Source organism: Salmonella sp. SAL00653 (genome assembly GCF_046552515.1).
GTDB classification, from domain to species: domain Bacteria; phylum Pseudomonadota; class Gammaproteobacteria; order Enterobacterales; family Enterobacteriaceae; genus Salmonella; species Salmonella enterica.
Genome location: NZ_JBGDTY010000014.1, coordinates 113,003 through 153,700 on the forward strand (window position 1 = coordinate 113,003; position 40,698 = coordinate 153,700).

At 53.2% G+C, this 40,698-nt stretch carries 39 protein-coding genes, 1 tRNA gene, 1 pseudogene and 1 riboswitch; of the genes and pseudogenes, 14 read left to right on the forward strand and 27 right to left on the reverse strand.

Annotated features, from left to right (window positions below; translation table 11 throughout):
* Positions 1-51 precede the first annotated feature (51 nt).
* The 12 genes from ACLJRU_RS16560 to ACLJRU_RS16615 all read right to left on the reverse strand — a co-directional run bounded on the left by ACLJRU_RS16560 (position 52) and on the right by ACLJRU_RS16615 (position 8,902).
* Positions 52-444 (reverse strand): DoxX family protein, encoded by a 393-nt coding sequence (locus ACLJRU_RS16560; RefSeq protein ID WP_001592732.1) that lies wholly within the window; start codon positions 442-444, stop codon positions 52-54.
* A gap of 237 nt (positions 445-681) precedes the next feature.
* Positions 682-981 (reverse strand): YqjK-like family protein, encoded by a 300-nt coding sequence (locus ACLJRU_RS16565; RefSeq protein ID WP_000095496.1) that lies wholly within the window; start codon positions 979-981, stop codon positions 682-684.
* Positions 978-1,376, reverse strand: a complete 399-nt coding sequence (locus tag ACLJRU_RS16570) for a phage holin family protein (RefSeq protein ID WP_000785626.1) — start codon at positions 1,374-1,376, stop codon at positions 978-980. Before ACLJRU_RS16570 ends, ACLJRU_RS16565 begins: the two co-directional genes overlap by 4 nt.
* Before the next feature lie 2 nt (positions 1,377-1,378).
* Positions 1,379-1,684 carry a YqjD family protein gene (locus tag ACLJRU_RS16575; RefSeq protein ID WP_000031219.1) on the reverse strand — a complete coding sequence of 102 codons (306 nt, stop codon included), beginning with the start codon at positions 1,682-1,684 and terminating at the stop codon, positions 1,379-1,381.
* 41 nt (positions 1,685-1,725) lie between these two features.
* On the reverse strand, positions 1,726-2,094 hold the full coding sequence (locus ACLJRU_RS16580) for a DUF1090 domain-containing protein (RefSeq protein ID WP_000877300.1): 369 nt from the start codon (positions 2,092-2,094) through the stop codon (positions 1,726-1,728).
* A 144-nt stretch (positions 2,095-2,238) separates the two neighbouring features.
* On the reverse strand, positions 2,239-2,622 hold the full coding sequence (gene mzrA, locus ACLJRU_RS16585; protein ID WP_000917516.1) for an EnvZ/OmpR regulon moderator MzrA: 384 nt from the start codon (positions 2,620-2,622) through the stop codon (positions 2,239-2,241).
* 3 nt (positions 2,623-2,625) lie between these two features.
* On the reverse strand, positions 2,626-3,288 hold the full coding sequence (yqjA, locus tag ACLJRU_RS16590; protein ID WP_023235306.1) for a DedA family general envelope maintenance protein YqjA: 663 nt from the start codon (positions 3,286-3,288) through the stop codon (positions 2,626-2,628).
* A 449-nt stretch (positions 3,289-3,737) separates the two neighbouring features.
* Positions 3,738-4,982, reverse strand: coding sequence for a serine/threonine transporter SstT (gene sstT, locus ACLJRU_RS16595; RefSeq protein WP_000235363.1), 1,245 nt, complete (start codon positions 4,980-4,982; stop codon positions 3,738-3,740).
* A 254-nt stretch (positions 4,983-5,236) separates the two neighbouring features.
* Positions 5,237-6,205, reverse strand: a complete 969-nt coding sequence (locus tag ACLJRU_RS16600) for a TerC family protein (RefSeq protein WP_001098833.1) — start codon at positions 6,203-6,205, stop codon at positions 5,237-5,239.
* A 268-nt stretch (positions 6,206-6,473) separates the two neighbouring features.
* A complete protein-coding gene (locus ACLJRU_RS16605) occupies positions 6,474-7,472 on the reverse strand; it encodes a Gfo/Idh/MocA family protein (RefSeq protein WP_001540943.1) in 999 nt (332 codons plus the stop codon).
* 88 nt (positions 7,473-7,560) lie between these two features.
* Complete coding sequence (locus ACLJRU_RS16610) at positions 7,561-8,253, reverse strand: vancomycin high temperature exclusion protein (protein ID WP_001540942.1); 693 nt, start codon at positions 8,251-8,253, stop codon at positions 7,561-7,563.
* 151 nt (positions 8,254-8,404) lie between these two features.
* Complete coding sequence (locus ACLJRU_RS16615; protein WP_001540941.1) at positions 8,405-8,902, reverse strand: M48 family metallopeptidase; 498 nt, start codon at positions 8,900-8,902, stop codon at positions 8,405-8,407.
* 85 nt (positions 8,903-8,987) lie between these two features.
* On the opposite strand from ACLJRU_RS16615, the gene rlmG reads away from it, so the two are divergent.
* Entirely contained in the window at positions 8,988-10,124 is a 1,137-nt protein-coding gene (gene rlmG, locus ACLJRU_RS16620; protein WP_000019985.1) for a 23S rRNA (guanine(1835)-N(2))-methyltransferase RlmG, read from the forward strand.
* 80 nt (positions 10,125-10,204) lie between these two features.
* Here rlmG and ACLJRU_RS16625 read toward each other — a convergent pair whose 3' ends face one another.
* Both ACLJRU_RS16625 and ygjG read right to left on the reverse strand, forming a co-directional pair.
* Positions 10,205-12,223 carry an NADPH-dependent 2,4-dienoyl-CoA reductase gene (locus ACLJRU_RS16625; RefSeq protein WP_001540940.1) on the reverse strand — a complete coding sequence of 673 codons (2,019 nt, stop codon included), beginning with the start codon at positions 12,221-12,223 and terminating at the stop codon, positions 10,205-10,207.
* Positions 12,224-12,393: 170 nt separating this feature from the next.
* The gene (gene ygjG, locus ACLJRU_RS16630) at positions 12,394-13,773 is read right to left on the reverse strand and encodes a putrescine aminotransferase (RefSeq protein ID WP_077916196.1); all 1,380 of its coding nucleotides are present in this window, start codon (positions 13,771-13,773) and stop codon (positions 12,394-12,396) included.
* Positions 13,774-14,195: 422 nt separating this feature from the next.
* On the opposite strand from ygjG, the gene ACLJRU_RS16635 reads away from it, so the two are divergent.
* Both ACLJRU_RS16635 and ACLJRU_RS16640 read left to right on the forward strand, forming a co-directional pair.
* Positions 14,196-15,716 (forward strand): PAS domain-containing methyl-accepting chemotaxis protein, encoded by a 1,521-nt coding sequence (locus tag ACLJRU_RS16635; RefSeq protein ID WP_000094649.1) that lies wholly within the window; start codon positions 14,196-14,198, stop codon positions 15,714-15,716.
* A 387-nt stretch (positions 15,717-16,103) separates the two neighbouring features.
* Positions 16,104-17,669: a methyl-accepting chemotaxis protein gene (locus ACLJRU_RS16640; protein ID WP_000478465.1), complete on the forward strand. Its 1,566-nt coding sequence runs from the start codon at positions 16,104-16,106 to the stop codon at positions 17,667-17,669.
* Here the strand turns inward: ACLJRU_RS16640 and ACLJRU_RS16645 are convergent.
* On the reverse strand, positions 17,666-18,313 hold the full coding sequence (locus tag ACLJRU_RS16645) for a PadR family transcriptional regulator (RefSeq protein WP_088758483.1): 648 nt from the start codon (positions 18,311-18,313) through the stop codon (positions 17,666-17,668). The genes ACLJRU_RS16640 and ACLJRU_RS16645 overlap by 4 nt on opposite strands.
* Positions 18,314-18,544: 231 nt before the next feature.
* On the opposite strand from ACLJRU_RS16645, the gene ACLJRU_RS16650 reads away from it, so the two are divergent.
* Positions 18,545-19,312, forward strand: a complete 768-nt coding sequence (locus ACLJRU_RS16650; RefSeq protein ID WP_000213757.1) for a siderophore-interacting protein — start codon at positions 18,545-18,547, stop codon at positions 19,310-19,312.
* Between the two features lie 79 nt (positions 19,313-19,391).
* Here the strand turns inward: ACLJRU_RS16650 and ACLJRU_RS16655 are convergent.
* Positions 19,392-19,467: transfer RNA gene (locus ACLJRU_RS16655), tRNA-Ile, on the reverse strand.
* Positions 19,468-19,592: 125 nt separating this feature from the next.
* Here ACLJRU_RS16655 and mug point away from each other — a divergent pair.
* Positions 19,593-20,099: a G/U mismatch-specific DNA glycosylase gene (gene mug / locus ACLJRU_RS16660; protein ID WP_001540938.1), complete on the forward strand. Its 507-nt coding sequence runs from the start codon at positions 19,593-19,595 to the stop codon at positions 20,097-20,099.
* Positions 20,100-20,221: 122 nt separating this feature from the next.
* Here mug and rpoD read toward each other — a convergent pair whose 3' ends face one another.
* The 3 genes from rpoD to rpsU form a co-directional block, all read right to left on the reverse strand.
* Positions 20,222-22,198: an RNA polymerase sigma factor RpoD gene (gene rpoD, locus ACLJRU_RS16665; RefSeq protein WP_001540936.1), complete on the reverse strand. Its 1,977-nt coding sequence runs from the start codon at positions 22,196-22,198 to the stop codon at positions 20,222-20,224.
* Between the two features lie 14 nt (positions 22,199-22,212).
* Positions 22,213-23,958: a DNA primase gene (gene dnaG / locus ACLJRU_RS16670; protein ID WP_001540935.1), complete on the reverse strand. Its 1,746-nt coding sequence runs from the start codon at positions 23,956-23,958 to the stop codon at positions 22,213-22,215.
* A gap of 235 nt (positions 23,959-24,193) precedes the next feature.
* Complete coding sequence (gene rpsU / locus ACLJRU_RS16675; protein ID WP_001144069.1) at positions 24,194-24,409, reverse strand: 30S ribosomal protein S21; 216 nt, start codon at positions 24,407-24,409, stop codon at positions 24,194-24,196.
* A 227-nt stretch (positions 24,410-24,636) separates the two neighbouring features.
* Between rpsU and tsaD the strand changes: the two genes are divergently transcribed.
* Entirely contained in the window at positions 24,637-25,650 is a 1,014-nt protein-coding gene (tsaD, locus tag ACLJRU_RS16680; RefSeq protein WP_001264389.1) for a tRNA (adenosine(37)-N6)-threonylcarbamoyltransferase complex transferase subunit TsaD, read from the forward strand.
* Between the two features lie 23 nt (positions 25,651-25,673).
* The gene (locus ACLJRU_RS16685; protein WP_261340202.1) at positions 25,674-25,817 is read left to right on the forward strand and encodes a hypothetical protein; all 144 of its coding nucleotides are present in this window, start codon (positions 25,674-25,676) and stop codon (positions 25,815-25,817) included.
* Here ACLJRU_RS16685 and ACLJRU_RS16690 read toward each other — a convergent pair.
* Together ACLJRU_RS16690 and plsY are read right to left on the reverse strand one after the other, a co-directional pair.
* Positions 25,773-25,916: pseudogene (locus ACLJRU_RS16690) on the reverse strand (fumarate hydratase); the annotation flags it as partial. The gene ACLJRU_RS16685 and the pseudogene ACLJRU_RS16690 sit on opposite strands and share 45 nt — an antisense overlap.
* Positions 25,900-26,511: a glycerol-3-phosphate 1-O-acyltransferase PlsY gene (gene plsY, locus ACLJRU_RS16695; protein WP_001272784.1), complete on the reverse strand. Its 612-nt coding sequence runs from the start codon at positions 26,509-26,511 to the stop codon at positions 25,900-25,902. The pseudogene ACLJRU_RS16690 and the gene plsY, both read right to left, overlap by 17 nt.
* A 106-nt stretch (positions 26,512-26,617) precedes the next feature.
* Between plsY and folB the strand changes: the two genes are divergently transcribed.
* Positions 26,618-26,977: a bifunctional dihydroneopterin aldolase/7,8-dihydroneopterin epimerase gene (gene folB, locus ACLJRU_RS16700; protein WP_000355776.1), complete on the forward strand. Its 360-nt coding sequence runs from the start codon at positions 26,618-26,620 to the stop codon at positions 26,975-26,977.
* A 97-nt stretch (positions 26,978-27,074) separates the two neighbouring features.
* Positions 27,075-27,896 (forward strand): undecaprenyl-diphosphate phosphatase, encoded by an 822-nt coding sequence (gene bacA / locus ACLJRU_RS16705; protein ID WP_001281926.1) that lies wholly within the window; start codon positions 27,075-27,077, stop codon positions 27,894-27,896.
* 104 nt (positions 27,897-28,000) lie between these two features.
* On the opposite strand, the gene ACLJRU_RS16710 is transcribed toward bacA, so the two are convergent.
* Both ACLJRU_RS16710 and ACLJRU_RS16715 read right to left on the reverse strand, forming a co-directional pair.
* Complete coding sequence (locus ACLJRU_RS16710; protein ID WP_023235300.1) at positions 28,001-29,242, reverse strand: multifunctional CCA addition/repair protein; 1,242 nt, start codon at positions 29,240-29,242, stop codon at positions 28,001-28,003.
* Between the two features lie 62 nt (positions 29,243-29,304).
* On the reverse strand, positions 29,305-29,919 hold the full coding sequence (locus ACLJRU_RS16715; RefSeq protein WP_187790661.1) for a TIGR04211 family SH3 domain-containing protein: 615 nt from the start codon (positions 29,917-29,919) through the stop codon (positions 29,305-29,307).
* Positions 29,920-30,160: 241 nt separating this feature from the next.
* Here ACLJRU_RS16715 and ACLJRU_RS16720 point away from each other — a divergent pair, with 241 nt between their 5' ends.
* The 3 genes from ACLJRU_RS16720 to hldE all read left to right on the forward strand — a co-directional run bounded on the left by ACLJRU_RS16720 (position 30,161) and on the right by hldE (position 35,904).
* A complete protein-coding gene (locus ACLJRU_RS16720; RefSeq protein WP_000046226.1) occupies positions 30,161-31,462 on the forward strand; it encodes an inorganic triphosphatase in 1,302 nt (433 codons plus the stop codon).
* Between the two features lie 117 nt (positions 31,463-31,579).
* The gene (glnE, locus tag ACLJRU_RS16725) at positions 31,580-34,423 is read left to right on the forward strand and encodes a bifunctional [glutamate--ammonia ligase]-adenylyl-L-tyrosine phosphorylase/[glutamate--ammonia-ligase] adenylyltransferase (RefSeq protein ID WP_000188306.1); all 2,844 of its coding nucleotides are present in this window, start codon (positions 31,580-31,582) and stop codon (positions 34,421-34,423) included.
* 47 nt (positions 34,424-34,470) lie between these two features.
* Entirely contained in the window at positions 34,471-35,904 is a 1,434-nt protein-coding gene (hldE, locus tag ACLJRU_RS16730; RefSeq protein WP_000867682.1) for a bifunctional D-glycero-beta-D-manno-heptose-7-phosphate kinase/D-glycero-beta-D-manno-heptose 1-phosphate adenylyltransferase HldE, read from the forward strand.
* 159 nt (positions 35,905-36,063) lie between these two features.
* On the opposite strand, the gene ACLJRU_RS16735 is transcribed toward hldE, so the two are convergent.
* The 3 genes from ACLJRU_RS16735 to ACLJRU_RS16745 form a co-directional block, all read right to left on the reverse strand.
* The gene (locus ACLJRU_RS16735; RefSeq protein WP_001804776.1) at positions 36,064-36,123 is read right to left on the reverse strand and encodes a type I toxin-antitoxin system Ibs family toxin; all 60 of its coding nucleotides are present in this window, start codon (positions 36,121-36,123) and stop codon (positions 36,064-36,066) included.
* A gap of 239 nt (positions 36,124-36,362) precedes the next feature.
* Positions 36,363-38,042, reverse strand: coding sequence for a flotillin family protein (locus ACLJRU_RS16740; RefSeq protein ID WP_023235299.1), 1,680 nt, complete (start codon positions 38,040-38,042; stop codon positions 36,363-36,365).
* Between the two features lie 18 nt (positions 38,043-38,060).
* Positions 38,061-38,681, reverse strand: a complete 621-nt coding sequence (locus ACLJRU_RS16745) for an OB-fold-containig protein (protein ID WP_000171739.1) — start codon at positions 38,679-38,681, stop codon at positions 38,061-38,063.
* A gap of 257 nt (positions 38,682-38,938) precedes the next feature.
* On the opposite strand from ACLJRU_RS16745, the gene glgS reads away from it, so the two are divergent.
* A complete protein-coding gene (glgS, locus tag ACLJRU_RS16750; protein WP_000928927.1) occupies positions 38,939-39,148 on the forward strand; it encodes a cell surface composition regulator GlgS in 210 nt (69 codons plus the stop codon).
* Positions 39,149-39,222: 74 nt separating this feature from the next.
* On the opposite strand, the gene ubiK is transcribed toward glgS, so the two are convergent.
* Positions 39,223-39,519 carry a ubiquinone biosynthesis accessory factor UbiK gene (gene ubiK / locus ACLJRU_RS16755; protein ID WP_000566824.1) on the reverse strand — a complete coding sequence of 99 codons (297 nt, stop codon included), beginning with the start codon at positions 39,517-39,519 and terminating at the stop codon, positions 39,223-39,225.
* 132 nt (positions 39,520-39,651) lie between these two features.
* Positions 39,652-39,850, forward strand: a riboswitch (FMN riboswitch).
* 105 nt (positions 39,851-39,955) lie between these two features.
* Here ubiK and ribB point away from each other — a divergent pair.
* Positions 39,956-40,609: a 3,4-dihydroxy-2-butanone-4-phosphate synthase gene (gene ribB, locus ACLJRU_RS16760; protein ID WP_001076978.1), complete on the forward strand. Its 654-nt coding sequence runs from the start codon at positions 39,956-39,958 to the stop codon at positions 40,607-40,609.
* Positions 40,610-40,698 lie beyond the last annotated feature (89 nt).

Below are 40,698 nucleotides of genomic sequence, written 5' to 3' on the forward strand. Positions count from 1 at the left end.
TGACAAAAGCGAGGCGCTATTCCCTCGCTTTTTTAATTGAGTATAGATTGCTTACCACTTTTTATTCAGCAGACGGTCAAGGCTGAACGCGCCAGGCCCGGTTAACGCCAGTAATAAGAATCCGCCGGCAATGGTCAGGTTTTTCATAAACATCAGCGAGTTTACACCTTCTGCAAAATTGCTATGGAAGATCAATGCCGTCAGCAACGTAAAACCAGCGGTGAAAAGCGCAGTGGTGCGGGTGAGGAACCCCAGCAGAATCGCCAGACCGCCGCCGAACTCAAGCAGTATGGTGAGCGGCAGCAGGAATCCTGGTACGCCCATCGCTTCCATATACTGCTGTGTGCCCGCATAGCCGCTAATTTTTCCCCATCCTGCGGTAATAAACAGAACTGGCATTAAAATACGCGCTATCAGTACACCAACATCTTCTAATTTTTTCATCTTATTCTCCAGGGGGCCGATTCGGCGGCTGCTGCTATTTTCATGAGCAATGACGCGGTTTGGCGCATCATTGTTATCGCTGGAGAGAATCATAAACGTGGCGTGCAGGAATTGTTAGCAAGGAAAATTGCCAAATTTTTTCAAAAAATTTGAGTGATTGCTAAAGAGACGATATGCATAAAAGTATCGCGCCACCAGGTGATAACCTGATGGCGCGATGCTATAAAAGAAAAGATATTAACCGCGGAGCTGTTGTTGACGGAGGGTAGTTTTTACCAGGCGCCAGGCGCTCCAGATACCCAGGCCGCGTTTCGCCCAGCGTACCAACATATTAGGATGACGGATGGTCCAGATGGCCATTACGCTGCTACCGACCAGCGCCCAGGAGCGCAGGCTTAACACCGTATTCCAGCCGCGATCGTACGCGCCGGTGGTCTCCAGCCAGTCGCGACGGCTGGCGGACAGATCCAGCCGTTGCTGCTGGATCTGACTGAGAAGCAGCGCTTTACGTTTTTCGCGTTCGCCTTTGCTGCTCACGACTGATCGTCCTCCAGAATTTGCCGATCGTTAGCCAGTTCGTGCCGCGTATGGCGCAATAGCGTGGACTGACGCGCTTTGCGCAAAGTCCAGATGCCGCCGATTAGCGCAAGCACTAACAGCACAACTGTGGTAGCGATCATCGCGTTCAAACGGTACTGAGGATCGATAGCCCAGATGACCAGAACCATCAGGCTCATTAAGCCAAACGCCGCGAAGAGCATGGTAAGACCTACCATCAGCAAAAGCTGAAAGAGGTTCGCTTTCTCTTCTTCCAGTTCTACTACCGCCAGTCGCAGCCGGGTTTCCACCATCTCAACGATAATGGTGACAATCCGCTGCCCGATACCCAGTACGCTTTTGCCTGGTCCTTGTGCCTGTCGAGAGTCCGCCATAATTAACGACGCGTCAGCAGTACGCCCAACACCAGACCGACAGCGGCGCCAATGCCTACGCCTGTCCAGGGATTTTCGCGCACATAATCATCGGCGCGGGCGGCGGCGACGCGAGTCTGTTTGGCAATCACATCACCCGTTTCGCCCAGGCGGTAACGGCTCTCTTTCAGCGCGCGCTCGGCTTTGCTACGAATCTTACTCAACTCTTCTTTCGACTTTTCGCCCGAAGAGCTCAGCACTTCTTCAAGCGTATCGGTCAGGGATTTCAACTCAGCGCGCAGATGTTCCGTAGTGTTATCTTTCGACATAGTTTTCTCCAGGTGAGTGAGTATTTACATTCGGCGTTAATTTAGTAGTCTCTGGCCTCAAGTTTTTTTAGCTCATCCTGAGCCTCGGCCAGCTTACGTTCACGTTTGTCTATTTTATCCGCATCGCCTTTTGCTTTTGCCTCGGCTAAATCACGTTGGCGTTCGGCTACCTCTTCTTTTTGCTCTGCGACCTTTTTCTGATGCTCGGCGCGCAGCTTGCTGTCAGTACAATTGGCGCGTACTTCGCTGAGCGCCTTGTTCAGACCCTCAATACGGCGCTGATTGTTGTGCTTTTCAGCGTAGCTAATTTCCTTTTGTATATCCTGCTCTTTTTCCTGACAAAGCGAATTAGCGTAGCTACCGGCGCTAAGTGTAAAAAGCGTGATAGCCAAAGCGATGCGGTATTTCATTCCTGAACTTTCCCTTATGTTCGGACCCGTTGTCCGGGGCGGTGATCCCGATAATAACGCGGTGGGTTAAACACCGCTTTATTAATCATAGTCATTAAACAATGAAATCACCAAAGTGAGTGATATGATTCGGATTCCTGGAGATTAGCCAAAGCGGTGTGAGCTTTCCCGTAAGCGGGACAGCCACTGTACCGTTTCGTTGTCATCGTCCTGCTGAGCGACGACATAACCGTGTGGTAACGTTTGATCCAGTACCGTTTTTGCTGCGGCGCTTTGCGCAGGGGAATCGAAGGTAATGAGCAACATGTCATTTTTAGGCGTAATGCTTTTAAAATGAATGCCGTTCGCATCCAGATGATGCAGAACTGAGAAGCCGTCTGGCATACTGGCACCCTGGTTAACCGCGCGAATGGCCAGCGTCGACTCTTGCTGACGCAGCGTTGACCACGTCATCATGAGTATGGTCAGCATCAGTAGAAAAGCGCTGATCCAAATGAGTTGTCGGGCAGTTATGCGTGGTTTAAGCATAAGTTATCCCCGGCTCCCATACTTCTTTTTCCACAGCATGACCAGTGAACCCGCCAGGCCAAAAAAGAGCAGCACCACGGGCAGCAGCATCAGGCATGACATTAACTGATCTTCATACTTCATAAAGACGGGCGTTTTGCCCAGCAGATAGCCCAGCGACGTCAGGATAAGCACCCACAACAAGCCGCTCATCCAGTTGAAGAACTGAAAGCGCGCGTTATTCAGACCGGATATGCCGGCAATGGTGGGCAGCAGCGTTCTGACAAACGCGATAAAACGGCCTATCAATAGTGCCGCCAGGCCGTGTTTATGGAAAAGGTGATGGGCGCGTTGATGATAATGTGCGGGGAGATGAGAGAGCCAGTTTTGCACGGTGCGGGTATTCCCCAGCCAGCGGCCCTGAATATAGCTGACCCAGCAACCCAGGCTGGCCGCGACGGTAAGCAGCAAAATGGTTTGTGGATAACCCATCGCGCCTTTGGCGATCAGCACGCCGACCAGGATCAACAGGCTGTCGCCAGGCAAAAAGGCGGCAGGGAGCAGCCCATTTTCCAGAAACAAAATCATAAATAACACAAAATATAACATGCCAATCATGGAAGGATTGGCCAGTGTTTCAAAGTCCTGAGCCCACAGGGCATTCAGCAATTGAGTCAGTAGTTCCATTCAGTATTCCTGGAGAATCGGTTAACGTCACGCCGGTGATCTGAGGTTTGCACTGCCGCAACAGAGTTGGAGTTTTTATCAGCGTTGCGGAAACGGCAAATTCGCGGCCTGAACTATTCCTTGTTAAGTTGTGAAGTAAGCAAGCACTAACACACAAAAATTCAAAATGCATCTAATTGTAACAAAGGTCAACGAAGTCCGTTATAGAAATTACGCGTCGTTGAGCTTTGATTTTGCTTATCGCAAGGGAGGGTGGCGAGAGGATTTACACAGGCTGACACTTTATACTGTACGCTGACCGAGCGCCGCGGCAGACGCCATCTACATATAACGTTACGCGAGGATGTTGCGTGTGGATATAAATTCGCTTTACGTCACAGCCTACGGATTGGGAGATTCAGATCTATCGTTACGCCGGATGGCATACGCCATCCGGCATCGATAATCACTTAGCTACGCAAGGCGTTATTCGCCAGACGTTCGTCCTCTGCCTGGCAGGCTGCCGCAGTGAACAGAACATCGGTAGATGAGTTCAGCGCCGTTTCACACGAATCCTGCAATACGCCGATAATAAAGCCGACCGCTACTACCTGCATCGCGATATCGTTCGGGATGCCAAACATGTTGCACGCCAGTGGGATCAGCAGCAATGAACCGCCTGCCACGCCGGAGGCGCCGCAAGCACACAGCGAGGCCACCACGCTCAGCAGCAGCGCTGTAGGCAGATCCACCGGGACGCCTAACGTATGGACTGCCGCCAACGTCAGAACCGTAATGGTAATTGCCGCGCCGGCCATATTGATAGTGGCGCCCAGCGGAATGGAAACGGAGTAAGTATCCCTGTCCAGATTCAGCTTTTCGCACAGCGCCATATTCACTGGAATATTGGCGGCAGAGCTGCGGGTAAAGAAGGCATAAACGCCGCTTTCACGCAGGCAGGCGAACACCAGCGGATAAGGGTTGCGACGAATTTTCCAGAATACCAACAGCGGGTTGACCACCAGCGCGACCAGCAGCATACAGCCAATCAAGACGACCAGCAGGTGCGCATAACCCCACAGGGTGGAGAAGCCGGTGGTTGCAAGCGTTGATGAAACCAGACCAAAAATACCGACTGGCGCGAAACGGATCACCAGTTTCACCATAAAGGTCACGGCGTTAGACATATCGTTCACGAGGTTTTTGGTGGTTTCATTGCCATGACGCAGGGCAAATCCCAGACCGACGGCCCACACCAGAATCCCGATATAGTTAGCGTTCAGCAGCGCGTCGATGGGGTTCGACACCATGCTCATCAGCAGACCGCGCAGGACTTCTACAATGCCGGACGGCGGCACGATATCCTGGGCGCTACTGGACAGATGCAGGGTTGAAGGGAAGGCGAAGCTGAACACAACGGCCGCCAGCGCGGCTGAAAAGGTGCCTAGCAGGTAAAGAAAGAGAATAGGGCGAATATTGGTTTTTTGACCGTGCTGGTGGTTGGCGATCGAGGCCATTACCAGCATCAGCACCAGAACGGGGGCGACCGCTTTTAAGGCGCCGACGAACAGGGTGCCAAGCAAGCCAACCGCTTCCGCCGCAGGCTTAGAAATCCATGCCAGTAAAATCCCCAGTACCAGACCCACTAAAATTTGTTTAACCAGACTGCCTTGCGCTAAACGCTGCAGTAGCCCTGATGCTCGTTGCGTAGCCATTTCATATTCCTTGTATTGTGTTGCTGGTCATCCCCTGCACGCTCTTACGGCGCATCTTTCAGGATGTAACAAAGTGTTTGCCTGGTTGAGTATAAGGAAAGTTGAAGGTTCGGGAAGCGAAATATCCTGGATTTTTTGCTGTGATCATGTTTTATAACTTTATATTAACACTATTGTGACATGTTAAACAAAAACGCCCGACAGGTGTGCGCTGCCGGGCGTTTTTGACGGGGCAGGTTTACCCCGATAAAAGATTATTGCGCTCGTAGTTTCTTATCGCGCTGATGGTTAACCCAGGCGTTAATCACCAGCGTAATGGTCAGAATGCCAAACACTACGCCCAGCGAAATCGCGATAGGAATATGGTAGAAGTCGACGATCAGCATCTTAATGCCGATAAAGACCAGAATGACCGCCAGACCATATTTCAGCATCGAGAAGCGTTCCGCCACGCCGGACAGCAGGAAGTACATCGCGCGCAGTCCTAAGATGGCAAACAGGTTAGAGGTCAGTACGATGAACGGGTCGGTGGTGACCGCAAAGATCGCCGGAATACTGTCAACGGCGAAGATCACATCGCTGAACTCAACCATAATCAGCACCAGCAGCAGCGGCGTGGCATACAGCAGGCCGTTTTTACGTACGAAAAAGTGCTCGTTCTCGATCGTATCGGTCATACGCAGATGCCCGCGCAGCCAACGCACCATCGGTTTTTCGCCAATGCCGGATTCGTCTTCCTTCGCCAGCGCCATTTTTACGCCGGTAAACAGCAGGAAGGCGCCGAACACATACAGCAGCCATTCGAACTGAGTGATAAGCCAGGTACCGGCGAAAATCATGATAGTACGCAACACGATCGCGCCAAGAACCCCATACACCAGCACCCGGCGTTGCAGAGCCGGAGGGACGGAGAAATAGCTAAACAGCATCAGCCAGACAAAGACGTTATCTACGGCCAGCGACTTCTCAATCAGATAGCCGGTAAGGAACGCCAATGCCTGCGGGTCAGCAACTTCGCGCCCTTGCGTTTCAGCCAGATACCACCAGAAAGCGGCGTTAAACAGTAGCGAGAGCGTTACCCACAGGATTGACCATCCTGCCGCTTGTTTCATCGACATCGCATGTGCGCCACGGCGTCCCTGCAACAACAGGTCGATGGATAGCATTATCACCACAACAACCGCGAATCCACCCCATAATAATGGCGTACCAACAGTATTCATTATTTCTCCCTATGCAAAAAAAACGGCTAACGCCGAATGGCATTAGCCGCTGCTTTTATGCATAGACCTTGCCATTCGGCAAGGTCTCACTTACAACAATAAAGGAATACGCTGACGCATTCCTTTATGGCTGCCCGGTGACCGGATGTGGTTTTGCACACATCGTAATGACGATCGACCGGCAATGAAGTTACTCCCCTTTGCGCGTAACAAAGTATGACAGGCCACGCGTAGAGTCAATGGCCTGTAACATATGATTTACATAATTTTACGCAGTAAGGGGATGAGTCAGATCGTCCGACGGGAAGATGACTCCGGTTTGACGGCGTATTTCTGTCAGCCATTTTGCCGTGGCGCGACTTAGCGACAACCCCGGATGCTCCACGGCATGGTTTTCAATAAGCTGGGCAAACGCCCCGGCTTCATACAGCATGGTATTAATATGCTGAGGCTGGGTCAGATCCTGCATCAGCGCGCCGCGCGGCGCAAAACACACTTTCTGGCATTCCGACAGCTTTTCAATGACCAGCGATCCCCTCTCGCCCTGAATTTCACTGGCCAGTACCGAGTCGCTGACTTTGGAATGCTGTAGCGTGACGCTAAAATCGCCGTAATCCATAACCACGACGCCGTGCGCATCTACTCCGCTTTCCAATAAATTCGCCGACGCCTGAACGCTGCGCGGCTCGCCCCATAGCGCGATCGCCGACGCCAGACAGTAATACCCGATATCCATAATCGAACCATTGGAGAAGGCCGGATTAAACGTATTCGGATTTTCACCGTTCAGATAGCGCTGATAACGTGAAGAGTACTGGCAGTAATTTAGTAATGCTTTATGCATTCTGCCGATTTTCGGCAACGATTCCCGCAGCAGCAGGAAATTGGGCAGGCAGGCGGTTTTAAAGGCTTCAAACAGTACCCGCTGATTATCGCGCGCGCAGGCGATAGCGGCATCAACCTCCGCCAGGTTAGAAGCCAGCGGCTTTTCGCACATGACATGTTTTTTATGCTGCAAAAAGCGCTGCGTCTGGGAGAAATGCAGGGAATTCGGGCTGGCGATATAAACCGCCTCAATCGCGTCGCTTTGCGCCATCGCTTCCAGCGAGGTAAACAGATGCTCGACGGGATAATCATTTGCGAAAGACTGCGCCTGTTCAAGACTACGGGAGTAAACGGCGGCGAGCCTGAATTTGCCGGTTTCATGGGCGGCGTCGACAAACTGGCGCGTGATCCAGTTAGTCCCAATTACAGCGAAACGTATCATAAACGTCAGCGGACTCCAGAAAGGGATTTTTCGTCAATGTAGCACGCCTTTCCGCCCTTGCCAGTGCGCTGCGACGCACTCTGGCATTTTACTGGCGAGAAGGGCACCCGTGTGCGCTATCAGCCCCAATAGTGACGCCAGCGCCCAGATATTTAGGCTGACGGTGCAAAATTTTGGCATCCAGCACCGCGCTAACCCGCGCCAGCTTTTCCCGAAGTCGTGTGTAGGTTCCGTGTCTTTTATTCAGATCCGGCGCGTTAACGCCGATAGCGTCTATGCCATATTGTTGCGCCAGCCAGATCGCCCGTTGATTATGGAATGCTTGCGAGATAATCGTAATGCGGTTTTCGCCAAACACTTTCCTGGCGCGAACCACAGAGTCCAGCGTGGAGAATCCGGCATAATCACAAAAAATGGCCGCTTCCGGCACACCTTTCGCTATCAGCGCCTGCTGTATCGCCGAAGGTTCATCGTACTCTTTTTTGCCGTTATCGCCGCTGACTAACAGCCACTTCACTTTACCGGCGTGATACAACGCGGCGGCAGTATTAATCCGCCGGGTAAAATACCGATTGCCGGGTTTAGCGCCTAATACCAGCCCGACGTTGCGGGCGGGAACGGTCTGAATGTCATTCCATGTCAGATGCTGTGAGGCGTTGACGATAAGCCAGTTGGAATAGAAAAGCGCGACGGCTGCTGCGACAAGCAGAAAGCACGCCACTGTTAACGCCCGACGTGTAAAACAGAGGCGGCGGATAAAACGGGCACATTGTGGGAGCATGATCGTTGCGCGGTTCCGTTGGCGGTGGATAAAAAATACCCTCTACAGATCGTCATCCTTGACGTGGCGGCAGGCAATGAGCGAAATGTGAACGCGTCGATTTTATGCCCACGCCGTTAAAAAGATACGGGGGAAGGGGCATTTTCAGAATTTATTGTGCCGACAGCGCCTGATGCGTCAGCCACAGGCGCGTATCAAACTCCAGTTGATGGTACTGCGGCTCCATATGGCAGCAGAGCTGATAAAACGCTTTGTTATGATCTTTCTCTTTCAGGTGCGCCAGTTCGTGAACCACAATCATTCGTAAGAATGGCTCCGGGGCGTTGCGAAACACGGTGGCGACGCGGATCTCCGCCTTTGCCTTGAGCTTGCCGCCCTGAACGCGCGAGACAGCGGTATGCAGTCCCAGCGCATTTTTCAGCACATGGATCTTGCTGTCATACATCACTTTATTGATGGGCGGCGCATTGCGCAGAAACTGACTTTTCAGTTCCTGAGTATAGTGATATAGCGCTTTGTCAGTAGCGTAATCATGCGCGCGGGGATAACGTTTTTCCAGCACCGCCCCCAGGCGCTGCTCGGCGATTAAGGCACGCACCTGGGCAAGGAGATGTTCCGGATACCCCTGAAGGTAAGTTAGTGAGGTCATCAAAGCTCCATGTTGCCGATAAAAAGTGTATACTCACGCACCCTTTTCAGGGATAACGCCGCAATTTTACCATTCAGGAGGCCTAATGAGCCACGTAGACGACGGTTTCCGTTCACTGACGCTGAAACGTTTTCCGCAAACGGATGATGTTAACCCGCTTCTGGCGTGGGAGGCGGCCGATGAGTATCTGCTGCAACAGTTGGATGAGACGGAAATTCGCGGCCCGGTGCTGATCCTGAATGATACGTTTGGCGCGCTAAGCTGTGCGCTGGCGGAGCATTCGCCATACAGTATTGGCGATTCATATTTAAGCGAACTGGGTACGCGAGAGAATTTACGCCATAACGGCATCGCGGAGTCCAGCGTAACGTTTCTCGACAGTACCGCTGACTACCCGCAGGCGCCGGGCGTGGTATTGATTAAGGTACCGAAAACACTGGCGTTGCTGGAACAGCAGTTACGCGCTTTGCGTAAGGTCGTTACGGCGCAAACGCGTATTATCGCCGGCGCGAAAGCGCGTGATATTCATACCTCTACGCTGGAACTGTTTGAAAAAGTGCTGGGCCCAACCACGACGACGCTGGCGTGGAAGAAAGCGCGCCTGATTAACTGTACCTTCAGTCATCCGCAACTGGCCGACGCGCCGCAAACGCTAAGCTGGAAACTGGAAGATACAGGCTGGACGATTCACAACCACGCGAATGTGTTTTCTCGTACCGGATTGGATATCGGCGCGCGCTTCTTTATGCAGCATTTGCCGGAAAACCTCGACGGGGAGATTGTCGATCTCGGCTGCGGCAATGGGGTGATTGGCCTGAGCTTACTGGCGAAAAATCCGCAGGCGAAAGTGGTATTTGTCGATGAGTCGCCGATGGCGGTAGATTCCAGCCGTTTGAATGTAGAAACGAACCTGCCGGAAGCGTTCGAACGCTGCGAATTTATGATCAACAACGCGCTCTCCGGCGTGGAGCCGTTCCGTTTTAACGCTGTGTTCTGCAACCCGCCGTTCCACCAGAAACATGCGCTGACGGATAATATCGCCTGGGAGATGTTCCATCATGCCCGCCGCTGCCTGAAAATCAACGGCGAACTGTATATTGTGGCGAACCGCCATCTGGACTATTTCCACAAGCTGAAGAAGATTTTCGGTAATTGCGCGACGATAGCAACCAACAATAAATTTGTTATTTTGAAAGCGGTGAAGCAGGGACGCCGTCGATAAGGCGCTCAAGCGTCATACCGGCCTATAAAACCGGTATGACGACGTAAGCCCGATAAGCGCAGCGCCATCAGGTAAAGTCGTTAAATCTCCAGCGCCAGTCGGGTGCCCTGGGCAATCGCCCGTCGGGCATCCAGCTCCATCGCGACATCGCATCCGCCGATAAGATGTACCGTTTTACCTGCGGCGCGTAACGGGTCCGCCAGCTCGCGGCGAGGTTCCTGTCCGGCGCAGATCACCACATGATCCACTTCCAGCAACTGCGGTTCGCCGCCGATCAAGAGATGTAATCCGTCGTCGTCGATCTTCTGGTAACTGACCGCCGGGATCATCTTCACGCCGCGCGCCAGTAACGTCGCGCGATGGATCCAGCCGGTGGTTTTACCTAACCCTTCGCCCGGCTTGCTGGCTTTGCGTTGCAGCATGACGATTTGCCGTGGACTACGTGCCAGGCGCGGGCCTTCCGGACGCAGACCGCCTGCCTGCTGCAGGCTGGTATCAATTCTCCATTCCGTACAAAACTCAGCAATATTTTGGCTGGTGGATTCGCCGTGCTGGCTCAGATACATGGCCGTGTCAAAACCGATCCCGCCGCAGCCGATGATCGCCACTCGCTTACCAACCGGCGCTTTATCGCGCAATACCTCCAGGTAGGTCAATACTTTTGGATGATCGATACCGTCTATCGGCGGGCGGCGCGGTACTATTCCGCAGGCGAGGATCGCTTCGTCAAACGGCTGAAGATCCTCTGCGTTCACCCGTTGGTTCAGTTTCAGCGTAACGCCAGTAACATCGATCATTCGACGGTAGTAGCGCAGCGTTTCGTAAAACTCCTCTTTACCCGGGATCTGCCTGGCGATAGTAAACTGACCGCCAATTTCACTCTGGGCGTCAAACAGCGTGACATGATGGCCGCGCGACGCGGCGTTAATCGCGAAAGCCAGCCCCGCCGGGCCTGCGCCGACAACGGCCAGATTCTTTTTGCGTATGGCCGGCGTTATCGGCATGTGGGTTTCGTGACAGGCGCGCGGGTTCACCAGACAGGAGGTCACTTTGCCGATGAAGATCCGATCCAGACAGGCCTGATTACAGCCGATACAGGTGTTGATCTCATCTGCGCGTCCGGATTGCGCTTTAGTCAGGAATTCGGCATCGGCAAGGAAGGGACGCGCCATCGACGCCATATCGGCATCGCCGCGCGTCAGGATCGTCTCGGCGACCTGCGGATCGTTAATGCGATTGGTCGCGATCAGCGGAACCGACACATGACCTTTGAGTTTCCGCGTCACCCAGCTAAAGGCGCCACGCGGTACTGGCGTGGCGATGGTCGGGATTCGCGCCTCATGCCAGCCAATGCCGGTATTAATTAGGCTTGCGCCTGCGGCTTCAATGGCTTGCGCCAGTTGTACCGTTTCGTCGAACGTGCCGCCATTTTCCACCAGATCGAGCATCGACAGGCGATAGATAATAATAAAGTCGTTCCCTACCCGCTGGCGTACCGCGCGTACTACCTCAACCGCGAAGCGCATACGGCTGGCATAGTCGCCGCCCCATTCGTCATCGCGATGGTTAGTTCGCCGCGTGAGAAATTCATTAATCAGATAGCCCTCTGATCCCATCACCTCTACGCCGTCGTAGCCTGCTTCCCGTGCCAGTTGCGCGCAATGCGCGAAGTCGTCGATTAACTGCAAGATTTCATCATGCGTCAGTTCATGCGGCATAAAGCGGTTGATTGGCGCCTGAATTGCCGACGGCGCGACCAGGTGCGGCTGATAGCTGTAACGTCCGGTGTGCAGAATTTGCAGCGCGATTTTACCGCCTTCCGCATGTACGGCATCGGTCACCACGCGGTGAGGCGTTAACTGGCTGGCATCGTTCAGCATCGCGCCGCCGGTCATCACGGCCCCGGAGGGAACGGGCGCAATACCGCCGGTGACGATTAACGCTACGCCGTGTCGCGCGCGCTCGGCATAAAATGCCGCCAGGCGCTCGGCGCCATCAGGATGTTCTTCCAGACCCGTGTGCATCGATCCCATCAGCACGCGGTTTCTGAGAGTAGTAAAGCCCAGATCGAGCGGGGCGAACAGCGACGGGTAGCTCATAAGCGTATCCAGTATGTAAAATTATTGTTATGTGGTCGGATGAGTTACTACTGTAGCCGTCGCGAGGTAAAAGGGAAAAGGGGAATGTGGTGATTGTGATGGGATTCAAAAAAGAGGCCGCGACCCGGGGAAAACAGGCCGGATAAGCACAGCGCCATCCGGCATCGTTTTTAAACCTCTTCAACGCTCACCTGCATTGCCGCCAGCGCATTACGCGCTGATTTCAATACCTGTTCGCACAGTTCAATGGTTAGCGTGAGCGGTGGCTCGATACGAATTGTTTTCGCATTATTCAGCGTACCAGCGACCAGCACGCGTTGACGGAACATCTCACTGGCAAAACGGTAGCCCGTTTCGTTGTCGACAAATTCAATGGCCATCAACATACCTTTGCCGCGCGCATCGTGTACCAGATTGGGATACTCACGCGCAAGTTGTCGAAAACCATCCAGGAGCGTATCGCCTTTTTGTTCCGCCTGGGCCGGGAGATTTTGCTCCAGCAGTACGTTAATGGTCGCCAGCGCGGCAGCACAAGCCAGCGGATTACCGCCAAAAGTGGTGGTATGCAGGAAGGGGTTGTCGAACAGAACCGAAAACACCTCTTCAGTCGCGATGGTGGCGCCAATCGGCATCACGCCGCCGCCCAGGGCTTTCGCCAGACACAGAATATCAGGCTGCACATTTTCGTGCTCGCAGGCAAACATCTTGCCGGTACGCCCCATGCCGGTTTGTACTTCATCCAGAATCATCAGCGCGCCGAATTCGTCACAGAGCTTACGTACCTCTGTCAGGTATCCCTGCGGCGGCAGGATCACGCCGCCTTCACCCTGAATAGGCTCCAGAATCACGGCTGCTATCTCGTCGCCCGTTTTTTTGCCTTCGCTAAATGCCATGCTCATCGTGTCGATATTGCCAAACGGCACATGGCGGAAGCCCGGCAGTAAAGGCATAAAGGGTCTGCGGAAGATGGATTTGGCCGTGGCGGAGAGCGCGCCCAATGATTTGCCGTGAAATGCGCCGCTGGTGGCGATAAAGGTAAACTTGCCGCGCGGCGACTGATACGCTTTTGCCAGTTTTAGCGCCGCTTCGACGGATTCGGTGCCGCTGTTACAGAAAAAGCTGTACTTGAGTTTCCCCGGTGTCAGCGCCGCCAGCGTTTTTGCCAGCATCGCCCGCAAGGGATCAAGTAACTCCTGGCTGTGGAGAGGTTGTTTTGCGAGTTGATTCTGGACGGCGGATACCACAACAGGATTACGGTGCCCCACGTTAAAGATGCCAAACCCCCCAAGACAGTCGATAAACTCCTGCCCCTGGGTGTCGACAAGCGTATTCAAACTGCCCGCTTGCCACTCTACGGCTCCGTAATCCCCGCCGGCGGTAACAGATTTCCGGTATTCCAGAAATCCTGGATTTACATGCTCTTTAAAGTAGTCAATGACCTCTCGGTTTAGTGCTTTCATTTCCTCATGGTTTAGCGTTCGCTTCTCGATGAGATTCAGTGCGTGCACGCTACAGGCCAAAGCCGATGCGCTGGAAGGTAACCTGTTCAAAATGAGCTCCAGAGGGCCGTGTATCACATGATACTGAATTAAGTATTGCAGGGATTAGCGGGGGTCTAAGCCCATAGTGAAAATCGGGATAAACACCAGGAATAATCACATTTACACAACATTTAATGTCATGTGTTAACAATTGGATGCATTTTGAGCAGATCTTGTTTTACGGTGTGTTGCGTTAGAGGCGGCGTGAGAAAAAGGTGAGCCAGGGCAGATTTTAAAGAAAAAGGTTGTCCACGCTAAACAATTTCATAATGAAAATAAGGCGCAGGATGAGGTGAAAATCGTACAAATATTAAGGATTAATCGCAAATTGCGATCCAGAGCAATTTTAACAACTAAAGATAAATAGATTAGCGCCGAAATAACATCTGAGCGAAAAATTAACATCCAGATAACCTGCACAGGACGCTATCATGTCTTCTCATCCCTACGTCAGCCAGCTAAATACCCCGCTGGATGATGATACCACTCTGATGTCTACGACCGACCTGGAAAGCTATATCACTCACGCCAATGACACTTTTGTCCAGGTGAGCGGCTATCAGTTAAACGAGTTACTGGCGCAGCCACATAATCTGGTGCGTCATCCGGATATGCCGAAAGCTGCCTTCGCAGATATGTGGTATACCCTAAAACAGGGCGAACCGTGGAGCGGCATTGTGAAAAACCGGCGTAAAAACGGCGACCATTATTGGGTGAGGGCCAACGCGGTACCGATGATACGTGAAGGGCGTGTGACGGGATATATGTCGATCCGTACCCGGGCCACGGATGATGAGATTGCCGCCGTCGAGCCTTTATATCAGGCGCTAAATGAAGGGCGGTGTAGTAAACGTATTCATAAAGGCCTGGTGGTTCGTCAGGGCTTGCTGGGCAAACTGCCCGCTATGCCTGTTCGCTGGCGAGTGCGTAGCATTATGGGGCTAATGGCCGTAATGCTGGTGTTGGCGCTGTTCGGTACGGATGCGTCATGGCAGGCGTTGCTGTTGGGCGCGTTGGCGATGCTGGCAGGTACGGCGCTATTTGAATGGCAAATTGTGCGTCCCATTGAAAATGTGGCGACGCAGGCGCTGAAAGTGGCGACCGGCGAACGCAACAGCGTACAACACCTTAATCGTAGCGATGAGTTGGGGCTGACGCTGAGGGCCGTGGGGCAGCTTGGCTTGATGTGCCGCTGGCTGATCAATGACGTATCAAGTCAGGTTTCCAGCGTCAGAAACGGCAGTGAAAGGCTGGCGAAGGGTAACAATGATCTGAACGAACACACCCGTCAGACCGTGGAGAATGTTCAGGAAACGGTAACGACCATGAACCAGATGGCGGAGTCCGTGAAGCTCAATTCCGAGACGGCTTCCGCTGCGGATAAGCTTTCCATGGCGGCCAGTAGCGCGGCGACTCAGGGAGGTGAGGCGATGGATACGGTGATTAAAACGATGGATGATATCGCTCACAGTACGCAACGTATCGGGACGATCACCACGCTAATTAACGATATCGCTTTTCAGACGAATATCCTGGCGCTGAATGCGGCGGTAGAAGCGGCGAGAGCGGGCGAGCAGGGGAAAGGGTTTGCCGTGGTTGCTGGCGAGGTACGCCATCTTGCCAGCCGTAGCGCTAATGCGGCGAACGATATTCGTAAATTAATTGACGCCAGCGCAACAAAGGTGCAGTCAGGCTCCGAGCAGGTTCACGCCGCAGGCCGTACCATGGATGACATTGTAGCCCAGGTGCAAAATGTCACCCTGCTTATCGCACGGATCAGCCAGTCGACGCAGGAACAGACAGATGGGCTTTCCAGCCTGACTCGCGCCGTGGACGAGTTGAACCGCATAACCCAGAAGAATGCGGCGCTGGTGGAAGAGAGCGCACAAGTCTCCGCGATGGTAAAACACCGTGCCAGCCGACTGGAGGATGCGGTCACGGTACTGCATTAAGTTTATTTGTAGGTCGCAACGGTAATGACATCCGCCCGGTAGCAACAAGCTTACCGGGCGGATGTGCTCTGATAGAAGGCGGTGCCTGCCATCATAGAGAGTACCAGTGGCCTGTGATGTTAAAAATAATGTGATATTTATTCCTTCTCCCTTGTCTACCTATTAATAGGTATAAACTCAGTTAATAAATAAGAAATGGTTAACCTTTTAGTGTATTTCTTTCATTATTAGTGCCAATTTATGTCACTTTTGGTTCATCTTTCTGTGAACAATAAATATTACTTACTAATAATGTTCCGAAATAAAAAGCGATCAATATCATAAAGTTAGTAACATTATTGCCGATAAATCTTCCTGTATGAGGATATGCAATCCCAGGGAGAAAATATGTTTTTGCATAACATTAAAATACGTTCAAAATTATTTATGGCCTTTGGCTTATTCATTGTTCTCATGGTGGTGAGTTCCGCTCTGTCTTTGTTTAGCCTTGATCGGGCTAATACGGGTATGCAGAACATTATTACCAATGATTATCCCACCACGGTGAAAGCCAATCTGTTAATCGATAATTTTAATGATTTCATCATCGCGCAGCAGCTCATGCTACTGGATGAGGAGGGGCGCTGGAGCCAGAGTTCGCAGAAAGATCTGGATGAAATAAGCCAGCGTATTACGGCGCTACTGGATGAGCTTTCCAGCAACCGTCACGATGCGGCTTCGCAGAAAATCATTACCGAGATCCGTGAAGCGCGCCAGCAATACCTGGAGTCCAGATTCCGTATTTTGAAAGATATTCAAAGCAATAATCGTCAGGCGGCCATTCAGGAGATGATGACCAGAACGGTGCAGGTGCAAAAGGTCTATAAGGACAAAGTTCAGGAACTTATCGCCGTTCAGGATGCGCAGATGCACAACGCGGGCGTGCAGGTCGAAGGAGATTTTAAAACTAACCGGACGCTGTTAATTACCCTGGCGCTGATAAGCATCGCTGCCGGATGCGTAATGGGATGGTATATCGTACGTTCCATTACCCGGCCGCTTGATGAAGCGGTACGCTTTGCCGAGGCGATTGCCGATGGCGATCTGACTCGCCATATCACCACCGACTATAAAGATGAAACAGGCGTACTACTGCAAGCGTTAATGGCGATGAAAACGCGTCTACTGGATATCGTACAGGAAGTGCAAAACGGTTCGGAAAGTATCTCCACAGCGGCGGCGCAAATTGTCGCCGGTAACCAGGATTTGGCGGCGCGTACGGAAGAGCAGGCCAGCTCGGTTGAAGAAACGGCGGCGTCGATGGAACAGATTACCGCCACGGTTAAAAATACGGCTGACCATACCAGTGAAGCGACCAAACTCTCTGCCGGCGCCGCCAGCGTAGTGAAAAACAATGGGGAGATGATGAATCAAGTGACGCAGAAAATGCGCGTCATTAACGATACGGCAAATCGTATGTCGGATATCATCAATATCATTGATTCCATTGCCTTTCAGACCAATATTCTGGCGCTGAACGCGGCGGTTGAAGCGGCGCGCGCGGGCGAACATGGACGTGGTTTTGCCGTTGTCGCCGGAGAGGTTCGCCAGTTGGCGCAAAAGAGCGCCTCGTCAGCCAGTGAAATCCGTAATTTGATTGAAGATTCAACCAGTCAGACTCAGGAAGGGATGCACCTGGTGGAGAAAGCCAGCGCCCTGATTAATGGTATGGTGGATAACGTCGAAGAGATGGATGTGATATTACGTGAGATTGGGCAGGCCAGCCGCGAGCAAACTGACGGTATTTCGCAGATTAACAGCGCGATTGGCCTGATTGACGCCGCCACGCAACAAAACTCCTGCCTTGTGGAAGAGTCTGTTGCCGCCGCGGCGTCGCTGAACGAACAGGCGTTACATTTAAAAGAGCTGGTTAACGTGTTCCGCGTCCGCGAAGAGGACACGCAGCCCGCTTAATCCAGTTCGGCGATTTCCAGCGCCGCGCGATCAATCACGCCGATAATGCGTTTGATTTGCGCGTCGTTGATATCGCTGTGGTTTATCCGCAGATCCAGCACGGCCTTGAAGTTATCCAGCGCCCGCTTCATCTGCGGATTTTTACGTAACTCCATGCCCACACAACGGGCTTTTAGCCGCGCCTGAATATGCGTCAGGTGTTCGCGATTTTCATCAAGCCATTGCGCGCCGTTCGCGGTAATCGCGATTTTTTTCCGCCCGCCTTCTTCGTCGCTAATCGTGATAAATTGCTGATCCTGTAAAAAATCCAGCGTAGGGTAGATCACACCAGCGCTTGGCGTATAGCCGCCCCTCGTCAGGTTTTCTATCGCTTTAATCAGTTCATAGCCGTGGCTGGCGTCCCGGGTCAGGATATCAAGAATGACCAGCCGAAGCTCCCCGTGGCCAAAAAATCGCTGACGTCGACCACCGCCCTGTCCATGACGACCACAGCCGTGTCCGTGACGGTGTTCGCCGCCGCAACTGGCGTTCTCATGCTGATGCGCGCTATGGCAGCCTTCATGCTGATGTTCTCGATCTTTACAGCAGCCGTCGTGCTTATGATCCCGGTTTTTGCAACACCCTTCATGTTGATTTTGCATCATTGCCTCCTGCTTATTTAGATATATCTAATTTATATCTAAATGATGCTTTTTAGCAAGGATAAAAGCGCTTGTTGATATAATCTATTAATTTATAACGTTTTATTTTGAAGTTGTGATTAGCGATGTGTTGCCAGAACACTATCAAAAAACAGTTGCATTTTTACTGATTAACAATCATTATCATTTAAAACTTTAATTTAGATATATCGTATTACTTCACGAAGGCAAAAAATGACGACATCATCCGTACGCTACCCACAGCGTGTTCGTAATGAGCTGCGTTTTCGCGAGCTGATCGTTCTGCGGGTAGAACGTATTAGCGCAGGATTTCAGCGGATCGTACTTGGCGGCGAGGCGCTGGACGGTTTCATCTCCCTGGGCTTTGACGATCACACGAAAGTTTTTTTCCCTGAGCCAGGCTGTCGCTTTACGCCCCCGACAGTCACTGAGGAAGGCATTATCTGGGGGGAGGGCGTTCGTCCGGTCTCCAGGGATTACACGCCGCTGTATGACGAGGCGCGTCGCGAGCTGGCGCTGGATTTCTTTATCCACGATGGTGGCGTAGCCAGCCGTTGGGCAATGGAAGCCCGTGAAGGCGATACACTGACGATTGGCGGGCCGCGCGGTTCGCTGGTGGTGCCGGAAGATTATGCCTGTCAGGTTTATGTCTGCGATGAGTCCGGTATGCCTGCGCTACGTCGTCGTCTGGAATCGCTTAGCCGTCTGCCTGCGCGCCCTGCGGTAACCGCGCTGGTGAGCATTCAGGATGCGGCATACCGCGATTATCTCGCCCATTTGACGGACATTACTGTGGAATATGTTGTTGACGGCGATGAACAGGCAATGCAAACGCGCCTGTCGCAGCTGACAATACCAGAATCAGACTATTTCATCTGGATTACTGGCGAAGGCAAAACGGTAAAACGTTTAAGTCAGTGCTTTGAAAAGGGGTTTGATCCACACCTGGTACATGCGGCAGCCTATTGGCATCGTAAATAGCGGTATGGGGCGAGCCCTGTCAGAAACAAAAAAGCCACTCTTTAGAGTGGCTTAATTATATGATTTTAAAGCTAAAATTTGGTGGCCCCTGCTGGACTTGAACCAGCGACCAAGCGATTATGAGTCGCCTGCTCTAACCACTGAGCTAAGGGGCCGTGGCGGTGGATTATAATGTAACTTTACGCTGTAATCCAGCCGTAACCGTGCGGGTGCTGTTTTTATAAACAATGTGTTTTCAACCCGTTATACTTAAAGAACGTTGTATTGCTCAGGAGTAATAATGGTTAAGGACATACTGGCGCCAGGGCTACGGGTGGTTTTTTGCGGCATCAATCCGGGACTCTCCTCGGCGAATACCGGCTTTCCGTTTGCACATCCCGCGAATCGTTTTTGGAAAGTTATTCATTTGGCCGGTTTCACCGATCGACAGTTGAAACCGGAAGAGGCGGAAAAATTACTGGATTTTCGCTGCGGGGTAACGAAACTCGTCGACCGACCGACGGTACAAGCGACTGAGGTGAAGTTGCATGGATTACGTAGCGGCGGACGCAACCTGATTGAAAAAATAGAGGACTACCAGCCCGCGGCGCTGGCGGTGCTTGGTAAACAGGCTTTTGAACAGGGATTCAGCCAGCGCGGTATCGCCTGGGGTAAACAAAAGATCGCCATTGGCGCGACGATGGTGTGGGTGTTGCCGAATCCCAGTGGCTTAAACCGAATTAAAACGGAAAAACTGGTCGAGGCCTATCGCGAACTGGATCAAGCGCTCATTATGCGTGGGCTATAGCAATGGGGAATGAGGGCGCGAATACTCGCGCTGTGTAGAGATTCTGTAGGCCAAATAGGGTGCTTGCGCATGGCCTGATAAAAAACGCCGCCTTGCGGCGGCGTTTATACGTGTGCGGCGAATTAATCGTCGAGGAAGCTGCGCAGCACTTCAGAACGGCTCGGGTGGCGCAGTTTACGCAGCGCCTTCGCTTCGATCTGACGGATACGTTCGCGGGTAACATCGAACTGTTTACCCACTTCTTCCAGCGTGTGGTCGGTGTTCATATCGATACCGAAACGCATACGCAGCACTTTCGCTTCACGAGCGGTCAGGCCAGCCAAAACGTCGTGAGTGGCGGCACGCAGGCTCTCGGTAGTGGCAGAGTCCAGCGGCAGCTCGAGGGTGGTATCCTCGATGAAATCACCCAGATGCGAATCTTCATCGTCGCCGATCGGCGTTTCCATGGAGATTGGCTCTTTGGCAATCTTCAGCACCTTACGAATTTTATCTTCCGGCATCAGCATCCGTTCAGCCAGCTCTTCCGGCGTTGGCTCGCGGCCCATCTCTTGCAGCATCTGGCGAGAAATACGGTTGAGCTTGTTGATGGTCTCAATCATATGCACCGGAATACGGATGGTGCGCGCCTGATCGGCGATAGAACGGGTGATCGCCTGACGGATCCACCAGGTTGCATAGGTGGAGAATTTGTAGCCGCGACGGTATTCGAACTTATCTACCGCTTTCATCAGACCGATGTTGCCTTCCTGAATCAGATCAAGGAATTGCAAGCCACGGTTGGTGTATTTCTTAGCGATAGAAATAACCAGACGCAAGTTCGCTTCAACCATCTCTTTCTTCGCACGGCGGGCTTTCGCTTCCCCGATGGACATGCGACGGTTGATGTCTTTCACCTGTTCGATGGTCAGACCGGTCTCTTCTTCAATCTGCCGCAGTTTTTGCAGGCAGCGTTGCACTTCTTCCGCGACATCGTGCAGTTTTTCCGACCACGGTTTGTTCATCGCGATAGCGGCATTGAACCAGGTTTCGCTGGTTTCATTACCGGTAAACAGCGTGATAAAGTTCTTCTTCGGCATTTTGCACTGCTCGACGCAGAGCTTCATGATCAGACGTTCCTGGGTACGCACGCGATCCATCATCACGCGCATACTGTTGACCAGATAGTCGAATTGCTTCGGTACCAGACGGAACTGTTTGAACACTTCAGACAGCTTCAGAATCTCTTTCTGCGCGGCAGCATGGCTGCGGCCTTTCGCTTTGATGGTGTCGCGCGTAACGACGTATTGCGCGCGCAGTTCAGCGAATTTTTCGCGTGCCAGTTCAGGGTCAATGCTGTTGTCGTCATCGGCGGCGTCATCGTCGCCGTCTTCTTCATCTTCGTCATCATCCAGGTCTTCCTGGGAGAGTTCAGAACCGACGTGAGTTGCGGTCGGCGCCATCTCTTCTTCCGCGTTCGGATCGACAAAGCCGGTGATAAGATCGGACAAACGAGCCTCTTCAGCCTCAACGCGATCGTACTGTTCCAGCAGATAGGTAATGGCTTCCGGGTATTCGGCAACGGAGCATTGAACCTGGTTGATCCCGTCTTCGATACGTTTAGCGATGTCGATTTCGCCTTCCCGGGTCAACAGTTCAACAGTGCCCATTTCACGCATATACATGCGTACCGGGTCAGTCGTACGACCGATTTCAGACTCAACACTGGACAGAACTTGTGCAGCAGCTTCTTCCGCATCTTCATCGGTGCTGGTGGTATTTTCAGCCAGCAGCAGATCATCGGCATCAGGCGCTTCTTCCATTACCTGAATACCCATGTCGTTGATCATTTGGATGATATCTTCAATTTGATCTGAATCGACGATATCTTCCGGCAGATGGTCATTGACCTCAGCATAGGTCAGATAGCCTTGCTCCTTACCACGGGTGACAAGAAGTTTCAGCTGTGACTGCGGGTTTTGCTCCATAAGACGGTATCCACACTTATTCGTTTGATTGGTGTCGACGGTATAGCTGTCGACATTTAAAGCGAGGGCATACTTATATTTTGGCCGCTGCCTCTCACTGCGGCTGTCGGGGGCTTCCCGATCGATATGCGGCATTTAAGCCGTTAAATTCATTTTCTGGCCAGCTCCTGATTTAACGTCCAGAGCTCTCGGCGTTCTTCGCTGCTTAAACCGTGAGTGCGATCGCGAGCGATCAGCTCTTCTTGTCGCAGTTGCAGCAGCGAATCAAACATATGGTTGAGTGAGTCGGTAAAGGTCTTTTCGGCAATCGCCTTATCTGCTATATCGTCCCACATCGATAATTTTTCAAGGGTCGCAGCATCATTTGTGCCACGGTAGAGTTCCAGAAGTTGTCCGGTAGTAAGACCTGGCTGAGCCAAACAAGTTTTGACCAATTCTTTAAATAAGCCAAGTCCAGGCAGCTTATTCTGATCCAGCGCGTCTAAGGGCGGCACTAACGGCGCGAGATCCGGATTTTGCACCAGTAATCCTATCAGTATACGCATGGTCGTGCGTTTTAGCTGCGGAGCCGGGAGGGAAACGCCGCTTTCCGCCTGTTTTGGCACTAAACGATCAAGCTGACTATCATCGAAAATGCCTAACTTCAGCCCCAACGTCTGGCGCAACTGAATACGGTGCGCGTCGCCAGGCACCTGATTAATGAGCGGCAGCGCCAGCGCGGCTAACTGCGTGCTGCCATCCGGCGAGCTTAAATCCACCTGCGGCAGGAGGCTATTAAACAGAAACGTAGAGAGCGGCTGCGCCTGCTCCATCCGCGCTTCGAAAGCAGCCTTGCCTTCTTTACGCACCAGCGTATCCGGGTCTTCGCCGTCAGGTAAAAACATAAAGCGTACCTGCCGACCATCGGTCATATAAGGCATTGCTGTTTCCAGCGCTCTCCAGGCGGCATCACGGCCAGCCCGGTCGCCGTCGTAACAGCAAATCACGTTGTTCGTCGCCCGGAATAACATATGCATATGGTCTGCCGTGGTTGAGGTACCTAGCGAGGCGACCGCATAGTTAATGTCGTATTGCGCTAGTGCGACGACATCCATATAACCTTCGACCACAAGCAAGCGTTGCGGTTCAGCACTATATTGCTGAGCCTCATAAAGACCATATAGCTGGCGGCCTTTATGGAAAATGTCCGTTTCCGGAGAGTTAAGGTATTTCGGCGTGTCGTTCCCCAGAACTCGACCGCCAAAACCAATCACCCTGCCGCGTTTGTCCCGAATAGGGAACATGACCCGATTACGGAAACGATCGTAAGTGCTGCCCTGCTCGTTATTGACCAGCATTCCGGCATCCAGCAACAATGCCTTGTTATCGCTGTTATTACCGAAGCGCTTTAACGCGTTATCCCAACCTGGCGGCGCGAAGCCAATGGCGAAACGCTGAATAATTTCAGCGCTCAGACCGCGCTTTTGCAGATAGTCACGCGCAGGCTTTGCCGCAGGATGGGTTAGCGACTGCTGATAAAAGTCATTCAGACCATTCATCAACTGATAGAGGTTTTGCCGTTGATGGCGCTCTATCTGGCTAAGCCCGGTGCCTGCTTCATAGGGAATTTCCAGGTTATGCATGGCCGCTAATTCTTCGACGGTTTCGACAAATTCGAGCTTGTCGTAATTCATCAAAAAGTCGATCGCATTGCCATGCGCGCCGCATCCAAAGCAGTGATAAAACTGTTTTTCACCGTTTACGGTGAAAGAAGGGGTTTTCTCATTATGGAATGGACAACACGCGTGATAGTTCTTGCCCTGTTTCTTGAGTTTTACGCGCACGTCGATCAGATCGACGATATCGGTTCTCGCCAGCAGGTCATTAATGAATACGCGTGGGATTCGTCCAGCCATATGCCCCTTTTATACACGTCATTCTTCAGGCTGCCGTAGTGTTGGCTACGTTCGCTCACCCCTGTCGCTGACTTGCGTAAGCGCCGGGGACTTGCTCTCTTGCCGCCTGGACGCAGCATGAATGATTTTGTGTATATGCTAATGCATAAACGAAAACAAGCCGCGCATTCCTTTCGGAAGCACGGCCTTACAACTACAACTCGATCTGAATTGAGAGCAGCCCGCTCTCAAAAGATTAGTACAGACGAGTACGGCGTGCGTTTTCGCGAGCCAGTTTCTTCGCGTGACGTTTCACTGCAGAAGCTTTAGCGCGCTTACGTTCGGTCGTCGGTTTTTCATAGAACTCACGACGACGAACTTCCGCCAGAACACCTGCTTTTTCGCAGGAACGCTTGAAGCGACGCAGAGCTACGTCGAACGGCTCGTTTTCACGTACTTTAATTACCGGCATGTGCCTCTCACCTTTGATTAATTCGGTTTGCCGCTGGCATCAACGCCAGCTTATTTCAAAATGGTGCGGAATTTTACTGCAATTGCTGCTGCTTTGTAAAGCACCGCGGCCTTTTTTGAAAGGGACTTTTATAAGGGGAGGGAGTATACACGAAGTCGGGACTGAGGGTATACATCCACCCGCATTCGACCTACACTGCGCGGTATTAGAGCGAGGTAAAACAAGTCATGCGTGTACTGGGTATTGAAACATCCTGCGATGAAACCGGCATCGCTATTTACGACGACAAAAAGGGTCTGTTAGCCAACCAATTGTATAGTCAGGTGAAATTACATGCTGACTACGGCGGCGTAGTGCCTGAACTGGCTTCCCGCGATCATGTGCGTAAAACCGTGCCGCTGATTCAGGCGGCATTAAAAGAAGCCGGTCTGACGGCGAGCGATATCGACGCGGTGGCCTATACCGCAGGCCCGGGCCTGGTCGGCGCGCTGCTGGTCGGCGCAACCGTCGGGCGTTCGCTGGCATTTGCCTGGAATGTGCCGGCCATTCCTGTACACCATATGGAAGGGCATCTGCTGGCGCCGATGCTGGAAGATAATCCCCCGGATTTCCCGTTTGTGGCGCTGCTGGTCTCCGGCGGACATACGCAGCTCATTAGCGTGACCGGAATTGGTCAGTACGAACTGCTGGGCGAGTCGATTGACGATGCCGCCGGTGAAGCGTTTGATAAAACCGCCAAATTGTTGGGGCTGGATTATCCTGGCGGCCCGATGCTGTCGAAAATGGCGTCGCAGGGGACGGCGGGGCGTTTTGTCTTTCCGCGCCCGATGACCGATCGTCCGGGGCTGGATTTTAGTTTTTCCGGTCTGAAAACCTTTGCCGCTAACACCATTCGTAGTAATGGCGACGACGAACAAACTCGCGCTGATATTGCGCGCGCTTTTGAAGATGCGGTCGTGGATACGCTGATGATCAAGTGCAAGCGCGCGCTGGAAAGCACCGGTTTTAAGCGTCTGGTCATGGCAGGCGGCGTCAGCGCTAACCGCACGCTGCGCGCGAAGCTTGCCGAAATGATGCAAAAACGCCGCGGCGAAGTGTTCTATGCGCGCCCGGAGTTTTGTACTGACAACGGGGCGATGATCGCCTATGCCGGAATGGTGCGGTTTAAGGCGGGCGTTACGGCGGATCTTGGCGTAACGGTACGTCCGCGCTGGCCGCTGGCCGAGCTGCCAGCGGCGTAAAAGCGGAAAAAGGGGGCGACATCATGCCGCCCCAACGGGTTTACAGCAAAACGACGGGCATCCACAACAGCCCGGTGACGATCAGCAGCACCAGGAAGAGCAGGCCGAAAATCGCGCCTAACCACGCCAATGGTGGAAGAGTGACGCGCGGCGGATTCGATATGTAAGCCCATCACCGAGCTATTGCCGGTCAACCCTTGTGGGCCGATCCCCAGACGGTTGCGGCCCTCTTCCAGACGCAGCTCCAGCTCAATCTTTCTGGCGTTTCTTTTTCAGCTTCGTCCAGATTTTCGTCTCCTGGCGACGCCACAGACGCTGGATGTTGTCATGATGGCGCAGCAAAATGAGACATGACAGCATCGATACCGGGAAGGTGAACTGCGGTTTAAACCACCAGACGTAAAACGGCGCAATCAAGGCGCTGACAATCGCCCCTAACGATGAATAACCGCTTAACAGGACCGTCAGCAGCCAGGTGCCTGCCATGACGCCGGTTAAATCCCAGCCGATGGGCGCAATGGCGCCAAACGCGGTTGCTACGCCTTTCCCGCCTTTAAAGCCAAAAAAGACCGGCCAGATATGCCCCAGACAGGCGGCGATAGCGATAAGCCCAAGCCAGAAAGGGGTAACGCCTAACGCATACGCGCCCCAGACGGGCAACATGCCTTTAAGGATGTCAAAAATAAGTACCGCGACAGCCGCTCCCTTGCCACCGATTCGTAATACATTCGTCGCGCCCGGGTTGCCGGAGCCGCTTTCTCGCGGATCGGGCAGCCCGGCGATGCGGCAAACCAGAATGGCACTGGAAATTGAGCCGCAGAGGTACGCGAAGAGGATCATTCCAGGCGCGATTGCACTCATAAGCTGTTCCGTATTGAAAGTGTCGTTTTATTTACTATTTCTGTGGATAATACGCACATTTCGCCGGAAGTGGTATCCGGGTTAGCCAAAAAGCAGGCAGGTCGTGATGGATATTGTATTTATAGAGCAACTTTCGGTAATCACCACTATCGGTGTTTACGACTGGGAACAGACTATCGAGCAAAAACTGGTGTTCGATATCGAAATGGCATGGGATAACCGCAAGTCGGCGAAAAGCGATGATGTCGCAGATTGTCTAAGTTATGCGGATATCGCCGACACGGTGATAAATCATGTCGAAGGCGGGCGTTTTGCTCTGGTCGAGCGCGTGGCGGAAGAGGTGGCGGATCTGCTGCTTAGCCGATTCAATTCTCCGTGGGTTCGCATCAAACTGAGCAAGCCTGGCGCCGTCGCGCGCGCGGCGAACGTAGGGGTAATTATTGAGCGTGGCAATAATCTGAAATAAAAATAAATAATTTTATATTTTTTAAACCAAACGGTTATATATGGGGTCTTAACGCGAGATCCATTTTTGCAGGGTTTTTCATTTTAGGGGTTTATTGATGAGCGATATGCACTCGCTGCTGATAGCGGCAATTTTGGGTGTGGTCGAAGGATTGACGGAGTTTTTGCCGGTATCCAGCACGGGCCATATGATTATTGTGGGTCATCTGCTGGGGTTTGAAGGCGATACGGCCAAGACATTCGAAGTGGTGATTCAACTTGGATCTATTCTGGCGGTCGTGGTGATGTTCTGGCGGCAGTTGTTTGGCCTCATCGGTATTCACTTTGGCCGCCCGCTACAGCGTGAAGGTGAAAGTAAAGGTCGATTAACGTTGATTCACATCCTGCTGGGCATGATTCCGGCGGTGGTGCTGGGGTTAGTCTTTCATGACACGATCAAGTCGCTATTTAACCCGATTAACGTGATGTACGCGCTGGTGGTAGGCGGTCTGTTGCTGATTGCCGCCGAGTGCCTGAAGCCGAAAGAACCGCGCGCGCCGGGGCTGGATGATATGACGTATCGTCAGGCGTTTATGATTGGCTGTTTCCAGTGTCTGGCGCTGTGGCCGGGCTTCTCGCGTTCTGGAGCGACCATTTCCGGTGGGATGCTGATGGGCGTCAGCCGTTACGCCGCCTCTGAGTTCTCGTTCTTACTGGCTGTGCCGATGATGATGGGCGCAACGGTTCTGGATCTCTACAAAAGTTGGTCATTCCTGACCGCAGCGGATATTCCAATGTTCGCGGTGGGCTTTGTGACGGCGTTTGTGGTGGCGCTGATCGCCATCAAGACCTTCCTGCAACTGATTAAGCGTATCTCGTTTATTCCGTTTGCGATTTACCGCTTTGTGGTGGCGGCTGCCGTTTACGTCGTCTTCTTCTGATGATTGACCGTGCCGGATGGCGGCGTACCGCCTTGTCCGGCCTAACTGTTTTATCGGTCTGATAAGCGCAGCGCCATCAGGCAATTTATCGTGCCGGATGGCGTTTAGCTGGCGGGGGGCGGGCAGCGCTTCTCTTTCCAGTTGGCGACCGCTGCAATTCGTCGCTTCGTCAGCTCCTCGCGAATCTCAATGCCCTTAAATCCGGCCTCCACCACCTCTTTCGTTGGTACCGCCTGCGCCACCTGCCAGGCTTCGCGCAGCCAGCGCCCCTGCGGGTAATCCGACGCTTCAAATCCGGTACGTCCACGGACATCGGCTTCGCTGGTCAGCGCAATCTGCTCGACGCGCTGCGGTTTACGCCATGCATCAATGGCGTCAAACAGCTTAACGATCGTTTTCGGCTGGAGTATCGGAAAGGTGTGGATCAGATCGTGGTACTCGGCGACCAGTTTAGCTAAATCACGCAGGTCATTGGGGACGCGCAAACGCTGGCATAACTGTTCGACCAGTTTCACGCCCGCCGGGCCGTGACCATGATGGCGCGGCCAGAGGTTTTTCGGCGTTAAGCCTTTGCCCAGATCATGACAAAGCGTGGCGAAACGGACATCAAGCTGCGGACTGAGCATGGCGGCCATCGACAGTGTCATCAACGTATGAACTCCGGTATCAATTTCCGGATGCCACTTTGCTGGCGCGGGTACGCCAAACAGCGCGTCGATTTCCGGAAACAGGACGCGCAGGGCGCCGCAGTCGCGCAATACCTGGAAGTAAACCTGCGGATTGCGGGTGGTAAGCGCATTTTCCGTCTCTTTCCATACCCGTTCCGGCGTCAGATGTTCCAGCTCGCCTGCCGCGGTCATTTCGCGCATTAGCGCCAGTGTTTCATCGGCGATACGGAAACTCAGATGAGCGTAACGGGCGGCAAAACGCGCCACGCGCAATACGCGCAAGGGATCTTCGCCAAACGCGGGAGAGACATGGCGCAGTAGACGCGCCTCCAGATCCCGGCGCCCGTGGTAAGGGTCGATAATCTGGCCGTCATCGTCGCGCGCCAGAGCATTAATGGTCAGATCGCGACGCTGGAGATCGGCTTCCAGGGTAACGTCCGGCGCGGCATAACAGGTGAAGCCCGTGTAGCCGGAACCGGATTTACGCTCAGTACGCGCCAGCGCGTATTCTTCGTGAGTTTGCGGATGGAGAAACACAGGAAAATCACGGCCTACCTGCTGGTAGCCCGCATCAAGCATCTCCTGCGGCGTGGCGCCGACAACGACCCAATCTTTATCTTTAACCGGTAGCCCTAACAACGCATCCCGAACCGCACCACCGACCAGATAAATCTGCACGCCACTTTCCTTTTAAAAACGATCATCCTCTAATGATAAGACAGTGCCGCAGAGAAGGCGATTTAGTTCATCCAGCGGTCTTTGCGTTTACGGCTTGGGATCATATGCGGCAGCACCAGCCCTAACAGCAAGCCAATACCCAATATGCCGCCGCCATACATAAACCACTGCATAATAATGGTGCGCTGTTTGTCATCCAGTTGCAGATTCGCGGCGCTAACTTTTTTCTGCGCGACAATCAGCTCGTTTTTCAGCTTCTGGTTCTCTTCTTTTAGCCCGTTGATGACGCTGTCGCTTTGCGCCACTTTCTGCTGCATATCGGCGGTGCGCTGATTCCACGTGGTATCAATATTGTTAAGTTTATCGGTCAACGTTTTGACCTGATTTTCCAGATCCGGCACGCGGGTACGCAGGCTTGGCGTAGTATTCAGTTCTTTTAACGGTATCCAGGCAGTACGACCAGAACTGTCTTTGATTTGACCATAGTTGGCATCGCTCTGTAAGAGCGTGACTTCCTCGCCGGCGTTGACGGTACCCACAAGGCGATAATTATCTCCCGGACCGCTGCGGACCCAGGTATTCAGTTCATCAGAAACGTAACGCGTCTCTTCAGCATGAGAGACGGCGGTGGCGCTAAGCGCAAGTAAAGTTAGTCCAATCAGGCGTAATTTTGGCATCAGGCTGTCGTTATTGTCAGAGAAAGTGGAACGATAGTAACGGCATCAGTGTCGCTACGCAAAGTAGTCGACATCAATCGGAATCATCTGTGTCGCCTTTGCCGCTACGTCAAACTTTTACGCCCGTCAAATTGCTCGTTGCATGGCAATTTGGCGCAAAATACTATCTACTGACAAAAATAATGCGGGTAAGTTCGCCAAGAATCTTCCCAGATGTGACATAACCCATAAGTACAAGGCCATGGCTCAGGAAATCGAATTAAAGTTTATCGTCAATCACGACGCCGTAGATGCGCTGCGAAATCATCTTCATACGCTCGGCGGCGAGCATCATGCGCCCAGCCAGTTGCTGAATATCTACTTCGAAACGCCTGATAACTGGCTACGCCGCCATGATATGGGGCTGCGTATTCGTGGTGAAAATGGGCGCTATGAAATGACCATGAAAATTGCCGGCCGGGTAACGGGCGGGCTGCACCAGCGACCCGAATACAATGTCGCGCTAAGCGAACCCGTGCTGGATCTGACGCAACTTCCGGCGGAGGTCTGGCCGGATGGCAACCTGCCCGCCGGCCTGGCATCAAGCGTACAGCCGCTGTTCAGTACCGATTTTTACCGGGAAAAATGGTGTCTGGACGTTGACGGCAGCAGGATTGAAATTGCGCTCGATCTTGGCGACGTAAAAGCGGGCGAGTTTGCCGAACCGATTTGTGAGCTGGAGCTTGAGTTGCTTCGCGGCGATACGCGCGCCGTGTTAAAACTGGCGAAGCAACTGCTGTCGCAAACCGGTTTGCGTCAGGGCAGTCTGAGTAAGGCGGCGCGAGGTTATCACCTGGCGCAGGGGAATGCGCCGCGAGAGAATACACCAACGGCAATTCTGCGGACTGCCGCGAAAGCCACGGTAGAGCAAGGGCTGGAGGCCTCGCTGGATCTGGCGTTGTCACAGTGGCAGTACCATGAAGAGCTCTGGCTGCGCGGCGACGAGTCGGCGAAAGAACACGTGCTGGATGCTATGGGATTAGTGCGCCATGCCTTAATGCTTTTTGGTGGCATTGTTCCGCGTAAAGCGAGCACTCACTTACGTGATCTACTTACCCAGGCGGAAGCGACGATGACATCTGCGGTGTCCGCCGTCACAGCCGTTTATAGTACGCAAACGGCGATGGCGAAACTGGCATTGACGGAATGGCTGGTGACGAAAGCTTGGCAGCCATTTCTGGACGCGAAGGCGCAGGCCAAAATGGCCGATTCTTTTAAGCGTTTTGCCGACATTCATCTTTCTCGTCATGCTGCTGAATTAAAAAAAGTTTTTGGACAACCGCTGGGTGATAAGTATCGCGACCAGTTGCCGCGTTTGACTCGCGATATCGACAGCGTTTTACTGCTGGCCGGGTATTATGATGCGATGGTCGCGCAGGCATGGCTGGAAAACTGGCAGGGATTGCGTCACGCCATTCTTACCGGACAACGTATTGAAATTGAACATTTCCGTAATGAGGCCATTAACCAGCAGCCGTTCTGGTTGCACAGCGGAAAACGATAATCAGAACCGTAGAAAGCGCCTGATGACGCTGCGCTTATCAGGCTTACGGTATGCGGACTTGTAGGCCGGATCAGGCGAAACGCCGCCATCCGGCATTATTTAAAGGATATCCCCTAAATGACGCCGCTCTCTTCACCCTTATCGCAGTACTGGCAGACCGTTGTTGAGCGCCTACCAGAAGGATTTACTGAGACATCGCTTAGCGTGCAGGCGAAGTCAGTACTTACATTTAGCGATTTTGCGCTGGATAGCGTGATAGCGCATCCGGAGTGGCTTGCCGAACTGGAATCCGCATCGCCGCAGGCTGATGAATGGCGACATTATGCTGGCTGGTTACAGGAGGCGTTGGCAGGTGTCTGTGACGACGCCTCGCTGATGCGTGAACTGAGGTTTTTTCGTCGTCGCATCATGGTACGCATCGCCTGGGCGCAGACGCTGTCGCTGGTGGACGATGAGACTATTTTACAACAGTTGAGCCATCTGGCGGAGACGCTCATTGTGGGGGCGCGCGACTGGCTGTATGCCGCCTGTTGCCGCGAATGGGGAACCCCCTGTAACCCGCAGGGCGTTCCGCAGCCGCTGTTGATTTTAGGCATGGGCAAGCTGGGCGGCGGCGAACTGAATTTTTCGTCTGATATCGATCTGATTTTCGCCTGGCCGGAACATGGCGAGACCCGGGGCGGGCGTCGTGAACTCGATAACGCCCAGTTTTTTACACGTCTCGGGCAGCGGCTGATCAAAGCGCTGGATCAGCCCACAATGGATGGTTTTGTCTATCGGGTGGACATGCGCCTGCGACCGTTTGGCGACAGCGGCCCGCTGGTACTGAGTTTTGCCGCGCTGGAGGATTACTATCAGGAGCAAGGACGCGACTGGGAACGCTACGCCATGGTGAAAGCGCGGCTAATGGGCGATAACGACGACGCCTGGTCTCGTGAATTACGCGCCATGCTGCGGCCTTTCGTTTTCCGCCGCTATATCGATTTCAGCGTCATCCAGTCGCTACGTAATATGAAAGGGATGATCGCCCGCGAAGTGCGACGCCGCGGTTTGAAGGACAACATTAAACTTGGCGCGGGCGGTATTCGGGAAATTGAGTTTATCGTGCAGGTATTCCAGCTCATCCGCGGCGGGCGCGAGCCGTCGCTACAGTCGCGTTCGTTACTGCCAACGCTGGATGCTATCGCTGCGCTGCATTTGCTGCCTGAGAATGACGTGGCGCAACTGCGCGTGGCCTATCTTTTTCTACGTCGTCTGGAGAATCTGCTGCAAAGCATCAATGACGAACAGACGCAAACGTTGCCTGCCGACGATCTGAATCGGGCGCGGCTGGCCTGGGGAATGAAGGCGGAGAACTGGCCGCAGCTTGTTGGCGAACTGACGGATCATATGGCTAATGTACGCCGCGTATTCAACGAATTAATTGGCGATGATGAAGCCGATACCCCGCAGGAGGAAGAACGTTCAGAGCCGTGGCGTGAAGTATGGCAGGATGCGCTACAGGAGGATGATTCGACGCCAGTGCTGGCGCATTTAGCCGATGAGGATCGGCGACAGGTTCTGACCCTCATCGCTGACTTCCGTAAGGAACTGGATAAACGCCCTATCGGCCCGCGCGGGCGGCAGGTGCTGGACCAACTGATGCCGCACCTGCTTGCTGACGTTTGTTCCCGCGAAGACGCCGCTGTTACGCTATCGCGGATAACGCCGTTGCTGGCGGGGATTGTCACTCGCACCACCTATCTGGAGCTGCTGAGCGAATTTCCCGGCGCGCTGAAACACCTGATTATGCTCTGCGCCGCTTCGCCAATGATAGCGAGCCAATTGGCGCGTTATCCGTTGTTGCTTGATGAACTGCTCGACCCCGGCACGCTTTATCAGCCGACGGCTACCGACGCTTACCGCGACGAATTACGTCAATATTTACTGCGCGTGCCGGAAGAAGACGAAGAACAACAACTGGAGGCATTACGCCAGTTTAAACAGGCACAGCTTTTGCGGATTGCGGCGGCGGATATTGCCGGTACGCTGCCGGTGATGAAAGTGAGCGATCACCTCACATGGCTGGCGGAGGCGATGATTGATGCTGTGGTGCAGCAGGCGTGGACGCAAATGGTTGCGCGTTATGGTCAGCCAGCGCATCTGGACGAGCGCCAGGGGCGGGGGTTTGCGGTTGTCGGTTATGGCAAGTTGGGCGGATGGGAGCTGGGCTACAGTTCCGATCTGGATCTCATCTTCCTGCATGACTGTCCGATGGACGTCATGACCAACGGCGAACGCGAAATCGACGGGCGGCAGTTTTATCTGCGCCTGGCGCAGCGCATTATGCATCTGTTCAGTACGCGCACCTCCTCCGGCATTTTGTATGAGGTGGATGCGCGTCTACGCCCCTCTGGCGCGGCGGGAATGCTGGTGACTTCAGCGGACGCGTTTGCCGATTATCAGCAGCATGAAGCCTGGACCTGGGAACATCAGGCGTTGGTACGCGCTCGCGTGGTATATGGCGACCCGCAGCTTACCTCACAGTTTGATGCGGTACGCCGCACTATCATGACGACGGCGCGCGACGGCAAGACATTGCAGACTGAAGTGCGTGAAATGCGCGAGAAAATGCGGGCGCATCTCGGCAATAAGCATCGTGATCGTTTTGATATTAAAGCTGATGAAGGCGGTATTACGGATATTGAGTTTATCGCGCAATATCTGGTACTGCGCTACGCTCATGAAAAACCTAAATTAACGCGATGGTCTGATAACGTGCGCATCCTGGAGCTTCTGGCGCAAAACGGCATTATGGATGAACACGAGGCGCAGGCGCTGACGGTAGCCTACACCACACTGCGTGATGAACTGCACCACCTGGCGTTGCAGGAGCTTCCCGGTCATGTGGCGCAGACGTGTTTTAGCAAAGAGCGCGCGCTGGTGCAGGCAAGCTGGCGGAAGTGGCTGGTAGCCGTTTGAATTATGCTATTATCGCGCGCAAATTTTGAATCTCTCAGGAGACAGGAATGAAAGTAAATCTGCCAGCGTTTGAACGTGCAGGCGTCATGGTTGTGGGTGATGTAATGCTGGATCGCTATTGGTATGGCCCCACTTGCCGTATTTCACCGGAGGCGCCGGTGCCCGTGGTTAAGGTAAATACCGTTGAGGAACGTCCGGGCGGCGCGGCGAACGTGGCGATGAACATTGCGTCTCTGGGAGCGAACGCCCGTCTGGTCGGCCTGACGGGTATTGATGACGCCGCGCGCGCGCTGAGCAAAACGTTGGCGGAGGTCAATGTGAAGTGCGACTTCGTTTCTGTGCCGACGCATCCGACAATTACTAAACTGCGCGTGCTATCACGTAATCAGCAGCTCATTCGTCTTGATTTTGAAGAAGGCTTTGAGGGGGTGGACCCGCAGCCGTTGCATGAGCGTATCAACCAGGCGCTGGGATCGATCGGCGCGCTGGTGTTGTCCGATTATGCCAAAGGCGCTCTGACCAGCGTGCAGACTATGATTTCCCTGGCGCGCCAGGCGGGCGTGCCGGTGCTCATCGATCCGAAAGGAACGGATTTTGAACGTTACCGCGGCGCCACGCTGCTGACGCCAAACCTTTCTGAATTCGAGGCGGTCGCGGGGAAATGTAAAAGCGAAGACGAACTGGTTGAACGCGGCATGAAGCTCATTGCCGATTACGACCTTTCCGCGCTGTTGGTCACGCGTTCCGAACAGGGAATGACGCTGCTGCAACCGAATAAAGCGCCGCTACATATGCCGACGCAGGCGCAGGAAGTTTATGATGTTACCGGTGCGGGCGATACGGTGATCGGCGTGCTGGCGGCGACGCTGGCGGCGGGAAATACCCTGGAAGAGGCGTGTTATTTCGCCAATGCGGCGGCGGGCGTAGTGGTAGGTAAACTCGGGACGTCAACGGTTTCCCCTATTGAGCTGGAAAACGCAGTGCGCGGACGCGCGGATACCGGCTTCGGCGTTATGACCGAAGAGGAGTTGAGACAGGCCGTCGCCAGCGCGCGTAAGCGTGGCGAGAAAGTGGTCATGACCAACGGCGTTTTCGATATTCTGCACGCGGGCCACGTCTCTTATCTGGCGAACGCGCGCAAATTGGGCGACCGCCTGATTGTTGCGGTCAATAGTGACGCCTCGACTAAACGCCTGAAAGGCGAAAGCCGTCCGGTTAATCCGCTCGAACAGCGTATGATCGTGCTGGGCGCGCTGGAGTCAGTCGACTGGGTTGTCTCTTTTGAAGAGGATACGCCGCAACGACTGATTGCCGGTATTCTGCCGGATCTGCTGGTAAAAGGCGGCGACTATAAGCCGGAAGAGATCGCGGGCAGCGAAGAGGTCTGGGCCAACGGCGGCGAAGTCATGGTGCTGAACTTCGAAGATGGTTGTTCCACGACCAATATCATCAAAAAGATCCAGACCGAGAGCGAGAAGTAAAACCGCGACATCAGGCGTTACAGACGCGGCGGGCGCTGATTTTGAAGGCGCGTCGGACATTTTGTTTCGACGCGTATCTCGCGGTTGACGCTGCTTTTTTTTCGACCTAAAGTAAAGGAATAAGGGTGAGAGGGGATCTCTCCCCCCTCTGATTGGCTGTTAGTAAGCTGCGAAACTTATCAGTAACAGAACAATCAGTATGATGACTTGGTGCATCATAACCCTTTCCTTATTAAAGCCCCTTCCTCGGGAGGGGCTTTCCCGTTTCAGCCCCTTGCTGACATCGCGATTGTTGGTGAGTGGCCTGTCTGGCGCAAGGGCTTTATCCCGCCGATTTTGCGTTACTGGATCGCCTACGCAAAATGGCCTGCTGGTCATAACGCTTTGTACAGACAAGGTGGAAAAAAGATAAAAAAATCCCCGGCCTTATGGCCAGGGACAGGAGATATAGCGGGGAGTTATTGCTCTTTTACCGTTGCTTCGCGATTAATCTCATCCGTTGCCGATGAAACCAACGGCGTGGTCAGCGCCTTTAGCGAGCCGCCAGCGATGCCAATCTCGTTTAACAGCGAATCGATCAGCGGTGCCTGGGTACGATAGGTGAGCGTGGCAGATAAGGCTTGTTCCGCCAGGTTTCCCCCGTTAGCGCCGCCAGCGGCGACGTCGCCCGCCGTCGCGCTGCGATTGAGGCCATCGACCTGAATAATCTTAATGCCGTCGATGGATTTCATCGGTTCAACAGACTTCTCAATAACAGCAGGCAACGATTGTAAGAGCGCTAGTTTAAATTTGAGGCTGGTTTGTTCGTCAGAAAGCACGTTGATAGCGTCATTCAGCGCCCGTTGCGCTTCGGCTTCCGCCAGACCTTTTTTACGCGTTGCTTCCGCCAGTTCGATGATAGCGGCGGCTTGCAATTCTGCCGCTTCTTTCTCTGCTTTTGCCCGAACGGTCAGTTCGACCGCTTTGGTTTCCGCATCCTGCGCCGCGGCGATCAGAGCGACCTGCTTGGCGCGATCCGCTTCGGCGGTCTGGCGGGTGGTTTCTACGTTTTGCTGGGCGCGAACCGCATCGGCCAGCGCGTCGTTGGCGCGCGCTTCCGCTTGCGATTGCTGCTCGGATTTGGCGGCAATGGCGATAGATTTCGTCTGGTTGGCGATTTCTGTCACCTGTTGCTGTTCGATCTCTTTAATACGTACTTCACGCTCGGCCTCAACTTTCCTGGACCGTACTGCTTGCTCACGTTCGATCTCCGTCTCCTGGATCTGCCGCTCAGCAAGAATGCGCGTCTGTTCTGCTTCACGATGGCGCTCGGCCTCAAAAGCGGCAATTTTAGCGTTTTGTTCGGCGGTGCGGGTTTTAACCTGTTGCTCCTGCTCCAGAGTCATAAAGGCTTCTTGTTGCTCGATTTCCAGCTTGCGCTCAAGCGCGTCGCGGTTCTTTTCGCGCACCGCCACTTCCACATCCTGTTCCACTTCATTACGTTCACGACGGCGGCGTTCGGTTTCCTGCGTCAGTTTCGTCAGACCTTCGGCATCAAAGGCATTGTTTGGATTGAAATGCTCTTTGGACGTTTGGTTAAAGTTGGTTAATGAGACACTTTCCAGCTCCAGGCCGTTTTTCGACAAATCTTCCGCAACGGTGTTTTGTACGCCCTGAACGAAGTTTTCACGCGTATCCTGTAGCTCATGCATCGTCATCTGGGCCGCGGTAGCGCGTAAGGCGTCAACGAATTTATCCTCAACCAGCATACGAAGATCTTCCGGCGACAGCGTTCGCTGGCCAAGCGTTTGTGCGGCGGTGGCAATACCTTCAACAGAGGGTTTTACACGCACGAAGAAAGCAACGACCACGTCAACGCGCATACGATCTTTGGTGATCAGGCTGTCGACGGTAGCACGGCTGACTTCAAGTTTTAGGGTATTCATATTGATCGGAATAATTTCGTGAAAGATTGGCATCACAATAGCGCCGCCGCTCATCACCACTTTTTGCCCGCCAAGCCCGGTACGGACAAATGCCTGTTCCGCAGATGCGCGGCGATAGAGGCGAGCAAAAATGATCCCGATAATTAGTAAGACGATAACCGCAACGATGGCGGTAAACATCCATGATGGCAATATGCCAAAAACATCATCCATTATGTAAGTTCCTCTCAATTAAACATAGAAGGTACGCTCAGCCAAATAACGCGTTGCGGAAAGTCGGCAGACAATCAGCACCTTGTCTCCTTTTTTAAATTCTTTTCCCTTTTCGGGTTCCAGCAGTAAATAGTGAATCTGGCCGAACTTATCGGTAAATTTTCCTTCGCAAGGTGTACCGGCGACGGCGGCGTGGCCGGTAATAATCGCCATGCCGCCGATAAATTCCTCTTCCCGGAGGGCGGAGCTTTCATCTCTGGGTAGCCAGGGCGCGAGGATTTTTCCGCTGTAATGCACGGCAAAGACCGACAGGACAATGCTCAACGGGACCAGCAGCAGATTGCTGAGCGGCGCTTGCCAGAGCATGATCCCGCCATGCTGGATGAGGATACCGAAGAGGCCGAAATAACCGGCCAATAGACAGAGGACGACCAGGGCGGGAACGCGTCCAATATTCAGATAATGAAGCGCCTGGCCCGCAGGGCCGGATGACAGGGCGTCATAATGATCGAGATGGGCGTCGAGCGCGCCTGAAAGAAAGTGGCCAAAAATCAGCGAAATCATCTCCAGCACGCCGATAAAGAAAACGAACGCGATGGCAAACAGATAGGGGCTGTTATACTCCGCAAATAAGGTCATATTTTCTATCCTTGTCGCCGCCTTCAGAAGGATGTTCGCGTGATAATTTTCATGCTTGTTATTTCATTGCGTTACAATATCATGTGACCCATATCTCCTTAAGTCCGAAAAGCGATTTATCCGTCGTTATCTTTGGCGAATATTGTGATTTTGCGCATTAAATTTGCGCACGTTATGTATAAAACCGCCGTACATATAGGGAAATACTGAAATCAGAAAAAGCATATAGCCTTAACAGAATTCAATAACTGGAGGGTATGCTGATGAACAACAATAACGTCTATTCATTAAATAATTTCGATTTTCTGGCGCGCAGTTTTGCCAGAATGCAGGCGGAGGGGCGTCCTGTTGATATCCAGGCGGTAACCGGCAATATGGACGAGGAGCATCGCGACTGGTTTTGCAAGCGTTACGCGCTTTACTGCCAGCAGGCGACTCAGGCGAAAAGGTTAGAATTAGAACACTAATGCAGGCTCCCTTATACAGGCGCAGGACATTATTCAGATCTTATATGAGCGGGCCGTCAGGCCCGTTCACGTTTTTACTCTTGTGGATCGACTGGCGGGATGGCGGGCGCAGGTTTTACTTCTTCAGGCTTGTCGCGAGCTTCCAGTTCGCTGAGGCGTTGCTCCAGCAGCGCCAGTTTTTCCCGGGTGCGCAGCAAGACCTGAGTCTGGACATCAAACTCTTCGCGGCTCACCAGATCGAGACGCGTCAGCTGAGATTGCAGCGTTTGACGGATTTTTTTCTCGATATCTTCCCCGAACTCGCGAATACCTTTCGGCATTGACTCATGAACCTGGCGTGCGATTTGCTCAATTTTTTTCGGGTCAATCATTGTGGTTTCCCTGAACTGGTAAGTGTTAGCTCTTATTGTAGTGCGATATGTGGACGCCATAAACCAGAATTGTGTGACGTCATACGGAGTAAAGGCGTTGATGAAGGTAATCAATAGCGTTATAGTTAACCCGCTTATTCTCAGGGCGGGGCGAAATTCCCCACCGGCGGTAAATCGGCGATGTTTAACGCATTTCTCATCACGGCGCGCCGTGACGGAACGCGGAGAGCAGGTTGAAAGCCCGCGAGCGCTTTTTGCCATAGCGAAAAGGTCAGCAGATCCGGTGTAATTCCGGGGCCGACGGTTAAAGTCCGGATGGGAGAGGGTAACGATCCAGTCGGGCATGGACCCGCTCACGTTATTTTTTTGCCGCTTGTCGGCACTCCTAAGACTGCCCTGATTCTGGTAACCATAATGTTAATGAGGTTTTTTTACCATGAATCAGACGCTACTTTCCTCTTTTGGTACGCCTTTTGAACGTGTTGAACTTGCACTGGATGCGCTGCGTGAAGGACGCGGTGTGATGGTGCTTGATGATGAAGATCGTGAAAACGAAGGCGATATGATTTTCCCCGCAGAGACGATGACCGTAGAACAGATGGCGTTAACCATTCGTCACGGTAGCGGTATTGTTTGTCTGTGTATTACTGAAGATCGTCGTAAGCAGCTCGACTTGCCAATGATGGTGGAAAACAACACCAGCGCCTACGGCACCGGTTTTACCGTGACCATTGAAGCCGCAGAAGGCGTGACCACCGGCGTTTCCGCCGCTGACCGTGTCACTACGGTGCGTGCGGCAATTAAGGATGGCGCAAAACCGTCCGATCTTAACCGTCCGGGGCACGTTTTCCCACTGCGCGCTCAGGCGGGTGGCGTGCTGACGCGCGGCGGTCATACGGAGGCGACCATCGATCTGATGACGCTGGCCGGTTTTAAACCTGCAGGTGTACTGTGCGAGTTGACTAACGACGATGGGACGATGGCGCGCGCGCCGGAGTGTATCGCGTTTGCAGGCCAGCATAATATGGCGGTAGTCACGATTGAAGATCTGGTGGCTTACCGCCAGGCGCATGAGCGCAAAGCCAGCTGATCGAACGGATCATTGACTAGTCCTGATATAGGTTGACAGTTTTTTGTCTGTAAAACGCCTGATGAACATCATCGGGCGTTTTGTATTTC

Coding starts and splice junctions, on each gene's coding strand:
- ACLJRU_RS16560 (WP_001592732.1), bottom strand. CDS start 444: ATGAAAAAATTAGAAGATGTTGGTGTACTGATAGCGCGTATTTTAATG.
- ACLJRU_RS16570 (WP_000785626.1), bottom strand. CDS start 1,376: ATGGCGGACTCTCGACAGGCACAAGGACCAGGCAAAAGCGTACTGGGT.
- ACLJRU_RS16575 (WP_000031219.1), bottom strand. CDS start 1,684: ATGTCGAAAGATAACACTACGGAACATCTGCGCGCTGAGTTGAAATCC.
- ACLJRU_RS16580 (WP_000877300.1), bottom strand. CDS start 2,094: ATGAAATACCGCATCGCTTTGGCTATCACGCTTTTTACACTTAGCGCC.
- mzrA (WP_000917516.1), bottom strand. CDS start 2,622: ATGCTTAAACCACGCATAACTGCCCGACAACTCATTTGGATCAGCGCT.
- yqjA (WP_023235306.1), bottom strand. CDS start 3,288: ATGGAACTACTGACTCAATTGCTGAATGCCCTGTGGGCTCAGGACTTT.
- sstT (WP_000235363.1), bottom strand. CDS start 4,982: ATGGCTACGCAACGAGCATCAGGGCTACTGCAGCGTTTAGCGCAAGGC.
- ACLJRU_RS16600 (WP_001098833.1), bottom strand. CDS start 6,205: ATGAATACTGTTGGTACGCCATTATTATGGGGTGGATTCGCGGTTGTT.
- ACLJRU_RS16605 (WP_001540943.1), bottom strand. CDS start 7,472: ATGATACGTTTCGCTGTAATTGGGACTAACTGGATCACGCGCCAGTTT.
- ACLJRU_RS16610 (WP_001540942.1), bottom strand. CDS start 8,253: ATGCTCCCACAATGTGCCCGTTTTATCCGCCGCCTCTGTTTTACACGT.
- ACLJRU_RS16615 (WP_001540941.1), bottom strand. CDS start 8,902: ATGACCTCACTAACTTACCTTCAGGGGTATCCGGAACATCTCCTTGCC.
- rlmG (WP_000019985.1), top strand. CDS start 8,988: ATGAGCCACGTAGACGACGGTTTCCGTTCACTGACGCTGAAACGTTTT.
- ACLJRU_RS16625 (WP_001540940.1), bottom strand. CDS start 12,223: ATGAGCTACCCGTCGCTGTTCGCCCCGCTCGATCTGGGCTTTACTACT.
- ACLJRU_RS16635 (WP_000094649.1), top strand. CDS start 14,196: ATGTCTTCTCATCCCTACGTCAGCCAGCTAAATACCCCGCTGGATGAT.
- ACLJRU_RS16640 (WP_000478465.1), top strand. CDS start 16,104: ATGTTTTTGCATAACATTAAAATACGTTCAAAATTATTTATGGCCTTT.
- ACLJRU_RS16645 (WP_088758483.1), bottom strand. CDS start 18,313: ATGATGCAAAATCAACATGAAGGGTGTTGCAAAAACCGGGATCATAAG.
- ACLJRU_RS16650 (WP_000213757.1), top strand. CDS start 18,545: ATGACGACATCATCCGTACGCTACCCACAGCGTGTTCGTAATGAGCTG.
- mug (WP_001540938.1), top strand. CDS start 19,593: ATGGTTAAGGACATACTGGCGCCAGGGCTACGGGTGGTTTTTTGCGGC.
- rpoD (WP_001540936.1), bottom strand. CDS start 22,198: ATGCCGCATATCGATCGGGAAGCCCCCGACAGCCGCAGTGAGAGGCAG.
- dnaG (WP_001540935.1), bottom strand. CDS start 23,958: ATGGCTGGACGAATCCCACGCGTATTCATTAATGACCTGCTGGCGAGA.
- rpsU (WP_001144069.1), bottom strand. CDS start 24,409: ATGCCGGTAATTAAAGTACGTGAAAACGAGCCGTTCGACGTAGCTCTG.
- tsaD (WP_001264389.1), top strand. CDS start 24,637: ATGCGTGTACTGGGTATTGAAACATCCTGCGATGAAACCGGCATCGCT.
- ACLJRU_RS16685 (WP_261340202.1), top strand. CDS start 25,674: ATGCCGCCCCAACGGGTTTACAGCAAAACGACGGGCATCCACAACAGC.
- plsY (WP_001272784.1), bottom strand. CDS start 26,511: ATGAGTGCAATCGCGCCTGGAATGATCCTCTTCGCGTACCTCTGCGGC.
- folB (WP_000355776.1), top strand. CDS start 26,618: ATGGATATTGTATTTATAGAGCAACTTTCGGTAATCACCACTATCGGT.
- bacA (WP_001281926.1), top strand. CDS start 27,075: ATGAGCGATATGCACTCGCTGCTGATAGCGGCAATTTTGGGTGTGGTC.
- ACLJRU_RS16715 (WP_187790661.1), bottom strand. CDS start 29,919: ATGCCAAAATTACGCCTGATTGGACTAACTTTACTTGCGCTTAGCGCC.
- ACLJRU_RS16720 (WP_000046226.1), top strand. CDS start 30,161: ATGGCTCAGGAAATCGAATTAAAGTTTATCGTCAATCACGACGCCGTA.
- glnE (WP_000188306.1), top strand. CDS start 31,580: ATGACGCCGCTCTCTTCACCCTTATCGCAGTACTGGCAGACCGTTGTT.
- hldE (WP_000867682.1), top strand. CDS start 34,471: ATGAAAGTAAATCTGCCAGCGTTTGAACGTGCAGGCGTCATGGTTGTG.
- ACLJRU_RS16740 (WP_023235299.1), bottom strand. CDS start 38,042: ATGGATGATGTTTTTGGCATATTGCCATCATGGATGTTTACCGCCATC.
- ACLJRU_RS16745 (WP_000171739.1), bottom strand. CDS start 38,681: ATGACCTTATTTGCGGAGTATAACAGCCCCTATCTGTTTGCCATCGCG.
- glgS (WP_000928927.1), top strand. CDS start 38,939: ATGCTGATGAACAACAATAACGTCTATTCATTAAATAATTTCGATTTT.
- ubiK (WP_000566824.1), bottom strand. CDS start 39,519: ATGATTGACCCGAAAAAAATTGAGCAAATCGCACGCCAGGTTCATGAG.
- ribB (WP_001076978.1), top strand. CDS start 39,956: ATGAATCAGACGCTACTTTCCTCTTTTGGTACGCCTTTTGAACGTGTT.